The organism is Thermoanaerobacter thermocopriae JCM 7501 (assembly GCF_001310975.1).
Classification (GTDB): domain Bacteria; phylum Bacillota; class Thermoanaerobacteria; order Thermoanaerobacterales; family Thermoanaerobacteraceae; genus Thermoanaerobacter; species Thermoanaerobacter thermocopriae.
Window position 1 is genome coordinate 1 of sequence record NZ_BAZY01000019.1, and the last position, 44,941, is coordinate 44,941.

A 44,941-nucleotide genomic window follows, 5' to 3' on the forward strand; every position below is an offset into this window, starting at 1 on the left:
CAAAGAATAATTTTAAACCTGTATTTATTGGGTTAAGCTTAAAGTGTAAGAACCTCAATAACTATACCATTATAGCCATTTTGAATGGCTGTACTTACTGCTGAATACAAAAGAAAACTTTAATTGCCCTTCTTTATCGATGTAATAGTATTGAGATATACGGAACCAAACTTGACAAGAAAATTTAAAGCTCCAGGTGTACTATGGTTTTTACCATTCCTTTTGTACTATCACTAATGGTACCCATTCTTGCAATGAAACAAAGGCGTTTCATTTGTATGAATATGCCTTTGTTTCATTTTTTAATATTTTATGCTTTTATAATTAATCATTATTTTATCTACGTAAGAAAATGGCATTTTAGTTCTTATAAGGCCATCTGGTTGTAGCAAGACTAGAGGATGGAAAACTACATCACTGGAAAATTCGATTAAAGGAGGTGAAAGGGTGAATCGCACTCATTTTGAAAAAGAATTAGAGGGACTTCATTATGACATATTAAAAATGGGTAGCCTTGTAGAAGAAATGATAGCGAATGCCATTACTTCTTTAGTAAACCATGATACAGAATTGGCTCAAAAGGTCATAGATGATGACGACAGAATAGACAAAATGGAAGTAGAAATTGACAATAAATGTGCAAAGATTATTGTAACCCAGCAGCCAATCGCAAGGGATTTGAGAATAGTTTTGACAGGGCTCAAAATTGTTACAGACTTAGAAAGAATGGCAGACTATGCAGTAGATATAGCAAAAACTACTTTGAGGATTGCTCATCAAAAATATATAAAGCCATTGATAGATATTCCTAGAATGGCTGAAATCGTAAGAGAAATGGTAAAAATGTCATTGGATTCTTACGTTCGCCAGGATTTAGACCTTGCAAGGACGATTGGCGAAAAAGATGATATAGTAGATGCCCTTTACAAACAAGTATTTATGGAACCATTAACTTATATGATGGAAGACCCAAGAAACATCGACCAGGCGAGTCAGCTTTTGTTTGTAGCTCGTTATCTTGAGAGAATTGCTGATCATGCTACTAATGTATGTGAATGGGTAATTTATTTAGATACGGGAGAGCATGTAGATTTAAATTAAAAATATTAGGCTGTTGAACAATTTGTATTTCTTCAACGACTTTAAAAAAATCTTTATTTTCTTTATAATCTACACCTTCAAAACTTCAAACTTAGCATGTTTTTTTATTATATCTGGGTTGATGATGTAAAGATTATTTATAAACTTAGCTCTAAAAGTACCAGGCAGTTTACTTTCCTTCTCTGCTAGTTCACCTGCTATATTAACAGCTAAAAGTGCTGTAAGGGCAGCTATAATTTTATCCTCGCTTACTGCAGATGTTGCTGACATTATAGCTCCAAGAGTACAACCTGCACCAGTTATTTTGGTAAACAATGGTGTACCATTTTTTACTATTACTACTTTTTTGCCATCACTTATATAATCTTCTTTGCCAGTTGAAACTACTACTGTATTTGTTTTTTGCGCAAGTTTTATACATGCCTCCATAACACCATTATCATCAAGTGAATCTACACCCTTAACATTTGCATTTTCGCCTGAAAGTGCTTTTATTTCTCCACCGTTCCCCTTAATAATGCTGATACTTCCAAGTTTTAATAGCATTTTTACAAAATCAATTCTACTCTTTATCGCTGCACATCCTACCGGGTCAAGGATAACAGGTATTTTATGTACTGATGCAGAGGAAACCGAATTTATTATAGCCTGCTTTATTTCATTATTTATTGAGCCTATATTTACATACAGAGCATTTGAAATCGCAGTAAAATCATATGCCTCTTCTGGCGACATTACCATTGCAGGTGATGCTCCAAAACTCAAAAGTGCGTTTGCATTATCATTCATCACAACATAATTTGTGATGACATGTATAAGTGGCATTTTTCTTTTTACGTCGTTCAAGACTTTTACAACTTCATCAATCATAAATCTTCTCCTTTCTTTTAAACAAGTTTGTGTTACAGTATAATATTTATATTTTCGAAATTTTGTATAATCAATTCCATAAGCTAAATTTACTAACACTCTATTTAGTCAGTGGGGCAGTATATATTCAATTGGAATAATTCAATTTTTTGTATTTTGCTAAAATCAATACTACTACATATCCTATAATCGAGCCTATTGTACTGGAAAGCGAAAATGGAATGACAAACATAAAAGCCGCGCCTGAATTTCCCAGTATATACCTAGCAATAGGATAAGAAAGCAATGCCCCTATAATGCCTGTCCCTATAACTTCTCCTATAGAGGCAAAATAAAACTTACGTGTAAATCTATAAAGATATCCAGCAATGAATGCACCAACCATTCCTCCTGGAAATGCCAAAAGCGATCCAACACCAAGGATGTTCCTCAATAGTCCTATAATAAAAGCAACTTCTAATGCTCCCCAAGGTCCCAAAAAAACTGCTGAAATAACGTTAATAGCATGTTGAACAGGTGTAACTTTGGCAACACCTACACTAAACCATACATATTGAGAGTTAAAAGTACCTATAGCAATAATAAGTGCCATAAAAACCATACGATGTATTTTATTCATACTCCACCTTCTTATCTTTTTCTATTATCTCCGGCATGAGATTATATATCTCATCAAAAAATGTCACTTTAAAACTGCCGGGCCCTTTGACATTGCTGCTTTGAGCGGCTCTTTCACCTGCTACTCCAAAAGCTATAAAAGCTTCTACTGTAGCTTCAAAATAATCTTCACATACTCCGCAAAAACTCGCTACTACAGAGGTAAGCATACAACCTGTGCCAGTAACAGTGCCCATCGTAGGATGTCCATTTTTCACATACGCAATTCTTTTCCCATCAGTAATTATGTCAGTACCACCTGACACTGCTACTACAACGTTGTACGCGTTTGCTAAATCTTTTGCAGCTTCAGAAATATCATCTGCTCCGCTTTGAGACTCTACACCACGTATCTTCCCACCTTTGCCTGCAAGTATTGAAATCTCAGCACTGTTTCCCTTTATCACAGAAATTTTTACCTCTTCTAATATCTTTCTTGAACTTTCTGTCCTAAGCTTCGTAGCTCCCGCTCCAACAGGGTCTAATATAACTGGTACTTTAAATCTATTTGCGGCCTTTCCTGCTTTATCATCGCTTCTACTTGTTCATTTGTAAGAGTGCCTATATTTAAAACTAAAGCATCTGCTGCACTTACCATTTCTTCTACTTCTTCCAAGGCATGGGCCATGACTGGCAGTGCCCCAATAGCCAATGTTATATTAGCACAATCGTTGACAGTAACTACATTAGTGATATGGTGAACTAAAGGTTTTCTCTCCCTTAAAATTTTCAACAATTCTTTTTTCATTTCAAATCCTCCTATCATTTATCGCTTTTGCTATAACCTCCAAAAGTTTTCTAGTATTGTTTTCTATATCCCCATAAAATACAGCTGAAACTGAGGATATCCCATCTACTCCTGATTTTAACATGACTTCATAAGCATTATCCTTCGTTATACCACCTATTGCAACGACTGGAATACTAACAGCCTCTTTTATCTTTTTTAACCCTTCTATTCCAATAGCTTCTGCTTCCGGCTTTGTTGGAGTCTTAAACACCGCGCCTACTCCTAAATAATCCGCTCCATCCTTTTGCGCCTTTAAAGCTTCTTCCACTGTGCTTGCTGATACCCCCACTATTTTATCACGACCTATTATTTTTCTTACAACATCTGCTGGCAAATCTTCCTGTCCAACGTGAACTCCATCTGCATCTACTGCCAAGGCTATATCCACTCTGTCGTTTATAATGAGGGGGATTCTATTTCTTTTTGTCACTTCTTTAACTTTGAGTGCAATTTCATAAAATTCCCTACTTGATATATCTTTTTCTCTCAGTTGAATTACTGTTGCACCGCCTTTTATCGCTAGTTCCACTGCTTCAGCTATATCCATATCCTTTATGTAAGACCTATCTGTTATAGCATAAAGGGTTAAGTCCATATCTCACACCATCCTTATTTCTATATTCCAAAAATGATTAGTAGGACCTACTCCCTGCCCTATAGCTAACGAATGTTTTATGGCCCCTGTAATGTATGTCTTCGCTCTTTTTATTGACTCAACTAAATCATAGCCTAAAGCGATATTGGCAGCTATAGCTGAGGAAAATGTACAGCCTGTACCATGAGTGTTTTTAGTATCGATTCTTTCTGAGGTAATTTCATAAAACTCTTTTCCATCGTAAAATACATCTAAAGCATCTCCTGTAAGATGTCCACCTTTTACTACCACTGTTTTTGCACCAAAATCTAGAATTTTTTTGGCCGCTTCCTTCATATCCGATACATTTTTAATTTCTTTTCCAACTAATTCTCCCGCTTCCATAAGATTTGGAGTAACTACAAGGCTTAAAGGAATCAATTCCTTTTTCAAAGCCTCCACTGCTTCTGGCTTTAATAAATAGCTTCCACTTTTTGAAATCATAACAGGGTCCAGCACAACATTTTTTACATTGTAATCTTTTAGCCCTTTTGCAATGACTTTAATTATGCTTTCATTAGATACCATACCTATCTTCACTGCATTTGGATATAAATCCTCAAAAATTGCCTTCATCTGCAAATACACCATATCAGGCTTATATCCTCAATTCCCAAAACTCCGATGGTGTTTTGCGCTGTTATTGAAGTAATAACACTCATGCCGTATACTCCATGGGCTGAAAAAGTCTTTAAATCTGCCTGTATACCTGCTCCTCCTCCAGAGTCAGAACCGGCAATAGTGAGAGCTAATTTCATAAGCACACCTCCAAATAATAAAATAAGCCCACCTGTGAGGTGAGCATTTTTCAAATGTTTTAAAAATCATGCTTCCCTACGCAGGCATTACCCTGACAGGTTCAAAGGGTCGGGAACGAATCCCCTCTCAGCCCTTTTCGGGCTCCCCTAGCATTTGTTATATTTAGTTTTTCTTAAATTGTCTAAATTATTTATACCATAAAATGCAAAAGATTGCAATAATTATTTTGAAAAAAGTTTTTACCAAAAAAGGTATCGACAAAATGTCGATACCTTTTAAACTCTCAAAAATAACTGGTGCGCCATCAGGGACTCGAACCCCGGACCCGCTGATTAAGAGTCAGCTGCTCTACCAACTGAGCTAATGGCGCACGTTACATTTATTAATTTATTTTTTGAATTGTTTATTAATTTATTTTTTGAATTGTTTATTAATTTATTTTTTGAATTGTTATTGAAATATCCTTATTATATTATTTTAACTTGTTAGCTTAGCTTCAACTGGTGCGCCCTGTAGGATTTGAACCTACGACCTCCAGGTTCGAAGCCTGTCACTCTATCCAGCTGAGCTAAGGGCGCTTATAAAAATTAATGGAGCGGACAACGAGACTCGAACTCGCGACCCTCACCTTGGCAAGGTGATGCTCTACCAACTGAGCTATGTCCGCATCTTTATGGTGCGGGAGAAGGGACTTGAACCCATATGCCACTTTAGGCACTAGAACCTGAATCTAGCGCGTCTGCCAATTCCGCCACTCCCGCCCAAATTCAAAACCTCATTTTTTCCTTTAAAACTGGTGACCCATCCGCGACTCGAACGCGGGACACCCTGCTTAAAAGGCAGGTGCTCTACCTCCTGAGCTAATGGGTCATATAATTATCTGATAATTGGCTGGGATGGTAGGATTCGAACCTACGAATGCCAGAGTCAAAGTCTGGTGCCTTACCGCTTGGCTACATCCCAACATGGGGTGGATAGTGGGACTCGAACCCACGACCTCCAGAGCCACAATCTGGCGCTCTAACCAACTGAACTATATCCACCACACAATAAATGGTGCGCCTGGAGAGATTCGAACTCCCGACACACGGCTTAGAAGGCCGTTGCTCTATCCAACTGAGCTACAGGCGCATATGGAGCGGGTGATGGGAATCGAACCCACGTAACCAGCTTGGAAGGCTGGGGCTCTACCATTGAGCTACACCCGCATATAATCAACTTAATTTAATTTTCCTCGCTTGTTTCTCAATTCGTCTGACAGTTTTAGATTATATCAGATGCCCCTATCTTTGTCAACACCTCCAGTAAAAAATTTTCGTAGATTAAATTGTATAAAAGACATAAAAAGAGTAACTTTTCCTTTTACGCCTTTCTAAGCTTCTTTTATCACTGAAGCTTCTTCTAAATTCACCAATCTTGGGAATATCCCACTTTTATCAATTGTCACTAATGCTATTGTTCTTTTCGCACCTTCTCGTGGCAAAGAAGGACTGCCGGGATTTAAAAGTAAAATATCTTCATGTTTTGAAATCATAGGAATATGTGTATGCCCAAAAAATACCGCATTTACTCCCAATTCTTTTCCTCTATCTAAAATCGTTTGATACTCATACTTCACGTAATATCGGTGTCCATGAGTCAACAGGATTTTTTTGCCTTCTATTTCAATTACTTTCTCCAATTCGTCTTTTGTAGGAAAATCACAATTTCCTTTAACATACTCCAACGGAATACCAAACTCTTGAGATAGTTGAGCGGCGTCTGAAGCATTATCTCCTAAATGAATAAGATAATCTATTCCCTTAAGCTCCCGCAATTTTTTTTCTAACTAGTGTAAATATACCATGTGTATCACTAATTACAGCTAAAACCATTTATTTTTCCCCCAAACGTTGTAAAATGTAATTTTTCAATTTCACAAGAGCATTAGCTCTGTGACTTATCTTATTCTTTTCTTCCATAGTAAGTTCTGCCAAAGTTTTCTCTAAATCATCAACGTAAAAAATCGGATCGTATCCAAAACCATTTTTTCCTCGAGGACGATCTAAAATATACCCTTCTAATTTACCTTCTAATAAAGTTTCTTTTTCTCTTTCTACCACTGCTATCACTGTCTTAAAATAGGCTTTCCTTTTTTCGTAAGGAACGCCCTCTAATAGCTTTAATAATTTTTTGTTGTTATCTTCATATGTAGCATTTTCACCAGCAAATCTTGCAGAATATACTCCAGGTTGCCCATTTAAATACTCCACAAACAACCCTGTATCATCGGCTATAACAATTCCATCAACTTTTTCTTTTAAAAAGCGAGCCTTGATAAGAGCATTTTCTTCAATCGTATTTCCTGTCTCTTTTATATCTTCTTTTATGCAAGTCTGCCATGGAATAAATTTCAACAGGATAGCCTTTAAAAAATTTTTTATTTCTTCAGTTTTATGAGGATTGTTGGTTGCTATTATTATTTTCAACTGAATCAACTCCTATTTTATCGACAATATCATAAAGAACTTCTTTTTGAATTTTGATAATCTGTTCAATCCCATATTCTGCAAGGCTTAAAAGGTCTGACAAATTTTGCTTTGTAAATGGTCCACCTTCACCTGTTCCCTGTATTTCTACAATTTCTCCTTTGTCTGTCATAACTACATTCATATCTACTAATGCATTCGAATCTTCCTGAAAGGATAAATCTAAAAGCTTATTTCCATCTACAATGCCTACACTTACAGCTGCAACAAAACCTTTTAAAGGAATCTTAGGAATATCGCCTTTTTCTACCAATTTGTTAAGTGCATCTGCCAATGCTATAAATGAACCTGTAATAGAAGCTGTTCTTGTACCTCCATCCGCTTGGATAACATCGCAATCTATCCAAATAGTTTTTTCTCCTAACACCTCCAAATCTACTACAGACCTTAAAGAACGGCCTATAAGCCGCTGTATTTCCATAGTCCTTCCACTAGGTCTTCCTTTAGTTACTTCTCTTGGATTTCTCGTTTCAGTTGCTCTTGGCAACATACCATACTCACTAGTTATCCACCCCTTACCTGTACCTTTTTGAAATGGAGGTACTTTATCCTCAATAGAAGCTGTACAAATGACTTTTGTCTCCCCCATTTCAATTAGCACAGAACCTTCTGCAAATTTATTAAAATTTCTTGTAATTTTTATAGGTCTTAGCTCATTAAATTCCCTTCCATCAATTCTATTCATTTCTTCAACCCTTTCATTTCATAAAAATAGTTTAATGTTAATTTATCCTCTCATTGTTTTTATTCTACAATATTATTTTAAAACCTTTATTAATATTTTACAAGAACATAAAAACAAAAAATCTGGTTTAAAAAACCAGATAAATTACGGATTGTTATTTGTATTATATACAGAATTAGAAACAGTGGTAGAAATAGATCCCTCTTTTAATTTTTTAAAATACTCTACAATACCGTTATATATTCCTTGAGCCACTTTCCATTGGAAGGCATCATCTTGAAGCAAGGCTGCATCATCAGGATTCGTTATAAAAGCTGTCTCAATAAGTATTGCTGGCATTTTTGTCTTGTTTAGCACTGACAAACTAGGACCTTCTTTAAGTCCCCTATCTACCGTATTTATCTCTTTCATTAAGTTGTTATAGATAATTTGAGCAAAGGTCTTGTTGTCTCTCGTATCTCCTTTGTATCCATTTGGATAATACCATATTTCTGTGCCTTTAGGAGTTGGAGTTCCAAAAGCATTAGTATGTATACTTATAAATATGTCAGCTCCCGCATTGTTCGCTTCTTGTGACCTAGTAATAAGGTCTACAAATACATCAGAATCTCTAGACATCATCGTTCTAAATCCACCTTTTGTGAGAAGGCTATTTAGTTTAAGAGCAATCCCTAAAACTACGTCAGATTCTCTTAAGCCACCTACACCTATCGCTCCAGGGTCAGTTCCCCCATGACCAGGATCTATGTAAATAAGAGGCACTGTATCCGCCTTAGACTTTATAACCAACATTATAATATTTTTATCGACTATTTTTACAGAATAATCCGTTTTGCTAGTAGTATCTGCCACCACCCTCACTGTGTCGTTGTTATACTGTGAATACCTTATAGCCGTTATAACATTTCCTTCTACTGGTATTTGACCAGCTTTATTGCCATCTGGCATTTTAAGAACAGCATCTGATATGTCTACAACTATTTTATTATCCCCTACTCTTTGAGTATTAAAATGCTCTGCATCAGCATTAATTATAACTTATCATAATCACCTTCTTTTGTAAAACTTATCCCTGTTACATAGCTTGTCCCAACATCAAAAGAAATAGTTAAACGTGTTTTATCCTGCGATTGGATAATTTCGTAAGGCACCACCTCTTTTAAATATATAACTGCTCGCACCTTAGGTGTAGGCTGTGTTTGGTTTTGTGCAATTACTGCCTTTACAAGACTTTTTTTGTTAATTTCTATATCTGTTCTTCCCTTAGCCCATATGGCATCTTCTATATCAATATAAATTCTAATATCCCCACTATTTTCTATAAGTCCTTGGTTATATTTTATAGGATTATCTCCTGTGATATTTATAGAAAATATGCCATTATTATAGCTTGTATCAAAATTTGTTATATTTACAATTTTAGGAGGAGAGGTAGTATTTATTTGATAATTTTTTTGGTCCCATTCTACTTTATAACCAAAAGTCTCAAATAAAAATCTAAAAGGAATATATGTATATCCCTTTTTACTAATTTCTATTATTCTTGCAGGAGCTATCAATTTAACTTCTTTTCCATCTACTAAAGCAATATCACTTCCAATAGTTAATTTAACTGTTTTATCTTTTGTTATAGTAACCGTCTTGGTTTTATCATCCCACTCTACTTTAGCTCCAAATCCTTTTTCTGAGATCACCCTCACAGGAATTAATGTGCTGGCTTTTAAAATTAAAGGTGGGGTCTTTCCTGTATCGAAATTTTGACCATCTATTTTAATTGTGACATCTGGAATATTGTAATAAAAAGGTTTTCCATCTACTAAGATAGTATTTTTATAAGCGAAGGCCATACTGTAGGAGGCTAAAATTGCTACAACTATTGCAACAAATAATACTATTTTTTTCACTAAAAACCCCCCTTTTTTTGAAAAATTCGACTTTAAATATATCATAATACATTAATATTACAAAATGATTACAAACTCATTACAATTTTTTAACTTTATTAGTAATTACATATACTGTATCGGTTAAATGGATTAGTTTTTTGAGTTTTAGGAAAAATAAAAAAGGGAGGTGGCACTTGTGACTAATATAAATTGCACAGCCGATTGTATTTACCAAAAAGAAGGAAAGTGTATTTTATCTAATCTTTCACAGATGAACAAAATCAATGGATTAATTGATGATTATATCGATAAAAACAAAGTCAGCGATGAAAATTCAAATATCAATTGTGCATATTATATAAAAGCAAAAAAATAACAGCAAAATGCTGAAAAATTTGTTCACAAAGTGAGTAATATAAATCAAGCCCCACTTTTAAATGTATAAAAAGTGGAGCTTATTATTAATCTTAGCCTACACTTAGCGTAGACTATTTATTTAGACAATTCTTCTTTCAAAATTTGATTAGTAAGCTGCGGATTTGCTTTTCCTTTGGTCGCCTTCATAACTTGCCCTACCAAAAAGCCCATTGCCTTTTCTTTGCCATTTTTGTAATCCTCTACTGACTTAGGATTTTCAGCTATGACTTTTTTGATAATTTCTCTCAATTCGTCCTCATTAGCTATCTGTTTCAAACCTTTTTCTTCTACTATTACCTCTGGCTCTTTCCCTGTACCAAACATTTCTTCAAAAACAGTTTTCGCAATAGATCCGCTTATCACACCATTATCAATTAATTTAAGTAATTTTACTAACATTTGCGGTGTTACGGGTACTTCGTCTATTTCTTTCCCTGTCTCATTCATGAGGCGAGAAAATTCTCCCATAAGCCAATTGCTTACAGTCTTTGGAGAATCATACTCGAGAGCACACTTTTCAAAAAAGTCCGCCATTTTCTTTGAAGAAGTTATAATTTTGGCATCATATTCAGGCAAGCCGTACTCAGCAATAAATCTTTCTCTCTTGCGGTGTGGCATTTCAGGCAAAGACTTTCTAATCTCTTCTTTCCACTCATCTGTTACAATTATTGGAACTAAATCCGGTTCAGGGAAATACCTATAATCATGAGCTTCCTCTTTTGTCCTCATAGGCTCAGTAATTCCTTTTGCCTCATTCCATCTTCTTGTCTCTTGTACTATTGTTCCGCCTTCTTCTAAGACCTTTATTTGCCTTTTTATTTCATACTCCAACGCCTTTTGAACGGCTCTAAAGGAGTTTAAATTTTTAAGCTCTATCTTTGTCCCTAAGTCAGTGCTTCCCACAGGCCTCACAGACACATTTGTGTCAACCCTTAAAGAACCTTCCTGCATTTTGCAGTCAGAAACTTCGGTATACTCTAAAATGCTCTTTAATTTTGTTAAGTATTGATAAGCTTCTTCAGGTGTAGATATATCTGGTTCAGAAACTATTTCAATGAGAGGAACCCCTGCACGGTTGTAATCCACTAAAGAGCCATCTGTATTTTCATGTAGCAACTTTCCCGCATCTTCTTCAATGTGTATTCTCTTTATCCCTATTTTCTTCACCTTACCATCTACTTCAATTTCTACATATCCGTTGCTGCACAAGGGAAGGTCATATTGAGAAATCTGATAAGCTTTAGGCAAATCAGGGTAAAAATAGTTTTTTCTGTCCATCTTGCTGAAGTTTGCAATTGTGCAGTTTAGAGCAAGTCCCGCTCTTACAGCATATTCTACAACTTTTTTATTTAAAACTGGTAAAGTCCCAGGAAGCCCAAGACATACAGGGCATACATGGGTATTAGGTTCTCCGCCAAATTTGGTAGTACAGCTACAAAAAATTTTGCTCTCTGTCAAAAGTTCGGCATGGACCTCTAAGCCAATCACTGCTTCGTACTTCATTATCTTGCACCTCCTATGGCCTGTGGTTTTGCACTAAATTTATTGGCTTGTTCAAAAGCGTAAGCGACGTTTAATATTCTTCCTTCGTCAAAGTGTCTGCCAATTATCTGAAGTCCAACAGGTAAGCCATCTGAAAGACCACAAGGTATGGATATTCCAGGAAGCCCCGCTATGTTAACCGATACAGTGTATATATCTGCTAAGTACATGGCTAACGGATCGTTTGTCCTTTCTCCAATTTTAAAAGCTACAGTAGGACTTGTTGGACCTATTATTACATCACATTTTTCAAAAGCTTTTTCAAAGTCATTCTTAATGAGAGTCCTGACCTTTAATGCTTTTTTGTAATAGGCATCGTAATAGCCCGAACTTAAAGCGTAAGTCCCTAGCATTATCCTTCTCTTTACTTCTTTTCCAAATCCTTCACTTCTCGTGACCATGTACATATCAATTAAATCTTCATATTTTTCTGCAATATGGCCGTATCTTATACCATCATACCTCGCAAGGTTAGAACTAGCCTCTGCCGAAGCGATTATATAATAAGCTGGAAGAGCATATTCTACATAAGGAATAGAGATATCTATGATTTCTGCACCTAAGTCTTGTAAAACTTTTATAGATTCTTGTACAGTTTCTTTTACTCCTTCTTCTATTCCCTCCCCAAAAAATTCTTTAGCCACTCCTATCCTCAAGCCTTTAATATCTTCGTTGAGATAAGAAGTGTAATCAGACTTGTCTATTTTTAAAGAGGTGGAGTCTTTTGGGTCATGCCCTATAATTGTATTTAATACAATAGCACAGTCCGTAACATCTTTTGTAAAGGGCCCAATCTGGTCAAGGGAGGAAGCAAAAGCTACAAGTCCATATCTTGACACCAATCCATAAGTAGGTTTCATCCCTACTACACCACATAGAGAAGCTGGTTGTCTTATAGAACCACCTGTATCTGAACCCAAGGCAAAAGCCGCTTCATCTGCTGCTATAGCTGCTGCAGAACCACCAGAAGACCCTCCTGGAACACGGGATAAGTCCCACGGATTTTTTGTAGTTTTAAAAGCGGAATTTTCTGTAGAAGAGCCCATTGCAAATTCGTCTAAATTGGATTTTCCTAAAATCACCGCTCCTTCTTCTAATAATTTTTCCACTACTGTAGCATTATAGGGAGGAATATAGTTTTCTAGCATCTTAGAAGAACAAGTGGTTTTTATTCCCTCAGTAGAAATGTTGTCCTTTATTATCACAGGAATGCCTGTAAGGGCCGTGTCTTCTCCTTTTTTGATTTTCTCATCTGCCTCTTTTGCCTTTTGCAAGGCAAAATCCTCTGTAATTGTGATAAGAGCATCTATTTTAGGTTCTACTTCTTTTATTCTTTCAAGATAGGATTTTGTCACTTCCAAAGCACTGACTTCTCTCTTTTTTAGAAGTTCTCTAAGTTCGTGAATTGTCAAACTATATAATTCCATTTATGTACCTCCTCATTCTATTATCTTAGGCACTTTAAAGCATCCGTTCTCTTTATAAGGTGCATTCATCAATATTTTGTCTCTGCCCATTGAAGGCTTTACTTCGTCTTCTCTAAATACATTATGGATTGGCACTATATGAGCTGTAGGCTCTACATTTTCAGTGTCCAATTCGTTTAATTTGTTTACATAGTCGATAATTTTACTCAGTTGCACTGTAAACTCTTCTATTTCCTCTTGCGAAAATTTGAGGCGGGCTAGTTTAGCCACATGCTCAACTTCACTCCTACTAATAGCCATGCTATCACACCTTTCCTTTATTATTGTCCACCTCTTATAGTTTACCACAAAAACATATTTTTTGAAGGATGGAGTTTTTAAATATTTTCACCTTTTAGCATTTCTTCAAATTGTTTTTCATCAATTATCTCTATTCCCAATTCTTGAGCTTTTTTAAGTTTAGAACCAGGATCCTTCCCTACTAATACGTAGTCCGTTTTTTTACTTACTGAATTTGTAACTTTTCCACCTCTTTCTTCAATTATTCTGGTAGCTTCTTCTCTCGTGTAATTTTCCAACGCCCCTGTCAAAACGAAAGTTTTCCCTTCAAATATGCTGCTTACTTTTTCTTTTGAAAGTTTTTTCATGTTTACTCCAGCCTTTTTAAGTTTTTCAATTGTCTCTACATTTTGCTTTTCTGCAAAAAAGGAAACTATGCTTCTTGCCATCTTAGGTCCTACGTCAGGCAACTTTGTAAAATCTTCAAATTTTGCCTTCATAATATCGTCTATTGTCTTAAAATGCTCCGCGATCACTTGGGCAGCTTTACTGCCTATTAAGTTTATACCCAAGCCAAAGAGCAATCTATCTAAATCCCTTGTTTTGCTTTCTTCAATAGCATTTAATAAATTTTTAACAGATTTGTCTCCCATTCTTTCTAATTGTATTAAATCTTCGTATTTAAGATAATACAAATCTGCTATGTTGTGAATTAGCCCATTTGACAAAAGCTGATTTATTATAGCTGGTCCCAACCCTTCTATGTCCATTGCATCTTTAGAAGCAAAATGGATAATACCTCTTAAAAGCTGAGCAGGACAGTTAACGCTGGTACAACGCCTTACGGCTTCTCCGGGAAGCCTTACAGCTAAAGCACCACAAACGGGGCATCTATCTGGCATTACAAATTCTCTTTCTTGTCCAGTCCTCTCTTCTTTTACCACTTCTACTACTTCAGGAATGATTTCTCCCGCTTTTTGAATTATTACTGTATCTCCTATCCTTATGTCTTTCTCTTTTATGTAGTCCTCATTGTGAAGGGTTGCTCGGCTTACAACAGAACCTGAGATGGGCACTGGCTCCAATATAGCTGTAGGAGTCAAAGCTCCGGTTCTTCCTACTTGAACTATTATGTCCAAAACTTTTGTTTTTTTCCTCTCTGCAGGATATTTAAAAGCAATAGCCCATCTTGGTTCCTTTGCAGTCTGACCTAAAATCTCCCTCTTTTCAAGGTCATTTACCTTTACTACTGCTCCATCAATATCATAAGGCAGTTTATCTTTTAAATTTCTTATTTCTTCTATTTCTCTTATTACTTCATCTATATTGCTACATTTTTTGTGAATGGGTATTACTTTAAACCCTTGTTCTTTTAAAAATTCTAATGTCTCGACGTGAGTTTTAAATTTTCTACCCTCAACCCTTTGAAGGTTAAAAATAAAAATGTCCAAATCCCTTTTCGCAGTCACTTTAGGGTCTAATTGCCTTAAAGAACCTGCTGCGGCATTTCTAGGATTTGCAAAAAGGCTTTCCCCTAATTTTTCTCTTTCTGTGTTTAATCTTTCAAAAGAAGCGCGAGGCATAAAAACCTCTCCCCTTACAACAAGGCTTACATTGTCCTTAAGCCTTAAAGGAATTGACTTTATAGTTTTTAAATTTGGTGTAACATTTTCTCCTATAATCCCGTCTCCCCTTGTAGAACCCACAGTAAATATGCCATTTTCATAAATTAGTTCCACAGATAAGCCGTCAATTTTTAATTCTACTACGTACTCTACATCTCCCACTACCTCTCTTACTCTTCTGTCAAAATCTTTAAGCTCTCCTTCAGAAAAAGCATTAGCCAAACTCAGCATTGGAACTATATGGGTAAAAGGCTCAAATTCCTTTAAAGGCTCCCCACCTACCCTTTGGGATGGAGAGTCTGGAGTTTTAAGTTCTGGATATTTTTCTTCTAATTCTATAAGTTCTCTCATCAGCATGTCGTACTCATAGTCTGAAATCTCTGGTTGGTCCAAAACGTAATATCTGTAATTGTGATAATTTATTTTTTCTCTCAATTCCTTTATCCTTTCTTTTGGATCCATAATTCGACCTCCACATTTCAAGAAATAGCTTTAATAGGAGCAAATTTTAAGTCTAACTTTTTTAGGCCCACATTTGGAAAGGCAACTGTAATCTCTTCTCCCTCTACTTTGACTACAGTACCTATCCCCCATATTTTATGCTCTACTTTATCTCCCAAATTATATTGAGTCTTTTCATAAGTTTTCCTTTCTATATAGCTAGATACGGGTCTGTATTCTTCTTTCGGCTTTGACAATTCATGGTATCTTACTAAAAACCTTTCAGGTATTTCGCTTATAAAACGGGAATAGGTGCCGTACTGAGACTTGCCATATAAATTTCTCCTCCTTGCATAGGTCAAATAGAGTTTTTCTTTAGACCTGGTAATGCCAACATAACAAAGCCGTCTTTCCTCTTCTAATTCGTGCTCATCTGTAAAGGACTTAAAAGAAGGAAACACCCCTTCTTCCATGCCTACCATAAATACAACGGGAAATTCTAGCCCCTTCGCAGAGTGCAATGTCATGAGAACAACGCTTTCTCCAATCTCTCCAGCCAAGTCAATGTCTGAGACCAATGTTATGCCGGACAAAAATGCTTCCAAAGATTTGTCCTCTGAAGACTCTTCAAATTCATAAGCCGCGTTTAAAAACTCATTTAGGTTTTCTATTCTTCCCTCTGCTTGCTCTGATTCTTCTCTTTTTAACTCCTCTATATATCCAGTCTCTTCTAAAATGTATTTTATTACTTCACTGACAGTCATTGTATCTTTTTTATCAATTAATTCTAAAATAAACTCCTTAAATTCTAAAAGGCTATTTTTAGCCCTTTGGCTTACTTTTACATCATCTATTGCAAAAAAAAGACTGGTGTCTTTCTCCAAAGCTGTAGCCTCTAATGCTTCAATGGTTGCAGCTCCAATACCTCTTTTAGGAATGTTTATTATCCTTTTAAAAGATATGTCATCATAAGGATTTACAAGTATTCTCAAATAGGCAATTATGTCTTTTATTTCTTTTCTGTCGTAAAACCTTAAAGCTCCGACCACTTTGTAAGGAATTCGCACCCTCATTAAGGCTTCCTCAAAAGCACGGGACTGGGCATTTGTCCTGTATAAAATAGCAAAATCTCTAAAACTTCTATTTTCTCTTTCTTTTAAGTTGATTATTTCTTGTATCACAAATTCCGCCTCTTCCCTCTCATTCTCTAATTCACAGAGAATTATCTTTTCTCCTTGTTCATTATTTGTCCATAAAGTTTTTTTCTTCCTTCTTATATTATTATCTATGACATAATTGGCTGCTTCCAATATTGTTTTGGTAGAACGATAGTTTTGCTCTAATTTTATAACTTTAGCCTCAGGATAATCTTTCTCGAAATTTAATATGTTACCTACATCTGCCCCTCTCCAACCATATATGCTTTGGTCATCATCACCAACTACACATAAGTTTCTGTATTTTTGGGCTAACATATTCACAAAATGGTATTGAGGCATATTTGTGTCTTGATATTCATCTACCATTATGTATTTAAATTTCCTCTGGTAAAAGTCTAAAACTTCTGGGCTTTCCTTAAAAAGTTCAATGGTTTTTATAATTATGTCATCAAAATCAAGTGCATTGTTTTTCTTTAACTTTTTTTGATATAATTTGTATATTTCACTTATTTTCTTACTCCTGTATTCATTTCCAAAAACATGAATATACTCTTCTGGAGTTACCATTTTATCCTTTGCAGAAGAAATAGCATTTAAGACAGTTTTCACAGGATACTGTTTTTCACTTAAATTTAGCTCTTTAAGGCATTCCTGTATTAAAGCCTTTTGGTCAGTAGTGTCAAATATGACAAAATTTCTGTCATATCCTATTTTGTCAATATCTCTCCTTAAAATTCTCACACTGGCTGAATGAAATGTAGATACCCACAGGTCTCCTATATAACCCAGTAACTCTTCTACTCTTGTTTTCATTTCCTCTGCCGCTTTATTTGTAAAAGTGATAGCCAGTATGTTAGAAGGAGAGATTTTTTTCTCTTTTATAAGATAAGCAATTCTATGAGTCAAAACACGAGTTTTTCCGCTTCCAGCTCCCGCTAATATCAAAAGAGGTCCTTCTGTAGTCATAACTGCTTCTTTTTGTTTGTCATTGAGGTTATTTAATATGCTGTTCATTTTTCTCACTCCAATTTAGTTTTAAAAAAGCCCGGTTTTATTCCCGGGATTCTGATTCTAACCTGTCTAATATAATTTTATATCCATTTGCTCCATAATTCAATGCCCTATTTACTCTGCTTATGGTAGCAGTACTTGCTCCTGTCTTTTCTGCAATTTCTATGTAAGTCTTTTTTTGGCGAAGCATTTTTGCAACCTCCAATCTTTGGGCTAATGCCTTTATTTCATTTATTGTAGCAATATCTTCAAAAAATCTGTAACATTCCTCTATATTTCTAAGTTTTAAAATGGCCTCAAATAACTGGTCAACAAGTTCATCTTTAATTTTAGATTCATACATAATTATCCCTCACCTAATGAAATAATTTAATTGTTTACAAATATATTGTAATAAATATTAAAAAATAATTCAATACTTTAAAGCGATTTTTTATAACGTATACAAAATAGATTTGTAGTTGTCTTGTGGACAAATGACTTTCAAAGCTTCGGGTCATAATGACAAAAAAGAAACAAGGTGATATAATTATTATAAAAATACTACCCGGAACTTCCGGGTAGTGAGGGGCTTTTATTATTGTCTTTTTTCTAATTGATTGACTCTTTTATAGAGCTCAATCATTCTTTTTATTAAATTTTTTTCAGCAAGGGCTGTCATAAGCTGGTCTTGAGCATGAATTACTAGAAAATTTGGAGCCGCATTTTGTTCTCCTTGAGTGAGCATATTTTGGTATTTATGACCTTCATAAAACTCTTCATCTGCTTTTTCAAGATGCTTTTCAGCTTCTTCAAAGTCTCCTCTTTCGGCTGCATCCAATGCTTCATAAGCCTCTGCCCTTGCATTTCCTCCATGTAATACTAAGTTATATATTATCTGTTCTAACTCCATTAGTTTCACTCCCATCACAAATTACTCGTGGTCTGCTGCTTGCTTTTCGTTTTTTAAAAGTTGAGCTTCATACATTTTAAAGAAGGGATAATATATAATCGCTGTTACAATTAAATTTACCAGCTGCAACAAAGCTCCTTGCCAATGACCACCAGTAGATAAAAATCCGCTTATAAAAACTGGAACTGTAAAAGGCAATTGTATTAAAGGTCTTGGTACTAAGTTTACAGCAAAAGCAAAGTAATTTATTGTTACAACAGCTGCTGGAGCTAATATAAACGGAATAATGAGTATCGGATTTAACACAATAGGTGTACCAAAAATTAGTGGCTCGTTTATATTAAATATTGCAGGTATAAGCTCAGCTCTCCCAATTGTCCTAAGTTGTGCAGAAGCTGAAAGTAAAAACATTATTGTCAAAGCCCATGTAGTACCTGAACCACCTAAATGAGTAAACACATGGAAGAAAGGTTCAGTTACAATGCCTGGTAAAGGCAGCCCTTTTGCTGCAGCTTCTGCATTTGCAGCTAATTGAGTCATCCAGAAAGGATAAGCAATTGAGGAAACAACATTCATACCGTGAATTCCTAATGACCACAAAAGCATCATGAGTATTATTTCAGCTAAAGCTGCAGGATAACTATTTGATGCAGCAACAAGGGGTTTAAATAAGTCAAGCACCAATTGTGGCAATGTTATATGGAAGTTTGACCAGACAATCCATTCTACAATCCACGCTGACACTACCATTACAAACATCGGAACGAATGCCAAAAAGCTTCTTACCACATAAGGTGGTACACCTTCAGGCATTTTTATTACCAAGCCACTTTTGTTAAAGAATCTCACAACTATTGCCGAAATTATCCCTATTATTATTGCTACAAACAAGCCTTGTCCACCGAGATAATTTAGTACATCTCCAAAAGTAACTTTTGTCACATCTGTTGCAGGAAAGCTTGTTATAAAAAACGCTAACATTGAAATAATTCCCGTCATCGTCTCATCTAAGTCCCAGCGCGTAGCAAGGCTATAAGCTGTACCAAAGGCTACCATCATAGCCATTATCCCAAAAGTGAGTTGGAAAGGTATCAGGATTTGTGCGGCAATAGGTTTTACTGCTCTTGCCCATGCATGTATAGGTGCCCAATTAATTCCCTCTGGTGGATTCGCTATAATCAAGAAAAGAGCACCAGTCAAAATCACAGGCAAAGCAAAACTTGAAAATGCATCTCTAATTGACTGCAAATACACATTTTGCGCCATACGGGCAAGAACTGGCATCAAAGACTCTTCCATCCACTTCATAAACCAATTGTTTGAAAGCCTATCGTTCATTTTATTCCCTCCTTAAACTTCTTTTCCACTTTTTTTAGCAAGCTCAATTATTTGATTTAATATTTTTTTGCCATCCATCATAGCAAAAGCTTGCATATCAACTATATCAACAGGGATATTGTATTTGGAAGCAATTGACTCAATTTCTTTTTTGAGATGCCTTACTTGCGGTTCTAATAATGCTACATCGTACTCCTCTGCTTTCTTTTTGAATTCTCCTGTACCTCCGGCATCTACCACAACGTCCAATCCTTGCTTTTTAGCTTCATCTGTTACTTTTTTAGCAAGCGCACTGGAAGTTGCTCCCCAGCTGCAGAGTATTACTCCTCTTATTCCCATTTTTAACACCTCCTTCCAAAGATTATTTCATTTTTTTCTTTTTAAGCTTTTTATGTTGTTTTTGTAGGTTGCTATCATAAAGTTGTATCATTTTTATGACATAAGTCTGTATTGCAAACACTATCAACATAAAGGTACTTCCAAAAGCCATTATTTTTAAGCCACTAATGACACTATCATGAAGCATGGCATAAAATCCTGTAGAAAACCATACTACTCCTAAAAGTAAATAAAAAATTTTTCTTTGAACTCTCGATATGCTGAACATTTCTGATCCTCTCCTAAATTACCCTTTTTACTTCTTCATAAAATTTTCTCAATAACACCTCTTTTATTTTTTCTTTGACCTCATTTTGGGTCTGTGCTTCGTTAAGAGTATTTACTAAATCAACTCTTTCAATTAATGACATGCTCAAATCCCCCAAAACTTCGATTCCCTCTCTATCGCCTTCTGGTGCCACCATCAAAAAAGCTGTCTTTATTTTTTCATAATCTCCTATAAGATTTTTCATCTTAACCTCTTCTATCAATTTCCTACAACTACTATAGGAATATCTATATTTAAAATTGTACAGTGATATATGACAAATCCTTTATTGGGTAATACTATTTTACCCAAGCTTTCTCTTTTTAAAAGTCTTTCCTTTATTTGTTCTTTTTGATCTTCATTAATTAAATTTTTACCCACCAAATTCTTTAGAATATACTCTATTATTTGAGGAGAATTTTCACCTTTTACAGCCATATAACTGGTGGCATCGCATAGCTCTAAAATTCTCTTGCCATAATTGGCTATGTGTAAAGCCTCTTTTTTAAAATTTCCTTCTTCTTCTCTTTTTATTCCATATTCCATAATAAAGTCCGTGTTTAATGCATTTTTTAACTTTTCTACATCTTCTTTTAAAAGCAAAGGATTTACTACAACGACTTTTTTGTCTTTTATGTCAAGAGGTATTGTAGAAACAATTAAGTCTATATCATCTCTTCCTTTTAGATCTTTTAGTTTTATACTAGAGGTAACATCTACTATGTTTATTTGTGGAAACATCTGAAGTTTTGACATTAGCATTCTGGAGGTTCCAATACCACTAGCACATACCACCATTATGTTGTATTTTTGGGAAGCTTCTTTTTTCCTCTCTAAAGCTGCACCAAAATGCATAGCAATATATCCGATCTCATCTTCTGGAATATCCAGGTTTAATCTTTTTCGCAAAACATCGCAAACTCTATTACTTTTTTCAAAAAGCAAAGGATATTTTGTCTTTATATCCTCCAACAAAGGGTTTCTTATATCAAGTCCCATCTTCAATCTGTATACTGCAGGAACTAAATGGCTCTTTAAGCCATCTTCCAAAAACTCATCTTTTGAAAAACTGACATCAAAAATTTTTTCTGCTTCTTTTATCATGTCCCAGGCAATAATCTCTATGTCTTTGTCATTGTAATTTTGAGTAGTTGACCTGTACTTTGCACCTATAAGGTGTATTGTCACATAACCAATCTCATCTTCAGGTATAGATATATCCAATTCTTCTTGTAAATATTTAGCTAACTTTTTAGCAAATTTATATTCGCTAGTCTTTTTAAGTTCCTGTAAATTGTCTTCCCCCATTTCAATAGTTTCACCATTTTGAAGCCTTTTTATAGCCAAGGCAAGGTGAACAACAAGACCTAAATAAGAACTTTCTACAATTTCGTAGTCAATTTCCGATTCTACTTTTAAAATTGCCTTTTCTATTTTCAAAACAGTATCGTAGTCAATTAAGTTTAAAAGCCTTAAATCTATGTTTTTTTCAATATTGTTTTTTGCGAGAAATCCTGTTTTTAAGAAATCAATCAAATCTTTAGTATCAAAATTTTCATACAAAAAATTAGCTATAGCTTTTCTAAAAGAGTTTTCGCTTCCTGATATATAAACGCCATAACCTGGCTTTGTTATTAATGTTAATCCTTGTTTTTTAAGCCACTTTTCCAATTCTTTAAGGTCATAACTTATTGTAGAAGTGGTGACGCCAAATTTTTTGCTGAAATACTGTAATTTAACAGCTTCTTTTAGCTGCAAAAGCTCTGACAATATCATCTTTCTTCTCTCTTTTGTTTCAAATTCTGAAGGATATCCTACTATATCTAGCTTTAGTTTCTCAATATCAGCAATATTACCCTCTATAGCCAGTCCATAAGTTTTATTTACAATTTTTAAGTTGTAATTTTTAACAAATTCATTTATAGAAGCAATTTCTCTGTATACTGTCCTTTTGCTTATATCAAATTCTTTCATAATGTCTTCTATTCTTGTACTTGTTGCGGACAGTATCTTTCTTAAAATTTGCAGTTGGCGCCCTCTTAATTTATTCATTTTACATCATCACTTTTATGTGCCATTAATTTAATAATAGTATCTCTTTTTACAACTATATTATACACTTAATTGCTAAATTAACAAGGAAAAGATGTAAATCATCTGGCATTAGCATTGTGTCATATTTTTAATTGTAAAAATATACAAAATAAGACCTCGTGAAAGCGAGGTCTTATTTCGTTGACAAAGTCAAAAAATTTTAAAATAGGATATTTTGCATCGTCACTCCAATGTTCCAAAGCGACAAAACTAAACTCGACCTTCGGGCTCCGGCAGGTTCCGGGCACATTCGACATCCCTGTCTTAGTGCCCGCCTCCGCCATCCGTGGCTACGGCTCTGCCTCCACCCTCGGTCTTGTTAAGTTTTGTTGCCGCTTTGTCACAAGTCGTTCCTTATGCAAAATATCCTATTTTCGAAAGTTTGTCAACAAACTGAGACCTCGTGAAAATGAGGTCTCAGTTTGTTGATAAGTTTTATTTTCTTGGCATTTTGTTATTAAAAATAAAGGTCTCTTTCTCCATTTTCTATTCTTGTAAGCCTTCTCTTTGTCTCTTCTCTTACAGTTCTTGATGGAATTTTCTCTAAATTTACCGCTATTGCTTTTTCTCCAATTTTCTTGGTTTTTTCATCTCCATAATCAATTAAAAATTCTTTAAAGGTCAGTATAGCATTTGGTAGGCAGAAGTTGTGTATTTGCCCTGATTTTGCAAAACTCATAAACCTATCTCCTGTACGTCCCATCCTGTAGCAGGCAGTACAATAACTTGGGAGATACCCTTGTTCACACAAAGTCCTTAAAATTTCATTAGGCTTCTTTTGTCTTCTACCTCAAATTGTGGCTTTGAGCCGCCCTTTTTGGATATCTCTTCATGATATCCACCTACTCCTGTACAAGAACCGGCACTAATCTGAGAAATACCAATGCTTATTACCTCTTCTCTAAATTTAGGTTTTTCTCTTGTAGACAAAATCATTCCTGTATAAGGTACTGCCATTCTTATGACTGCTACTAATTTTTTGAAATCTTTGTCTGATACAATATATGGAAATTTATCTATAGAAATGTTAAGGGCTGGTCTAAGTCGCGGTACTGAAATAGTATGTGGCCCAACTCCAAATTTCTCCTCTAAATGGTTCGCATGATAAAGCATTGCAACAGTTTCGTATTTATAATCATAAAGCCCATACAAAACTCCTAATCCTACATCGTCAATCCCCGCTTCCATAGCCCTATCCATAGCAGTCAAATGATAATCATAATCGTGTTTTGGCCCTTGGGGATGCATGTATTCATACGTGGGCCTGTGATAAGTTTCTTGGAATAAAACATAAGTTCCTATTCCCACTTTTTTGAGTTTTTTGTAATTTTCTACAGTAGTCGCAGCAATATTTACATTTACTCTTCTAATACTTCCGTTCTTAAGTTTTGTATCGTATATCGTCTTTATTACGTCAACAATATAATCTATAGGGCAATTTACAGGGTCTTCTCCAGCTTCAACTGCTAATCTCTTATGTCCCATCTCTTCCAAAATTTCAACTTCTCTTCTCACTTCTTCCATTGTAAGTTTTTTTCTTTGTTGTTCATTAGAATGTCTGTAACCACAATATCTACAGTTGTTTACACAGTAGTTACTAACATAGAGGGGAGCAAAAATCACAATCCTATTCCCGTATATTTCTTCTTTTATATACCTTGCTACTTTAAACATCTCATTGAGCAAATCCTCATCTTCTACATTTAAAAGTACCGCTGCTTCTTCAGGAGTAATGCCTTTTAGGTTTTTAGCTTTCTCTATAATTTCTAATGCATCTTTACTTGTCGCTTTTTTAGCCTTTTCCAAATCTTGTCTTATCTTTTCATCATTAATAAAATCTGCTTTTTCTTTTACCATATTTTATCTCCTCCCTTACCCTCAGGAAAATTCCCTTGGGCTTAGTTTTATTTTTATTATATACTATTATTGTTAATTTTTCAACAAAATTATTTTCTTTAATTCTTCAATATAAGGCAGTTGCAAGGCAGAACAAAGCATTAAATAGGCAAGAAACCCTGTTAAAATTGACAAAAAAATATTTATCCACATATTAACATTAGTTTCCAACAATTTACTGTGGATAATTATAACTATTGCTCCCATAATTGTTGACGCAATTATCGGTTTTATAAACCAATTTAAATAGTTTATTCTTAATCCTGTCATTTTTATGAGCTCAAACATATTTAGCATTAAAATAAGAGCATCGGCAAATATAAAGCTGTATATATATCCAAAAAGTCTAAGTTGTGGCATGGCAGTTAAGTAATACATACCTACAATACACACCCCTAGCCATATTATGGAATTCTTTAAAACTACAGTTTGTTTTCCTAATCCATGGAGAATACTCGCCACCACTGCTTCTAAAAACGCGAATATACTTCCCAGGGAAATCACTCTCACAAAATTCCCTACTCCTGGTGAAGAAGGATACAAAAGCTGAGAAATTTGATCAGGAAGAGCTAAAAATAAAATTATAGCAGGAAAAGCTACTAAAGTAGTATAGCCAATTGCTTGGTTAATCCTAAGTCTTACTGCATCCCACTTTCTTAGAGCAGCTGCTTCGGAAACGGCAGGAAGTACAGTAGTAGAAAGACTTGAAGTTATAACTGCTGGCATGTATGCAAGAGGTATTGCCATACCTAACATTTTACCAAATTCAGACATTGCTTCACTGTGACTAAGTCCTGAAGCAACAAGTCTTGAAGGAATTATTAAAGATTCCGCTAAATCTACTACATTTACAATTAATTTTGAAAAAGTAATGGGTATAGCAGTAATCACTAACGTTTTTGCTATAGAAAAAGCCTCCCATTCTCTTCCATCATAAGGCATTTCTCTGTTTATAACTTTCACTTCTTTTTTGTAAAAAAGTATGTACATAAGGAAACTGGCAATTTCACCTGCAGATATGCCAAATATAGCTATTGCTACTAAATACTCAAGTTTAGCTCCTGTGAAAAGTTGGATTAAATATAAAGTTATTGATACGCGCACTATTTGCTCAACAATTTCTGAAACTGAAGCAGGTATCATATTTATAACTCCTTGAAAAAAACCCTTAAACACTGATGAAGAAGCAACAATGATAAGCACAGGAGCAAATATAAGAATTGATAAAAGTGCTCTTGGTTCGTGAAGTAATTCTTTAGCTACGTACGTTGCCTTAAAAAAGAGCAAGGAAGAAATAGCAAAAGCAAATATCAATACTATCAAAAAAGTAATTTTTAAAATTTTAAACACATTTTTTTGTTTCCTTTTGCTTTTTCTTCCGAAATAAAGCGTGAAGTGACAGCCATCGTGCAGAAGTTAAAAAAGTTATTGAAACAAAGTATATAGGAAGAACTAATTGATAAATACCCATACCTTCTGGGCCTAACATATTTGATAAAATTATTCTAAAAATAAATCCAATACTCCTGTCTATAATGTTGGCAATAGTCAATATAAAAGCACCGCGAATAAATGACCTCTTGTGCATAAACAACACCTCACAATAGTTTATTCGCGGTGCTTTTTATATATGAAAAAAACCGGCAGTATGCCGGCAGTAAAGGGGGATTAGGGGGAGTTTTTAAATACTTAAATTGAAGGGGGGGTAAGATCTACCATTGTTAATGGCTTTCTCTCACCTGTTGGCAGAGGTGATAAGTTCACATTACCTTTTCTCCGACAAATATTATGCACCATTTGATGAAAAATGTCAAGATTTGATTTAAATATTTTTTTACATGAAATTTTTCATGCAAGTTTTACTTTTAACTATTTGAGTTTAAATAATTTAACACAATGGATAGATGCAACGCTACACCAATTTTAATGCATCCCTCATCCACATTAAATTGATTGCTATGTATAGGTTTATTTATCCCCTTTTCTTTATTCCCACAGCCTAATTTGTAAAAACAGCCAGGAACTTTTTGCAAGAAGTAAGCAAAATCTTCTACTCCCATTGTTGGGAGCACTTCTACCACATTATCTTCCCCCAGCAAAGTTAAAGCAGTTTCTTTTACAAGGTCTGTCATACCTTTGTGATTTACAAGACAAGGGTACCCTCTTGTTCTTTTAAATTCTACTTCCCCTCCCATAGTTTTAGCTGTGTTATGACAAATCCTTTCAACTGTTTTAGCAATTTCATCTCTTTTTTCTTCTTCCATCATTCTTATAATTCCAGACATCCTCACTTTATCCGCTATTATATTCCTTGCATATCCTCCTTCAATAGTACCAATAGTCAGTACCATAGGACTTAGTGGATTTGCTTTTCTGCTAACAACAGTTTGTAATATATTTACAATATTAGCTGCAATTACTATAGCATCTACTGACTTGTGGGGTTCAGCTCCATGACTACTTTTTCCTTTCACAATTATATCTATCATGTCAGAAGAAGCATAAGCTTTTCCATAGGTTATCCCTATTTGTCCCACTTGAAGTTCTGGGTCTACATGTAGTCCTATTATAGCATCAACTTTAGGATTTTCTAAAACTCCTTCTTCAATCATCGGAAGAGCTCCCCCCGTTGTTTCTTCCGCTGGTTGAAATATAAACTTAACATTTCCCTTTAACTTATCTCTCATATTTTCCAAAAGTTTAGCAGTACCAAGAAGTATAGCTGTATGAACATCATGCCCACAAGCATGCATTCTTCCTGGAATCTGCGATGCATATTCTACATCATTTTCTTCTTGAATTGGAAGAGCGTCCATATCTGCTCTTATAGCTATCGTCTTGCTTCCATTGCCTTTAAGGGTCCCCACAACGCCAGTTTTAGCAATTCTTTCTACCTCAATCCCTAAATTTTTTAAATAATCATAAACAATTTCAGAAGTTTTTGTTTCTTCAAAACCTAATTCAGGGTACATGTGTATTTTTCGTCTTAATTCTATTACTTCTTTTTCTACTTTTTTAACTTCTTTGAGAATATCCATCCCAAATCCCACCTGTTAATATTTTTCTATGTCTACATGCAAAACATTCTCAATTTTCTCGCCTAATAGCATTTCTGCCGTTTTGATAAAATTATCTTTATCTCCACTTACAAAAAATTTTGTCTTGCCAATGTTTTGAATATTAAATAAATCTCTCCTTAATAAATAATCTTTAACATCATAGGCTAATTTAATTGCAGGGTCTACTATTTTTACATTTTCTCCCACTATTTCTTCTATAACTTCCATCATTAAAGGATAATGAGTACAACCTAAAACAAGAGTATCTATATCTTTTTCTTTTAATTCTTTTAAACAATTAGAAGCAGTTTCAAAAGCTATTGGAGAATTGTATAATCCTTTTTCAATAAGAGGGACAAATTCCGGACATGCCTTTTGGTAAACTTTAATATTTTTATCAATAATTTTTATATTCTTTTCATAGCTTTTGCTTTCAACAGTTCTTGTAGTTGCAATAACACCTATTTTTTTGTTTATAGTATATAGGGCAGCGCTCTCTGCTCCCGCTTTTAAAACATCAAAAAGAACCACATCATATTCGCTTTTATTTATAACTGCACAAGTAGTATTACAAGCTATTACTACTGCTTTGACTTTTTGTTCTCTCATAAAATTTAAAATCTGTTTTGCAAATTTTTTTATCTCTTCTTCACTTCTATCGCCATAGGGAACTCTTTTTGTATCACCAAAGTAAATATAATCTTCTCCAGGTAAAACCTCAACAAGTCTTTTTAGTACTGTAAGTCCTCCCACTCCGGAGTCAAAAATGCCTATTGGTCGTAAGTCCATTTCATCACATCCTAATAAAAATTTAAGTCAATTAATTATATACACCATGGTAGTTATTTATATCATAATTCATTACTTATTTTCTGTACAAAATTGAAAAATAATCTTTTTTTCCAGTCATTTCACAAAGAAGTGACAAAGTTTTGTCTTGATTGTACACATACTCCCCTCATTTTAAAAATTATAAGACACACGTTAGAAGATATTATACCATAATTTTAGCCAATTAAAAATGCCAGGTTTACACCTGGCTCAATAAAGCGATATCTTTTCTATAATACATTCCATCAAAGCGTATTTTTTCAATCTCCTTATAAACTTTTTCTCTCGCTTCCTCATACGAATCCCCTGTTGTAGTAACAGCAAGTACCCTTCCACCCGATGTGGTAATTTTACCATCTTTTAATGCCGTTCCTGCATGGTATACAAAGGCCTCTTTTACTTTTTCTAACCCCGTTATCTCAAAACCTATCTGATATTCCCCGGGGTAACCGTTTGATACCGCAACAACACATACAGCCTTTTTGTTTTCCCATTCAATTTGTATTTTATCAAGTTTTCCTTCTATGGTAGCTTCCATTATATCAATAAGGTCTGTTTTTAAAAGGGGCAGTACAACTTGTGTTTCAGGGTCTCCAAATCTTGCATTAAATTCTAAAACCTTAGGTCCTTCTTTTGTAAGCATTAAACCTGCGTACAACACTCCTTTATATACAATGCCTTCTTTTTGAAGTGCCTTTACCATTGGTTTTAAAATACTTTCCATTACTTCTTTTAAAGTTTCTTCCTCAAGATAAGGATTTGGTGCAATGCTTCCCATACCTCCAGTGTTAGGACCTTTGTCTCCTTCATAGACCTTTTTGTAATCCATAGCAGAAACCATAGGTAAAATATTTTCTCCATCTGTAAATGCGAATACTGACGCTTCTTTTCCAAAAAGCATCTCTTCTATTATTACTATATCTCCTGATGCACCAAAAATCCTTTTTTTCATCATTAAATCAAGAACTTCTTTTGCCTCTATAAAATCTTTTACAATAAACACTCCTTTACCCTGTGCCAGTCCATCTGCTTTCATCACAACAGGATACCATGCCTCTTTTAAAAACTTCAGAACCTCCTGATACTTATCAAAAGCTTTAAACCTTCCAGTAGGAATATTGTATTTAGAAAGAAGCTGTTTAGTAAAATATTTGCTCCCCTCAATAGCCGCAGCACTTTTATTAGGCCCAAAGATTTTAAGCCTTGCTTTTTCAAATTCATCCACAATACCTTGAACCAGTGGCATCTCTGGCCCTACAACTGTTAAATCAATGTTATTTTTTATAGCAAATTCTTTAAGCCTTTCAATATCACCAACTTTTATGTCAACACATTCTGCCAAAAGACCTATGCCAGCATTTCCGGGAGCACAGTAGATTTTATCTACTTTAGAACTTTGTGAAAGTTTGTGAACAATTGCATGTTCTCTTCCTCCGCCCCCTATGACTAAAACCTTCATACTAAATCCTCCTCAATGTTTAAAGTGCCTTATGCCAGTAAATATCATTGATATGCCACCTTTGTCTGCAGCTTCAATTGATAGTTCATCGTTTTTTGAACCACCCGGCTGGATTATAGCAGTTATACCAGCCTTTGAAGCTACCTCCACAACATCTGGAAATGGGAAAAAGGCATCTGATGCAAGGACACTTCCCTTTGCTTTTTCGCCTGCTTGTTTGATTGCTTGTTCTGTCGGCCATATCCTGTTGACTTGTCCCACGCCAATACCTACTGTAGCTCCATCTTTTGCTAAAACAATCGCATTGGATTTTACGTGCTTTACTACCTTCCAGGCAAACCTTAAATCTTCCATCTCTTTTTGAGTAGGTGCTTTTTTAGTAACTACTTTCAAATTATTCTCATCTAAATCTATTTCATCTTTTTCTTGTACTAAAAGTCCGCCTTCTACTTTCTTTAAATCATATTCTTTTTCATATCCTTCTTTTAACCTCAATATCCTTAAGTTTTTCTTTTTCTTTAAAATCTCTAAAGCCTCTTCTTCAAAGTCTGGAGCAATTACTATTTCTAAGAATATTTTTATAAGTTCTTCAGCTGTTTTAACATCTACAGTTCTATTTAATGCTACAATTCCCCCAAAAATAGAAACAGGATCACTCTCATAAGCTTTTAAGTAAGCATTGTATATATTATCTGCAATAGCTACTCCACAAGGATTTGTGTGCTTTACCGCAACTGCTGCAGGTTCTTTAAACTCTCTTAGAAGCTCTATTGCGGCATTTGCATCGTTTATATTGTTAAAAGAAAGCTCTTTACCGTGAAGCTTAACACATTCTGCAATGCCATAGGCTTTTATAGGATTTTTATAAAAAGCTGCTTTTTGATGAGGATTTTCACCATATCTCATGTCTTGAGCTTTTTCATAGGCAAAGGCCATAACTTCGGGAAACTCTATGTTATTTTTTTGTATCAAATAGTTGTATATCAAAGAATCGTAAAGGGCTGTATGACCAAAAGCTTTTGCTGCCAGATAAAATCTCGTCTCTTCTTTTGTATTGCCATATTGTTTTATTTCTTCAATGACTGTATTATAATCCTTTGGATCTACAAGAATAGTCACATATTTGTAGTTTTTAGCTGCAGCCCTTATCATTGACGGGCCGCCAATGTCTATATTTTCTATTGCTTCTTCTAAAGTCACATTTTCTTTGAGGATTGTTTCTTTAAAAGGATATAAATTTATGACAACTATATCTATTGGTTCAATGCCATGTTCTTTTAAAGCTTTAATGTGCTCTTCATTGTCTCTTATTGCAAGAAGTCCTCCATGAATTTTAGGGTGAAGCGTTTTTACTCTCCCGTCCATAATTTCAGGGAAACCTGTTATGTCTGACACTTTTATTACATTTACTCCATTTTCTTTAAGAAGGTTATAAGTCCCACCTGTTGATATGACTTCATATCCTAATTCATTTAGCTTTTTAGCAAATTCAACTATTCCTTCTTTTTTTGAAACACTTATTAACGCTTTTTTGGCCATAAGATTGCCTCCTTTTTTCTATTTTTATGATCCGTTCGAGTTTATGATATATCTGTATCAAGATTTTTCACAGCCCCTATAATATCCTTACTTTCCTTCCTTCGACTTTTAATCTCCCCTCCGTAAAAAGCTTAACTGCATAAGGTAAAACCTTGTGTTCTACTTCCAGCACTTTTTTTGCAATAGTCTCTGGCGTATCCTCTTCATCGATTTTCACGACTTCTTGAAGAATAATTGGGCCAGTATCTGCTCCCTGGTCAACAAAGTGCACTGTACAGCCGGTGTATTTTACTCCGTATTCATAAACCGCCTGATGTACCTTCATTCCATAAAATCCTTTGCCACAAAAGGCAGGAATAAGTGAGGGATGTATATTTATTATCTTGTTTTCAAATCTTTCTACAATTTCTCCACTGAGAATTGTCAAAAAACCTGCAAGAATTATTCCATCAGGACTCAATTTTTCAAGAAGTTTTAATAACTCTTCCTGAAAATTTTCTTTTAATTCTTTTTTGGGGAGGCAGTAAGTAGCAATTCCGTGTTTTTTTGCCCTTTCAAGAGCATAAGCTCCTTTTTTATCACTAATGACAGCAATTATCCTGGCATTTATATATCCTTCTTCAATGGCATCAATTATTGACTGCAAATCAGTCCCGTTACCTGATGCCATCACCACAAGGTTCATAAAATTACACCGCCTTCGCTTTCTACTATCTCCCCTATTATATAAGCTTTTTCACCTATGCCATTTAATTTTTCTAAAGCCTTATCTACATCAGACGGGTCAACTATAACTATCATTCCAATCCCCATATTAAAAGTGCGATACATTTCTCTTTCTTCAATATCTCCCAATCTTTGAATTAAATTAAAAATAGCTGGAATTTCCCAACTTCCTTTGTTTATTTTTGCAGCTATACTTTTTCTTAGTATTCTTGGAATATTATCAATAAAACCTCCACCGGTAATATGAGCCATCCCTTTAATTTTTAACCCTTTTAAAGCCTCTATTGACTTGACATATATTTTTGTAGGAGTAAGGAGTGCCTCTCCTAAATTTATCCCAAGCTCTGGTATAAAGTCTTTTACTGAAAAATTGTTTTTCTCAAAGAAAATCTTTCTCACTAAAGAATATCCATTGCTATGAATTCCAGAAGAGGCAAGCCCAATTATGGCATCTCCTTCTTTTATTAATTTTGTATCAATCAGCTCTTCTTTTTCTGCTATTCCTACACAAAAGCCTGCTAAATCGTACTCTCCTTCTTTATAAAAGCCTGGAAGTTCTGCTGTCTCTCCTCCTATCAGAGCACACCCGGCTATTTTACAACCTTCTGCTATTCCTTTGATTACTTCTACTGCAGTCTCACTTTTTAACTTTCCTGTAGCAAAATAATCAAGAAAAAACAAAGGCTTAGCCCCAGTTACAATAATGTCATTTACACACATAGCTACAAGGTCTATCCCTACAGTATCGTGTTTGTCCATCATAAAGGCTATTTTAAGTTTTGTCCCAACTCCATCAGTGCTGGATATAAGTACAGGATTTTTATAATTTTTTATCTCAATAAGACCAGCAAAACCTCCTATCCCTTCTAAAACATATTCATTTAAGGTTTGCTTAGCTATTGGCTTTATCATCTCCACCAGTTTATTGCCTTCATCTATATTTACCCCAGCATCTTTATAATTCATAATTATACACCTACTTTTTATGTTTTCTCAAAAAGATACTTGTTTCCTTCTTTTGGAACATACATAGGATAGTCGCCATCAAAGCAACCTGTGCAAATAAATTTAAGTCCTACACTTTTTATAAGCCTTCAATGCTTAAAAACTGTAAGCTGTCAGCCCCTATTACTTTGCATATCTTATCAACTGACATCCTCGCCGCTATCAGTTCTTTTTTTGTCGGGGTATCAATTCCAAAGTAGCAGGAATATTTAACAGGAGGTGAACTTATCCTCACATGAACTTCTTTTGCCCCTCCATTTTTTAGTAGACTCACTAATCTTTTCATAGTTGTGCCTCTAACAATTGAATCATCTATTAAAACTATCCTTTTGCCTTGTATCAATTCTTTTAAAACATTTAACTTTATTCTCACTCCTGTCTCTCTATCCCTTTGGTCGGGAGCAATAAAAGTTCTGCCAACGTATTTATTTTTTATAAGTCCTTCCCCCATTGGTATACCTGTTTTGAGAGAATAACCTCTTGCAGCAGCAACACCTGAATCTGGAACTGGTACTACTAAGTCTGCATCTACAGGTGCTTCTTCAGCTAATCTTTTCCCCATCTCCAATCGTGTAAAATAAACACTTTTTCTATCTATGACACTGTCAGGTCTAGCAAAATAGATGTATTCAAAAACACAAGGCTTCTTTTTTTCTTCTCCTTCTAACTTAACAGACTCTATTCCTTTTCCATCAATTATAACTATTTCTCCTGCTTCTACATCTCGTATCAACTCTGCTCCTATTACGTCAAAGGCACAAGACTCAGAAGATAAGAAATAAGTGTCATCTTTTTTACCTATACAAAGAGGCCTTATACTGTTTACATCTCTTATCCCTATTAATTTATTGGCTGCTAAAATCACCAAAGCATATGAACCTTTTATTTGTTTTATTGTTTCCTTGAGGGCTTCTATTAAGCCCTTTTGGAAATTCTTCGCAATTAAATGAAGAATTATTTCGCTATCTGTTGTAGTTTGAAATATTCTACCGTCATCCTCCAATTGACCCCTTAACTCTTTTGCGTTTATCAAATTGCCATTATGGGCAAGAGCCATATATTCATTTTTAAAATTAGCAACGAGGGGTTGAGCATTTATAATGTCATTGCTGCCCGTAGTAGAATACCTTACATGGCCTATCCCCATTTTTCCCTCTAATGTCTTTAAATTTTCCTTATTAAAGACCTCACTGACAAGTCCCAACCCCTTAATACAATTTATTTTTTCGCCATCATAAATAGCTATGCCCGAACTTTCCTGCCCTCTGTGCTGCAAGGTTTGTAAGCCATAATAGATATAAGAAGTAACTGAAGTGGATAAACTAAAGGCACCAAAAACACCACATTCCTCTTTTAATTTCTCTCCATTTCCCATTTTATTCTCCCTCTCCAGCTTTCCTCTAAGGCCTCCAAAGGAAGGTCTATTATTCTTTTACCATTTACATCAATTACTATATCTTTACCCTCTACAACTCCTACTTTTTGCGCTGGAACTTGGTATTCATAAGCTATTTTTAACACTTCATCTACCTTTTCAGGACTTGCAGTAATTAATGCTCTTGATTGAGATTCAGAGAACAACTCTACATCCTCTCTAAGAGAAGTTTGTAGCGAAATTTTTGCACCTTTTTTGCCTGCAATTGCACTTTCAACCAAGGCAGCCGCAAAACCGCCCTCTGATATGTCATGAGAAGACTTAATTAAGCCTTCATCAATAAGTTTTAACACCAATTCTTGCAATCTTTTTTCCTCTTCCAAGTCTATTCGAGGTGGTTGCCCTTTTACCATTCCAAAGCAAACTTTAAGATACTCACTTCCTCCAAGCTCTCCTTTATTCTTACCTAAAATTATAATTACATCGCTTTCTTTTTTAAAGTCCATTGTACAAATTTTTGATACATCCTCTATAAGTCCTGCCATTCCTATTACAGGAGTAGGATAAATGGCCTCTCCCTCATTTTCATTGTAAAGACTGACATTTCCGCTTACCACAGGGATTTGAAGTGTTTCACAGGCTTTAGCTATTCCAAATATAGAATTTTTTAACTGCCAATATATTTCTTTCTTTTCCGGATTGCCAAAATTCAAACAATCCGTAACCCCTATAGGCTTAGCACCAACCATACAAAGATTTCGAGCTGCCTCTGCTACAGCAACTTGAGAACCTATATAGGGATCTAAATAACAATATCTACCATTGCAGTCCGTTGTCAATGCAACAGCTTTCTTTGTACCTTTTATCCTCACAACAGCTGCATCCATACCTGGAGTTATTACTGTGTCTGTCCTCACCATATAATCATATTGACTGTATATCCATTCTTTACTTGCAATATTTAAAGAAGAAATTACATCTTTTAGAGCTTTATTCATATCCTCTGGAGGTTTTACCTCATTTATATCCAACTTATTGACATCTTCTTGCCATTTAGGCACTTCTTCTTCTCTCACATATTGTGGAGCACCTTCTGTTAAAGACTTGGCTGGAACTTCCGCAACTATTTTTCCCTCTTTAATCACTCTTATCATTCCATCATCAGTGATTTTCCCTATTGTGGCGGCATTCAGTCCCCATTTTTTAAATACCTTTTGTACATCTTCTTCCTTGCCTTTCTCTACTACAACCAACATTCTCTCTTGAGATTCAGAAAGCATTATTTCATAAGGGGTCATTCCCTCTTCTCTCAAAGGCACTTTATCAAGGTCAATTTCCATTCCAACTCCACCGCGGGAAGCCATCTCGCAAGAAGAAGAGGTAAGACCTGCCGCTCCCATATCTTGTATAGCAACTACGGCATCTGTTTCAAAAAGTTCTAGACATGCCTCTAGAAGCAGTTTTTCCATAAAAGGGTCGCCAACCTGAACAGAAGGTCTTTTTTCTTCCGATTCCTCGCTTAACTCCTGAGAAGCAAAGCTTGCACCTCCGATACCGTCTCTCCCCGTAGTAGCACCTACTATCATAACAGGGTTACCTATGCCTTTTGCTATCCCTTTTTTATTTTGTCTTTTTCTACAATTCCTACACACATCGCATTTACTAAAGGATTTCCTTTGTAACTTTCTTCAAAATAGGTATCTCCACCTACTGTAGGAATTCCTATGCAATTTCCATAATCCCCTATACCGGCTACCACGTTTTCGATGAGATATTTAGTCCTTTTATCCTCAGGAATTCCAAATCTCAAAGAATCCAAAAGAGCAATTGGCCTTGCTCCCATTGTAAATATATCTCTTATTATTCCCCCGACACCTGTGGCTGCTCCTTGATAGGTTCAATCGCAGAAGGGTGATTATGGCTTTCTATCTTCATGACAACTGCCAAATTATCTCCAATATCCAATATTCCTGCATTTTCTCCCGGTCCTTGTATTACTCTTTCGCCTTTTGTAGGTAAATATTTTAAAAGAGGTTTAGAGTTTTTATAGGCACAATGTTCAGACCACATAACACTATACATACCTAATTCAGTTATATTAGGCTCTCTTCCTAATATCGAAATAATTTTTTCATACTCCTCATCAGTAAGTCCTAATTCTCTCCATATTTTATCCATCCTTAAACCCCGCCTTTTACAAAATTATCCACTATTGATCCTAATATATAAAGCCCGTCAGTATTACCCAGCAAGGGGCATAAGCTCTCTCTGGATGAGGCATCATTCCTAAAACATTTCCTTTTTTATTTATAACTCCGGCTATTCTCTCAACAGAGCCGTTGATATTTTCTTTGTACCTAAAAACAATTTGATTGTTCTCTTTTAATTCTCGTAAAGTTTTGTCATCTACATAATAATTACCTTCTCCATGAGCAATTGGAAGTAAAATCTCCTGCCCTTTTTTAAGCCTTGTAGTAAAAGGAGTCTTGTCATTTTCAACTGTTATACTGACAGTCTTGCAAATAAATTTCAGCCCTTCATTTTTTCTCAAAGCTCCCGGCAAAAGCCCTGCTTCTGTAAGTATCTGAAATCCGTTGCATATGCCTATAATAAATTTTCCTTTTTCTGCTTCTTCTCTGACAGCTTCCATGACAGGCGAAAACCTCGCAATAGCTCCTGCCCTCAAATAATCACCATAAGAAAATCCTCCTGGTAACATTATAACATCATACTTACTCAAATTTTTTTCTTGATGCCACACATATTCTACTTCTTCACCAAGCCCATCTTTAACAGCATAATAGCAGTCCACATCGCAATTGGACCCTGGAAAAACTATAACAGCAAATTTCATCTTTATCCCTCCACAATTTCAAAGGTGTAATCTTCAATAATTGGGTTTGTCAGTATCCTTTTGCACATCTCATCTACTTTATCCTTTAGGAGGGATAAATCGCCATCCTCAAAAGTTAATTCTATATATTTCCCAACCCGCACCTCTTTTACTTCTTCGTACCCTAATGAGTGCAAAGCTCCCTTCACTGCTTTTCCTTGAGGGTCAAGTATTCCCTTTTTTAAAGTTATATAGACTTTTGCAATTAGCACTTTTACATACCTCCAAGTCTTTTTAAAATTTCTAAATATGCTTCTTCTACTTTACCCAAATCTTTTCTAAATCTATCTTTATCAAGTTTTTCCATAGTGTTTTTGTCCCAAAATCTGCAAGTATCAGGAGAAATTTCATCAGCTAATAATATTCCTTCATTACTTTTGCCAAATTCTAATTTAAAATCTACCAAAATAATGTCTTTAGATAAAAAATATTCTGATAAAATTTCGTTGACTTTAAACGTCATTCCTGTCATAATTTCGATCTCTTCTTTGGTGGCTAATTCGAGAGCTTGTATGTGATATTCATTAATCATTGGGTCTTTCAATTCATCATTTTTATAGGAGAATTCTAATACAGGCGTTTTAAACTTTAGTCCTTCTTCAAGGCCTAATCTTTTACAAATACTTCCCGCTGCATAATTTCTCACGATAACTTCCAAAGGAAAAATTTCAACCTTTTTAACCAACATTTCCCTATCACTAAGTCTTTTCACATAATGGGTGGGTATATTATTTTTTTCTAATAATGTAAATAAAATTGCAGAAACTTTGTTATTTACTACTCCTTTTTCGGCAATTGTGCCCTTCTTTAAGCCATTAAAAGCAGTTGCATCATCTTTATATTCGATGATATAAAAGTTTTCTTCCTCTGTCTTATAGACTTTTTTGGCTTTTCCTTCATAAAGTAATTCTCTTTTTTCCATATTTATCTCCTCCAATCTCTTAATTATTTAACACTTCTTCAGCCATTTTTTCCCTATAATCAGCTAAGGCTTCCTTCAAATAAGTATACTTCAAAGAGAGAATATGACAAGCTAAAAGTGCTGCATTTTCTGCTCCATCTATAGCCACAGTTGCAACAGGAATACCTTTAGGCATTTGAACTATTGATAAAAGGGAGTCAAGACCATCTAAAGTAGAAGACTTTATGGGAAGACCAATAACGGGCAAGAGTGTATAAGAAGCAATAACTCCAGGCAGATGAGCAGCCTTTCCTGCACCTGCAATGATTATATCATAATATTTATCCGCATTTGCAGCAAACTCTTGTGTCTCAAAGGGAGTCCTATGGGCAGACAACACTTTAACATCATAGGAAATTTCAAATTCTTCAAGAATTTTTGTGCATCTTTCAACTACAGGCAAATCAGATTTACTTCCAACAACTATAGCCACCTTTGGCATTTTTATACCTCCTTTTCTTTTAAGACCCCAATTAGTAAGTTACTAATTGGGGTCTTATTTTTACTCTGACAAAGTTATAAATCTCAATATGAATAAAATTGCAAGAACATAAACTATTGGGTGAATTTCTTTTGCCTTTCCTGAAGCAATTTTTACGATAGGGTATGCAACAAGACCTGCAGCAATACCATTAGCAATGCTAAAAGTGAAAGGCATAGCAATTATAGTAAGAAAAGCTGGCATAGCCTCTGTAAAATCTTCAAAACTTATCTTTTTAATAGAGCCCATCATCAAAACGCCAACAATAATAAGAGCAGGAGCAGTTGCCTCTGTAGGAACAAGCAAAGCTATTGGTGAGAAAAATAGTGCTACCAAGAACAAAATGCCTGTCACAAAAGCAGTAAGTCCCGTTCTACCACCTTCTGCAATACCTGCAGCACTCTCAACGTAAGTAGTCACAGTAGAAGTTCCCAAAAGTGACCCTATCGTGGTAGCAATAGCATCCGCCATTAGTCCTTTTTTCATATTAGGCATTTTACCATTTTCATCTAACATTCCTGCTTTTGATCCTGTTCCTATAAAGGTCCCTATGGTATCAAATAAATCTACAAAAGCAAAAGACAACACTACATATAGCACACTTGTAACTAAAGAAATAAAGCCGATATTCTCACCAATTCCCAAAAGCCCTTTTATATCGAGTTTGAAAAATGTAGGTGCAAGACTTGGTGGCATTTTAATTATGCTAAAATCAGAGGGTAATTTCACTATTCCAGTAAAAAGTCCCAATACTGTAGTTATCAATATGCCAAGAAGTATTGAACCTTTTACGTTTCTTGACATCAATATCCCCGTTATAAAAAGTCCCGCAATAGCAAGAAGTGTCCCAGGATTAGTTAAATCACCAAATCCAATGTATGTTGCTTGATTTGGTACAATTATTCCAGAATTTTTAAGTCCAATAAAAGCTATAAATAATCCTATACCCGCACTTACTGCATATTTTAAAGACAAAGGAATAGCATCGACAATCATTTCACGTATTCCAGTCAAAGTAATCAAAATAAATATAATTCCTGAGAAAAAAACTGCAGCTAAAGCCTCTTGCCAAGTATAACCCATTGTCAAAACGACTGTATAAGTAAAGAAAGCGTTAAGTCCCATTCCTGGAGCTTGTGCAAAAGGGTAATTGGCATACAAAGCCATCATAAAAGTGCCAATAGCTGCTGAAAGACAAGTTGCTACAAATACCGCTCCTGCATCCATCCCTGCTTCTTTTAGTATAATGGGGTTTACAAACATAATATAAGCCATTGTTATAAATGTGGTAATCCCAGCTAATATTTCTGTTTTTACATTAGTACTATAGTTTTCTAGCCTCCATATCCTATTCGCTAGATTCTCTAAAGAATTTTTGTTTCTCATTTTACTCACCTTTTCCATTATAATCCTCCTCTTCTATATTATTTTGCAACTTGTGGGACAATTTAAAACAAATAAACCCGGCAAGAATAGATTTCCCATTAAGTTAAGATACGAGTGAAACCTATCCTCCCGGGCTTTTGTCCCTAAGGTGTGGTATATAAAAATATACCTGTACCGCTCGGTCCGAACACCTACAAATAGGCTGGAACCCTAGGTACACTTTCACTCATAGTCGAACAATTTACGGTTGTTCGGTAGAGACTCTCGAGCCATATTCTCGAGATTATATGAGTGAAATTTATTCAGTTGTCCTCTTTTTATCTTATCAACTTTTTTAATATTAGTCAACCTCATTTGCGAATTTTTTAATAAAAAATTAAAATAATGTTCGGATTTTTATTCCCACTCTATGGTTGCTGGAGGCTTTGAAGTAATATCGTAAAGCACTCTGTTTACTCCTGGGACTTCATTAGTAATGCTTGTTGATATGCTTTCCAAAATTTCATAAGGAAGCTTTGTCCAATCCGCTGTCATTCCATCGTAGCTATCTACTACCCTCAAAATTATGGCATAAGCGTAAGTTCTTTCATCTCCCATAACTCCAACACTTTTTACGCCAGGCAAAACTGCAAAAGATTGCCACACTTTATTATACCAGCCAAATTTTTTCATCTCTCTTAGAACTATGCTGTCAGCTTGCCTTAAAATTTCTAACTTTTCTTCTGTAACTTCTCCCAGGATCCTGACTGCAAGGCCTGGGCCGGGGAATGGCTGCCTATATAATATTTCCTCAGGAATTCCTAATTCTTTTCCTACTTGCCTCACTTCATCTTTAAAAAGCATTTTCAAAGGTTCAATAAGTTCAAAGCCTATATCTTCAGGCAAACCTCCCACATTGTGATGGCTTTTAATAGTGGAAGATACACCATTGCCACTTTCTATTACATCAGGATACAAAGTCCCTTGCACCAAAAACTTAACGTCTCCTATTTTTAAAGCTTCTTCTTTAAAAACTTCTATAAAAACATTACCAATAATTTTTCTCTTTTCTTCTGGATCCGTAACTCCTTTAAGCCGTGACAAAAATCTATCCTTTGCATCTACCCGGATTATGTTCATGTCATAATTCTTTCTAAAAGTTTCGATAACCATATCTCCTTCATTTTTCCTTAAAAGCCCAGTATCAACAAAAATGCACACCAATTGGTCGTGAATGGCTCTGTCTACTAAAACAGCAGCAACCGAAGAATCTACACCACCAGACAGAGCGCATACAGCTTTGTGTTTACCTACTTTTGCTTTTATTTCTTTTACTGTCTGCTCAATCAAAGAATCCATTGTCCAATCTGCCGCACAATCACATACTTCAAATAAGAAATTTCTTATGATCTCTGTTCCTCTATGGGTATGTGAAACTTCAGGATGGAATTGAACTGCGTACAATTTCTTTTCTACATTCGCAATAGCTGCAATTGGGCAATTGTCAGTAGAAGCTACCACCTTAAAATCTGGAGGGGGAAGTTCTATGTGATCAGTATGACTCATCCAAACAATAGTGTCTCTTTCTATGCCTTTAAACAAAGGGATAGTATTGTTTAAAACAATTTCTGTCTTGCCATATTCCTTCACAGGTGCTGGAGCAACTTTTCCACCTAAAAGCTCTGTCATAAGTTGTGCACCATAACATATACCTAGCACAGGATATCCTAATTCGAAAATCCGCTTATCGCATTTAGGAGCATTTTTTGCATATACACTAGCAGGTCCTCCAGAAAGAACAATTCCCTTTGGCTCTTTTTTTCGTACTTCCTCTGGAGAAATATTGTAAGGAACAATCTCGCAAAAGACATTTGCTTCTCTTATTCTCCTCGCTATTAATTGTGTGTATTGGCCTCCAAAATCTAAAACTAACACTACTTCCCGTTTAATCCCCATTAAAATCCTCCTCTTTATCTCAAATTATAATTAGGAGCTTCCTTTGTAATAATTATATCATGAGGATGACTTTCAGTTAATCCTGCCTGTGTTATTTTTACAAACTTTGTTTTTGTCCTAAGTTCTTCAATATTGCGAACACCACAATATCCCATCCCTGCTCTTAAACCACCAACTAATTGATACACTGTATCTTTTAAAGGTCCCTTATAAGGTACCCTTCCTTCTACCCCTTCTGGTACAAATTTTGTTACATCTTCTTGGAAATATCTATCTGAGCTTCCTTCCTTCATTGCTCCTAAAGACCCCATGCCTCTGTAGACCTTATAGCTTCTTCCTTGATATATCTCTATTTCGCCGGGACTTTCTTCTGTCCCTGCAAAAAGGCTTCCCAGCATAACTACAGAAGCTCCCGCCGCAATGGCTTTTACAATATCACCTGAATACTTAATTCCCCCATCTGCAATTATAGGTATTCCATACTTGTCCGCTTCTTGAGCACAATCATAAATAGCAGTAATTTGGGGAACTCCTACTCCAGCGATCACTCTCGTAGTACAGATTGACCCTGGTCCAATGCCAACTTTTACGCAATCTGCCCCTCTCTCTATCAAATCCCTCGTGGCTTCAGCAGTAGCCACATTTCCTGCTATCAACTGCAGGTCTGGATATTTTTCTTTTATTTTAGAGACAGCATCTAAAACCCCTTTAGAATGGCCGTGAGCTGTATCTATCACGATAGCGTCTACACCTGCTTCTACTAATGCTTTGACTCTATCCATCATGTCTTTTCCAACACCGACAGCAGCCGCCACCAGAAGCCTTCCTTTACTATCTTTTGCCGCATTCGGAAATTCAACCGCTTTTTCTATATCTTTTATAGTAATAAGCCCTTTTAAGACGTTGTTTTCATCTACTAAAGGTAATTTTTCTATTTTGTGTTTTTTTAGTATCTGCCTTGCTTCCTCTAGAGTAGTTCCAGGAGGAGCAGTAACCAAATTGTCTTTTGTCATAACTTCTTTTATTGGTTTATTCAAATCATCTTCAAATCTTATATCGCGATTAGTAATTATTCCTACAAGTTTTGAATCAACAGTGATAGGTACTCCTGAAATTTTATACCTCGCCATAAGTTCAGCTGCGTCCTTAATAGTATGGTCAGGAGTAAGCGAGAAAGGGTCCGTTATGACACCATGTTCTGACCTTTTGACCTTGTCAACCTCTAAAGCTTGTCTTTCTATAGACATGTTTTTGTGAATTACACCTATGCCACCTTCTCTTGCTATAGCAATTGCAAGTTTGGATTCTGTAACAGTGTCCATTCCAGCACTCATCAAAGGAATGTTTAAAGTAATTTTTTTAGTAAGCTTTGTTTTTAAATCCACATCTTTAGGAAGAACATCAGATTTAGCAGGAATTAAAAGAACATCGTCAAAAGTTAAACCCTCTTTAACAAACTTTTCCTCCATATTTTACATCTCCCTTTTTAATTTTATTATAACATATCATTAGCAAAATTTTTTTGAACGTCATAAAATTTACAAAATTACCGTGGTCGTTTATAAATAAAGCCGAGGTAGAATTTTCCTCAGGCCAAAAAGGCAACAACAAATTCCACCCATAGTAAAGCAGTTTACGGCTGCTTTGTAGAAACTCCCGTGCCATATTCACGGGATTATATGAGTTTCTTTAATAAAACTATTAACTTGTTAGATGAATAGTTTATTATTCAATATAACAAATTTACTTTGCTATGTCAACAATACAAAATTTCTGATAGTGTCAAGATACTGTAGGATTTTTTTAAGACAACCCCTGTAACTTACTTAATTTAGGGCTTCGTCTTATCATGTTTTTTATATGACTTGTGCATATTTTATTGCTCTTAAAACCCTATATATTGGCGTTACTTTGCCTAAATTCAAAACCGTAATATTATTTATCTTTTCATTTGTAGACGTTTTAACTCTCCTCACTGCCTCTTTTATTTGCTTCTTCGTTAATTTGTAACTTCCTTCATTTATATTCTTCCTCTTACCCCATTCTACTTCTCTTAAGTCTCCTCCATTCTTGCTGAATACCCTTAATTTCGCCATTAACTTTAATCCTTCTCTACTCCATCCCAATGGATTCCTGCTTAGTCTTACTGAAAATACATGGCTTATATGCCTTCTGCACTGCACCCTATTACATCTTTGTCTTCACTGTATATCTCTATCCCTTCCCAATTGTTTAGTATGTATTTCCTTGCTTCTTTTATCTTCTCTTTCTCCCTCTCTTCCTCTGCTGCCTTTATTAGTTCATCAAATATCTTCTTCACTCCTTCTTTATCTCCTTCATTTATTGCTCTCCATATCTTTTCTCTGTATTTTGGCTCTTTTGATGTGGCTTTTAATACGTATTTGTTTAAATGATATCTGTCTAACACAAACCTTGATTTTACTATCCATTTTAATCCCTCTTTTATCCACGGTGCTCCATCTCCTGCTATGTATATCTTCTCTATCTTCTCTTCTTTGTAGTTTTCTTCTATGTAATTTGCTACATCTATCCATATGTCTTCTGCTTTCTCTCCTACGTATGCCTTGTAATGCACATTTCTCAGTACATTTC

Annotated in this window: 29 protein-coding genes, 9 tRNA genes, 11 pseudogenes and 3 riboswitches; of the genes and pseudogenes, 2 read left to right on the forward strand and 47 right to left on the reverse strand. The window is 35.2% G+C overall.

Annotated features, from left to right (window positions below):
* The first annotated feature begins 447 nt into the window (after window positions 1-447).
* Window positions 448-1,101: a phosphate signaling complex protein PhoU gene (gene phoU / locus JCM7501_RS07960; RefSeq protein WP_028991755.1), complete on the forward strand. Its 654-nt coding sequence runs from the start codon at window positions 448-450 to the stop codon at window positions 1,099-1,101.
* 69 nt (window positions 1,102-1,170) lie between these two features.
* On the opposite strand, the gene thiM (JCM7501_RS07965) is transcribed toward phoU, so the two are convergent.
* The 18 genes and pseudogenes from thiM (JCM7501_RS07965) to JCM7501_RS08050 form a co-directional block, all read right to left on the reverse strand.
* Window positions 1,171-1,971 carry a hydroxyethylthiazole kinase gene (gene thiM, locus JCM7501_RS07965; protein WP_028991754.1) on the reverse strand — a complete coding sequence of 267 codons (801 nt, stop codon included), beginning with the start codon at window positions 1,969-1,971 and terminating at the stop codon, window positions 1,171-1,173.
* A gap of 127 nt (window positions 1,972-2,098) precedes the next feature.
* Entirely contained in the window at window positions 2,099-2,590 is a 492-nt protein-coding gene (gene thiW, locus JCM7501_RS07970) for an energy coupling factor transporter S component ThiW (protein WP_028991753.1), read from the reverse strand.
* Window positions 2,583-3,376: pseudogene (gene thiM, locus JCM7501_RS07975) on the reverse strand (hydroxyethylthiazole kinase). Before thiM (JCM7501_RS07975) ends, thiW begins: the two are co-directional and overlap by 8 nt.
* A 1-nt stretch (window position 3,377) precedes the next feature.
* Window positions 3,378-4,013 carry a thiamine phosphate synthase gene (gene thiE, locus JCM7501_RS07980; RefSeq protein ID WP_028991752.1) on the reverse strand — a complete coding sequence of 212 codons (636 nt, stop codon included), beginning with the start codon at window positions 4,011-4,013 and terminating at the stop codon, window positions 3,378-3,380.
* Between the two features lie 3 nt (window positions 4,014-4,016).
* Window positions 4,017-4,810, reverse strand: a pseudogene (gene thiD, locus JCM7501_RS07985) (bifunctional hydroxymethylpyrimidine kinase/phosphomethylpyrimidine kinase).
* Between the two features lie 56 nt (window positions 4,811-4,866).
* A riboswitch (TPP riboswitch) is annotated at window positions 4,867-4,969 on the reverse strand.
* Window positions 4,970-5,105: 136 nt separating this feature from the next.
* Window positions 5,106-5,181: transfer RNA gene (locus tag JCM7501_RS07990), tRNA-Lys, on the reverse strand.
* A 131-nt stretch (window positions 5,182-5,312) separates the two neighbouring features.
* Window positions 5,313-5,389 (reverse strand) — tRNA-Arg (locus JCM7501_RS07995).
* Window positions 5,390-5,402: 13 nt separating this feature from the next.
* Window positions 5,403-5,478 (reverse strand) — tRNA-Gly (locus JCM7501_RS08000).
* A gap of 7 nt (window positions 5,479-5,485) precedes the next feature.
* Window positions 5,486-5,572: transfer RNA gene (locus tag JCM7501_RS08005), tRNA-Leu, on the reverse strand.
* Between the two features lie 33 nt (window positions 5,573-5,605).
* Window positions 5,606-5,681, reverse strand: a tRNA-Lys gene (locus JCM7501_RS08010).
* Window positions 5,682-5,699: 18 nt separating this feature from the next.
* Window positions 5,700-5,774: transfer RNA gene (locus JCM7501_RS08015), tRNA-Gln, on the reverse strand.
* A 3-nt stretch (window positions 5,775-5,777) separates the two neighbouring features.
* Window positions 5,778-5,854, reverse strand: a tRNA-His gene (locus JCM7501_RS08020).
* 11 nt (window positions 5,855-5,865) lie between these two features.
* A tRNA-Arg gene (locus JCM7501_RS08025) sits at window positions 5,866-5,942 on the reverse strand.
* Between the two features lie 3 nt (window positions 5,943-5,945).
* Window positions 5,946-6,019: transfer RNA gene (locus JCM7501_RS08030), tRNA-Gly, on the reverse strand.
* Between the two features lie 164 nt (window positions 6,020-6,183).
* Window positions 6,184-6,685 (reverse strand): annotated as a pseudogene (locus JCM7501_RS08035) (metallophosphoesterase).
* Entirely contained in the window at window positions 6,686-7,279 is a 594-nt protein-coding gene (gene rdgB, locus JCM7501_RS08040; protein WP_054644842.1) for an RdgB/HAM1 family non-canonical purine NTP pyrophosphatase, read from the reverse strand. It abuts the pseudogene before it with no gap.
* Window positions 7,245-8,024 carry a ribonuclease PH gene (gene rph / locus JCM7501_RS08045; protein WP_013149967.1) on the reverse strand — a complete coding sequence of 260 codons (780 nt, stop codon included), beginning with the start codon at window positions 8,022-8,024 and terminating at the stop codon, window positions 7,245-7,247. The genes rdgB and rph overlap by 35 nt, the downstream gene beginning before the upstream one ends.
* Before the next feature lie 144 nt (window positions 8,025-8,168).
* Window positions 8,169-9,928, reverse strand: a pseudogene (locus tag JCM7501_RS08050) (N-acetylmuramoyl-L-alanine amidase).
* 178 nt (window positions 9,929-10,106) lie between these two features.
* Here JCM7501_RS08050 and JCM7501_RS08055 point away from each other — a divergent pair.
* Window positions 10,107-10,286, forward strand: coding sequence for a hypothetical protein (locus JCM7501_RS08055; protein ID WP_013149965.1), 180 nt, complete (start codon window positions 10,107-10,109; stop codon window positions 10,284-10,286).
* Between the two features lie 116 nt (window positions 10,287-10,402).
* Here JCM7501_RS08055 and gatB read toward each other — a convergent pair whose 3' ends face one another.
* The 29 genes and pseudogenes from gatB to JCM7501_RS12705 all read right to left on the reverse strand — a co-directional run.
* Window positions 10,403-11,830: an Asp-tRNA(Asn)/Glu-tRNA(Gln) amidotransferase subunit GatB gene (gatB, locus tag JCM7501_RS08060; protein ID WP_012994712.1), complete on the reverse strand. Its 1,428-nt coding sequence runs from the start codon at window positions 11,828-11,830 to the stop codon at window positions 10,403-10,405.
* Window positions 11,830-13,296, reverse strand: coding sequence for an Asp-tRNA(Asn)/Glu-tRNA(Gln) amidotransferase subunit GatA (gene gatA, locus JCM7501_RS08065; RefSeq protein WP_028991747.1), 1,467 nt, complete (start codon window positions 13,294-13,296; stop codon window positions 11,830-11,832). The genes gatB and gatA overlap by 1 nt, the downstream gene beginning before the upstream one ends.
* A 12-nt stretch (window positions 13,297-13,308) precedes the next feature.
* Entirely contained in the window at window positions 13,309-13,596 is a 288-nt protein-coding gene (gene gatC, locus JCM7501_RS08070; protein ID WP_012994710.1) for an Asp-tRNA(Asn)/Glu-tRNA(Gln) amidotransferase subunit GatC, read from the reverse strand.
* A gap of 77 nt (window positions 13,597-13,673) precedes the next feature.
* Window positions 13,674-15,662, reverse strand: coding sequence for an NAD-dependent DNA ligase LigA (ligA, locus tag JCM7501_RS08075; RefSeq protein ID WP_028991746.1), 1,989 nt, complete (start codon window positions 15,660-15,662; stop codon window positions 13,674-13,676).
* A 17-nt stretch (window positions 15,663-15,679) separates the two neighbouring features.
* The gene (gene pcrA, locus JCM7501_RS08080) at window positions 15,680-17,815 is read right to left on the reverse strand and encodes a DNA helicase PcrA (protein ID WP_028991745.1); all 2,136 of its coding nucleotides are present in this window, start codon (window positions 17,813-17,815) and stop codon (window positions 15,680-15,682) included.
* A gap of 37 nt (window positions 17,816-17,852) precedes the next feature.
* Complete coding sequence (locus JCM7501_RS08085; protein WP_009051708.1) at window positions 17,853-18,155, reverse strand: YerC/YecD family TrpR-related protein; 303 nt, start codon at window positions 18,153-18,155, stop codon at window positions 17,853-17,855.
* 234 nt (window positions 18,156-18,389) lie between these two features.
* Window positions 18,390-18,704: a PTS lactose/cellobiose transporter subunit IIA gene (locus JCM7501_RS08090; protein ID WP_028991744.1), complete on the reverse strand. Its 315-nt coding sequence runs from the start codon at window positions 18,702-18,704 to the stop codon at window positions 18,390-18,392.
* 21 nt (window positions 18,705-18,725) lie between these two features.
* Window positions 18,726-20,042, reverse strand: coding sequence for a PTS sugar transporter subunit IIC (locus JCM7501_RS08095; RefSeq protein ID WP_028991743.1), 1,317 nt, complete (start codon window positions 20,040-20,042; stop codon window positions 18,726-18,728).
* 12 nt (window positions 20,043-20,054) lie between these two features.
* Window positions 20,055-20,381: a PTS sugar transporter subunit IIB gene (locus tag JCM7501_RS08100; protein ID WP_028991742.1), complete on the reverse strand. Its 327-nt coding sequence runs from the start codon at window positions 20,379-20,381 to the stop codon at window positions 20,055-20,057.
* Between the two features lie 22 nt (window positions 20,382-20,403).
* Window positions 20,404-20,649, reverse strand: a complete 246-nt coding sequence (locus tag JCM7501_RS08105) for a hypothetical protein (RefSeq protein ID WP_028991741.1) — start codon at window positions 20,647-20,649, stop codon at window positions 20,404-20,406.
* Between the two features lie 13 nt (window positions 20,650-20,662).
* Window positions 20,663-22,740 (reverse strand): annotated as a pseudogene (locus JCM7501_RS08110) (BglG family transcription antiterminator).
* A gap of 499 nt (window positions 22,741-23,239) precedes the next feature.
* Window positions 23,240-24,639, reverse strand: a pseudogene (hydG, locus tag JCM7501_RS08120) ([FeFe] hydrogenase H-cluster radical SAM maturase HydG).
* A 72-nt stretch (window positions 24,640-24,711) separates the two neighbouring features.
* Window positions 24,712-26,266: pseudogene (gene spoVB, locus JCM7501_RS08125) on the reverse strand (stage V sporulation protein B).
* Window positions 26,267-26,543: 277 nt separating this feature from the next.
* Complete coding sequence (locus tag JCM7501_RS08130) at window positions 26,544-27,716, reverse strand: M20 metallopeptidase family protein (protein WP_028991738.1); 1,173 nt, start codon at window positions 27,714-27,716, stop codon at window positions 26,544-26,546.
* A 15-nt stretch (window positions 27,717-27,731) separates the two neighbouring features.
* Window positions 27,732-28,526 carry a glutamate racemase gene (gene murI, locus JCM7501_RS08135; RefSeq protein ID WP_028991737.1) on the reverse strand — a complete coding sequence of 265 codons (795 nt, stop codon included), beginning with the start codon at window positions 28,524-28,526 and terminating at the stop codon, window positions 27,732-27,734.
* 241 nt (window positions 28,527-28,767) lie between these two features.
* The gene (purD, locus tag JCM7501_RS08140; protein WP_028991736.1) at window positions 28,768-30,027 is read right to left on the reverse strand and encodes a phosphoribosylamine--glycine ligase; all 1,260 of its coding nucleotides are present in this window, start codon (window positions 30,025-30,027) and stop codon (window positions 28,768-28,770) included.
* A 12-nt stretch (window positions 30,028-30,039) separates the two neighbouring features.
* Complete coding sequence (gene purH / locus JCM7501_RS08145) at window positions 30,040-31,566, reverse strand: bifunctional phosphoribosylaminoimidazolecarboxamide formyltransferase/IMP cyclohydrolase (protein ID WP_028991735.1); 1,527 nt, start codon at window positions 31,564-31,566, stop codon at window positions 30,040-30,042.
* A gap of 76 nt (window positions 31,567-31,642) precedes the next feature.
* Window positions 31,643-32,251: a phosphoribosylglycinamide formyltransferase gene (purN, locus tag JCM7501_RS08150; protein WP_028991734.1), complete on the reverse strand. Its 609-nt coding sequence runs from the start codon at window positions 32,249-32,251 to the stop codon at window positions 31,643-31,645.
* Window positions 32,248-33,258: a phosphoribosylformylglycinamidine cyclo-ligase gene (gene purM, locus JCM7501_RS08155; RefSeq protein WP_013149951.1), complete on the reverse strand. Its 1,011-nt coding sequence runs from the start codon at window positions 33,256-33,258 to the stop codon at window positions 32,248-32,250. Before purM ends, purN begins: the two co-directional genes overlap by 4 nt.
* Window positions 33,259-33,275: 17 nt before the next feature.
* A pseudogene (gene purF / locus JCM7501_RS08160) lies at window positions 33,276-34,672 on the reverse strand (amidophosphoribosyltransferase).
* Window positions 34,651-36,850: pseudogene (gene purL, locus JCM7501_RS08165) on the reverse strand (phosphoribosylformylglycinamidine synthase subunit PurL). The pseudogenes purF and purL overlap by 22 nt, the downstream one beginning before the upstream one ends.
* A 2-nt stretch (window positions 36,851-36,852) precedes the next feature.
* Window positions 36,853-37,526: pseudogene (gene purQ / locus JCM7501_RS08170) on the reverse strand (phosphoribosylformylglycinamidine synthase subunit PurQ).
* Between the two features lie 2 nt (window positions 37,527-37,528).
* Window positions 37,529-37,777, reverse strand: a complete 249-nt coding sequence (gene purS, locus JCM7501_RS08175; RefSeq protein ID WP_011025203.1) for a phosphoribosylformylglycinamidine synthase subunit PurS — start codon at window positions 37,775-37,777, stop codon at window positions 37,529-37,531.
* A gap of 2 nt (window positions 37,778-37,779) precedes the next feature.
* On the reverse strand, window positions 37,780-38,487 hold the full coding sequence (gene purC / locus JCM7501_RS08180; RefSeq protein ID WP_028991732.1) for a phosphoribosylaminoimidazolesuccinocarboxamide synthase: 708 nt from the start codon (window positions 38,485-38,487) through the stop codon (window positions 37,780-37,782).
* A gap of 19 nt (window positions 38,488-38,506) precedes the next feature.
* The gene (purE, locus tag JCM7501_RS08185) at window positions 38,507-38,968 is read right to left on the reverse strand and encodes a 5-(carboxyamino)imidazole ribonucleotide mutase (protein WP_028991731.1); all 462 of its coding nucleotides are present in this window, start codon (window positions 38,966-38,968) and stop codon (window positions 38,507-38,509) included.
* A 60-nt stretch (window positions 38,969-39,028) separates the two neighbouring features.
* Entirely contained in the window at window positions 39,029-40,411 is a 1,383-nt protein-coding gene (locus JCM7501_RS08190) for an NCS2 family permease (RefSeq protein ID WP_013149946.1), read from the reverse strand.
* A 191-nt stretch (window positions 40,412-40,602) separates the two neighbouring features.
* Window positions 40,603-40,704: riboswitch (purine riboswitch) on the reverse strand.
* Between the two features lie 85 nt (window positions 40,705-40,789).
* The gene (gene guaA / locus JCM7501_RS08195) at window positions 40,790-42,328 is read right to left on the reverse strand and encodes a glutamine-hydrolyzing GMP synthase (RefSeq protein WP_013149945.1); all 1,539 of its coding nucleotides are present in this window, start codon (window positions 42,326-42,328) and stop codon (window positions 40,790-40,792) included.
* A gap of 14 nt (window positions 42,329-42,342) precedes the next feature.
* Window positions 42,343-43,797, reverse strand: a complete 1,455-nt coding sequence (gene guaB / locus JCM7501_RS08200; protein WP_012994687.1) for an IMP dehydrogenase — start codon at window positions 43,795-43,797, stop codon at window positions 42,343-42,345.
* Between the two features lie 132 nt (window positions 43,798-43,929).
* Window positions 43,930-44,031: riboswitch (purine riboswitch) on the reverse strand.
* Between the two features lie 153 nt (window positions 44,032-44,184).
* Window positions 44,185-44,941 (reverse strand): annotated as a pseudogene (locus JCM7501_RS12705) (ISLre2 family transposase); the annotation flags it as partial.

Coding starts and splice junctions, on each gene's coding strand:
- JCM7501_RS08190 (WP_013149946.1), bottom strand. CDS start 40,411: ATGGAAAAGGTGAGTAAAATGAGAAACAAAAATTCTTTAGAGAATCTA.
- purE (WP_028991731.1), bottom strand. CDS start 38,968: ATGCCAAAGGTGGCTATAGTTGTTGGAAGTAAATCTGATTTGCCTGTA.
- JCM7501_RS08095 (WP_028991743.1), bottom strand. CDS start 20,042: ATGAACGATAGGCTTTCAAACAATTGGTTTATGAAGTGGATGGAAGAG.
- murI (WP_028991737.1), bottom strand. CDS start 28,526: ATGGACTTACGACCAATAGGCATTTTTGACTCCGGAGTGGGAGGACTT.
- thiW (WP_028991753.1), bottom strand. CDS start 2,590: ATGAATAAAATACATCGTATGGTTTTTATGGCACTTATTATTGCTATA.
- purD (WP_028991736.1), bottom strand. CDS start 30,027: ATGAAGGTTTTAGTCATAGGGGGCGGAGGAAGAGAACATGCAATTGTT.
- JCM7501_RS08090 (WP_028991744.1), bottom strand. CDS start 18,704: ATGGAGTTAGAACAGATAATATATAACTTAGTATTACATGGAGGAAAT.
- purN (WP_028991734.1), bottom strand. CDS start 32,251: ATGAACCTTGTGGTGATGGCATCAGGTAACGGGACTGATTTGCAGTCA.
- pcrA (WP_028991745.1), bottom strand. CDS start 17,815: ATGAACAGCATATTAAATAACCTCAATGACAAACAAAAAGAAGCAGTT.
- gatB (WP_012994712.1), bottom strand. CDS start 11,830: ATGAAGTACGAAGCAGTGATTGGCTTAGAGGTCCATGCCGAACTTTTG.
- JCM7501_RS08100 (WP_028991742.1), bottom strand. CDS start 20,381: ATGGGAATAAGAGGAGTAATACTCTGCAGCTGGGGAGCAACTTCCAGT.
- guaB (WP_012994687.1), bottom strand. CDS start 43,797: ATGGAGGAAAAGTTTGTTAAAGAGGGTTTAACTTTTGACGATGTTCTT.
- purH (WP_028991735.1), bottom strand. CDS start 31,566: ATGGCCAAAAAAGCGTTAATAAGTGTTTCAAAAAAAGAAGGAATAGTT.
- purM (WP_013149951.1), bottom strand. CDS start 33,258: ATGAATTATAAAGATGCTGGGGTAAATATAGATGAAGGCAATAAACTG.
- JCM7501_RS08085 (WP_009051708.1), bottom strand. CDS start 18,155: ATGTATGAATCTAAAATTAAAGATGAACTTGTTGACCAGTTATTTGAG.
- rph (WP_013149967.1), bottom strand. CDS start 8,024: ATGAATAGAATTGATGGAAGGGAATTTAATGAGCTAAGACCTATAAAA.
- gatC (WP_012994710.1), bottom strand. CDS start 13,596: ATGGCTATTAGTAGGAGTGAAGTTGAGCATGTGGCTAAACTAGCCCGC.
- gatA (WP_028991747.1), bottom strand. CDS start 13,296: ATGGAATTATATAGTTTGACAATTCACGAACTTAGAGAACTTCTAAAA.
- ligA (WP_028991746.1), bottom strand. CDS start 15,662: ATGGATCCAAAAGAAAGGATAAAGGAATTGAGAGAAAAAATAAATTAT.
- guaA (WP_013149945.1), bottom strand. CDS start 42,328: ATGGGGATTAAACGGGAAGTAGTGTTAGTTTTAGATTTTGGAGGCCAA.
- JCM7501_RS08130 (WP_028991738.1), bottom strand. CDS start 27,716: ATGGATATTCTCAAAGAAGTTAAAAAAGTAGAAAAAGAAGTAATAGAA.
- thiE (WP_028991752.1), bottom strand. CDS start 4,013: ATGGACTTAACCCTTTATGCTATAACAGATAGGTCTTACATAAAGGAT.
- JCM7501_RS08105 (WP_028991741.1), bottom strand. CDS start 20,649: ATGTTCAGCATATCGAGAGTTCAAAGAAAAATTTTTTATTTACTTTTA.
- purC (WP_028991732.1), bottom strand. CDS start 38,487: ATGGAAAAAAGAGAATTACTTTATGAAGGAAAAGCCAAAAAAGTCTAT.
- thiM (WP_028991754.1), bottom strand. CDS start 1,971: ATGATTGATGAAGTTGTAAAAGTCTTGAACGACGTAAAAAGAAAAATG.